The sequence below is a fragment of the Paenibacillus tabacirhizosphaerae genome (assembly GCF_040812395.1).
Taxonomy (GTDB): Bacteria; Bacillota; Bacilli; order Paenibacillales; family NBRC-103111; genus Paenibacillus_E.
In genome coordinates this window covers 1-41,056 of record NZ_JBFNXH010000029.1, presented here as the reverse complement: position 1 = coordinate 41,056, position 41,056 = coordinate 1, and the positions used below count along the sequence as shown (strand labels likewise).

Sequence of the window (41,056 nt, the reverse complement as noted above, 5' to 3'; positions counted from 1 at the left end):
GGTACTGCTCCCTCAATAGAATTGAGTTACAGTACCTCATAATGGGACTTTTTCAGTGGCCTCCGATTTAAGTGGATCTGGAGGTTTTTTTTATCTATTTGTCAGTCACTGTGACTGAACCGGTATCTGTTTTGACATTAATTTTTTTACTGCCGTCTCCAATCGTGCCCGTAACGTAGTGGCGGCTGGATTCTTTAACGGAAACACCGGACACATCTAACTTCGTGTCTCCCGTATCTGTCTGCAGTTCGAAGCTAGCTGACGTAGGTGGAGGAGATAGAAGCAGCTTAATACTGCCCGTGTCGGTCTCCAGGTTGACCGATTCGCCGATATCGTGAAGCTTCGCGTTAATAGAACCCGTATCTGTGCTGATTTTTACAGTTCCTTGTCCATCGCCAACGTTGATGCTTCCTGTGTCACTGTGAAGATTGAGTTGCTTTCCTTCGAAACGGTCAATCTTAATGATACCGGTGTCTACAGTTGCTGTTAGGCTGTCAGCCTTCACTTCTTCGAGATTAAGTGAGCCAGTATCAGAAGAGACCGTAATGGCTTTATATAGTTTGTTTGGCAGCGTGACTTCCGTTCTCAATTGATTGTTGTGGTTGGCAATTAAATTTTTTAATTCATCAAAATTGAAACTAATGTGTGGCCTTTTATATTGACATATGTTGACTTCCCATGCATTCGTTCCTTTTGTTACTGCATCGATGGTGCAATCTTGAGCGCGGTTTTTGGTCACTGCCCCCACGAGATGAACCTTGATTTCATCGGTGTCGCTAGGGATAAAGGTAACGCCTGTATTATCCGTGCGGATCGTAATCGTGTCGATGTTCGTTGCCGCAATTTTCTTTTCGATATCGATGGTGGTGCTGCTTTGAGTAAGATCTGTATCATTAAAGGATATCGCCGCTCCGATGATGCCGATGGCCAAGCAGGCAAAGCCAATCATCAAGAAAAATTTCGCTCCACGTTTCATTGGCTTAAGCCCCCTTAATCAGTTTGGCGTTGAATTGAATGTACATCCAAGTAAGTTTGAAGAACCATTTGAGCAGCCATGAGCTGAGCGTAGTGAGAATAACGCCCAAGCCGAAGCAGGCGAGCATGGCGAAAAAGACCAATCTCATATCGCTGCCAGCTTCCATGAAGCTGCCGATGACACCGATAACAGGTGCAATAACAAGCGCGATGCCAGAGACGAAAAAGCCAATCAAAGCTGCTAAAACACCGAACCATGGGCCAACTACGACTAATAGGTTGAAGAATCCGAGTGCGATACTGACAATGATCGCCTTGATCCCTGATTCCGGTTTAGCGTAGGGGGGGTATGGAGGAATATGCGAATAGGAGTGGACGCTGTGGTCTTGCGTGAAGGGCGCTTGGCGTTCCGACTCATTCATACGTGTTGTTGGCGCTTCAGGTCTTCGAAAAGATGGCCCTTGTTCCTCTGCGGCAGACCGTCTCTCAGGTTCGTTCCGTGCAGGTGGCGCCGGCACTGTATCTCTCGGAGCAGCCTCCCAGTTCGGGACGCGAGGATAGCCGAGCGACTCGGCGACATCCTCCTCATGCTTGCCGTTTTCTAACGCTTTTTGGAACAATTCTTCATAAACTGACAATATATTTTTGCGTTCCTTTTCAGGAAGTCCGCGAAGTCTATAATTTAATTCTTTGAAATAATCCGCTTTACTCATTGTTCCGCCTCCTTCTTTGTTTCTTTGCTTCCTTGCTTGTTCTTAGCATAAAAGAAAAAAGTCATAGTGACCTAGTATCTAGAGTCATATGACCTGTCATTGTTTACCGAAAGCTCGGCCCTTTGACGCCATCTTCTAATATCGGCTTGCCATTATCGCCGGCATCGCTTTCTTCGGGTTTGATGTCTCCGCGGTTTGAGGCCACGAGTGCTGGGACGGGTGAATAGCGATCTTTGGAGATGAGTTCCTTATCCACCAAAGCGCCATTTACCTTTTTATAACGGTAGGTTTCTACAACATAACCTTCTTTGCCGACGCTTATAGGTTTAATGGAGCCGCGGCGTATACTGGGATTATGCAAATATTTAATTGTCGGCTGTATCTTCTCGATAACTTTGGATTCGATGTCATAGGTGACGGAAGGTGACATGCGGCCAAAAAGTTTAACCGTTACATCTCGATCAGTCGTTACGGTTCGGATGAGTAGATATGCATCGGTATTATTGCTAAATTTGAAATTGATATACCCGTTGGCGAAAGTGGCATCTTGGCCTAGCGGTACATAACTGACAGGCAGTGAGTGATTGCGCCGTTCGACAATCGTCAGTCCACTGCGTAGCACTGCATTATATAAAGTCGAGGATACTTGGCATATGCCTCCGCCAATACCAGGAACAAGCTTGCCGTTCAAGATGACAGGCGCTTCCTGATAGCCGAACCGTTTCTCGGTTTGCTCAATAATTTTACTGTAGTCGAAGGTATCGCCCGGGGCGAGCATCATGTCTTGGATGGAAGTGGCTGTGGCGCGGATATTATGAATACGTCCTTCTCCCGAGATGGGGAATGTCGTTGTGAACTCCGAGATTTTGCGTTCGATGCCTTGATGCTTGAGGCTGTCCACGGTGACAGAAGGTGACTCGTTATATAAAGGAAGTACTACATTCACGGTTGTCCCTTCCCTGGATGAAGCCGCTAAGGATGGAATCAACGCTTTTAGTTCTTTCTCGAGTGTGAGTGTATCGATGCGGGGCACACTGCGCTCAGGTTCATATTGAATCGAATCATCGGGATTCACGATGCGCCTCGCCGCGACAGGTTGTTGGTCGTAGGCGTTTTTCCATAGATGTCTTACCCTAGCATTTAACTTTTCCGGATCTATCGAAATTTGCAGTGACAGTTCCGCTTCACGCAGCGACCACCTGGCTGCAATGCGTTCTGTGAGAGTACCGTGGAACATATGCTTCAAGGCATCGTCCAGCTGTTCCCGACGAATGACTAACCCTAATTGTTCGAGAGGCAGATCCTGACTAGACAATTGGGGATGGGGAGATTCCAGATGTACCTTCATCGTGGCATAGGCTTTCAATCGCTGCTCGAACTGCTGTTGGAATTGAACATAGGTCAGGCCGCCCGCCTCCCAGTCTTCAATTTGAAAATGAGCAGGCAATTTCTGCCCAGTGCCATATATATAAAGCGCTCCACCGCCACCGCCCGCAATCAAGGTCAATAACCCTATAGTTAGGATATATTTGTGAAATGGCGAATGAAATGAGGAGGTTGTCGACATATGTTTTTTGGCTCCTTTGCATGAAGATACTAGCGGTACAAGCGGAGATGCCTGTACCCTTATGTGTATCGTCGGAGGAGCTATTTTAGTACCAGCTTACTTGCAGTTTTCGCATTCTAGAAGTCTACTGTTTGAATTTGCTAGCGTAGGATTCCTCATATTCACTCAGATAATGATATAATAGAGGTGATTGGGGCGAATTTCTAGGACTTCTAAAGGAATTTCGGTTTTTATGTCGAATGGTTATTGGCTATCTATAAAATTGGGATGTGATATTTGTGATCGAAATGCAGGACGTATGGAAAACGTACTCCAACGGCACTCATGCATTGCGAGGGATTAACATTAAAGTGGACCGCAACGAATTTGTTTATGTGGTGGGACCATCCGGCGCAGGTAAATCTACATTTATGAAGTTGATGTATAGAGAAGAGAAGCCGACGAAAGGCCAAATTTTTGTTAACGGTTTTAATTTAGAAAAGTTGAAGCAGCGGAAAATTCCGTATGTGCGACGCAATATTGGCGTTATTTTTCAAGATTACCGATTATTGCCGAAGCTTAACATTTTCGAAAATGTCGCTTTCGCCATGGAAGTTATCGAGGCCCCAAAGAAACAGATTAAGAAGCGCACCATGGAAGTGTTGGAGCTTGTCAAATTGAAGGATAAAGCGAATTCGTTGCCTTCCCAGCTCTCAGGCGGCGAGCAGCAAAGGGTGGCTATTGCCCGGGCAATAATTAACAATCCTTCTGTCATTATCGCTGATGAACCGACAGGAAATCTCGACCCCGAAACATCTTGGGGGATTATGAAATTAATGGAAGAAATTAACTTCCGCGGCACGACGATCGTCATGGCTACACACAACAAAGAAATCGTCAACACGATGCGCAAAAGGGTTATTGCGATTGAGCAAGGCATTATTGCGCGTGACGAAGCGCGGGGGGAATACGGCTATGAAGATTAGTACGTTCTCTCGTCATTTGCGTGAAGGCACGAAAAATGTCATTCGGAACGGATGGATGACATTCGCTTCAATCAGCTCGATTTCTATTTCGTTATTTATTCTCGGGATTTTTGTTCTCATTACACTCAACGTCAATGATATAGCGAATCAGATAGAGAAGCAGGTAGAGATTAACGTTTACCTAGAGGTGAACACGCCTCAGCAGCAAATTAATACCCTAGAGGAACAAATTAAAGGCATTTCTGAGGTAAAGACGATCAAATTCGTCTCTAAAGAAGAAGGTCTTGTGTATTTGCGAGGCAAGCTGGGAGAAAGCGGCAAGGCACTGCTAGAGGGCTTTGATGGAGAAAACAATCCGTTGAACGATGCATTCACCATCGAGGTTGATGATCCAAGGAACGTTGCGGCTGTTGCTGACCAAATAAGCGCACTTAATGCGGACAAGGATCCGAAACCGATTTATAAAGTGAACTACGGCAAAGGTACAGTTGAGGCCTTATTCAAAGTGACGGAGATTGCGCGTTGGATAGGTTTTGGGATCGTTATCTTGCTTTCGTTTACCGCGGTGTTTCTGATCGCGAATACGATCAAAATCACTATTTTGGCTAGACGTAAAGAAATTTCAATTATGAAGTTAGTAGGTGCGACGAATTCTTTTATTCGTTGGCCGTTTTTCATAGAAGGCGCATTGCTAGGTTTCATTGGTTCGGTGATTCCGATTGGGCTGATTTTGGGCGGCTATTGGAAACTGATGAACACAGGATCGCTTGACCTCAGTCTCATGATGATTAAATTGACACCTTTTAATGACATCAGCTTTACGCTAACTGCGCTGCTGTTAGGTATCGGCATGGTGATTGGTATTTGGGGCAGTCTTATTTCCGTTCGCAAATTCCTAAGAGTTTAAAATCAATAGATTTACCGTTTCGCTAGAATACGAGTTCCAGGCTTGGTTTGGAAGAATGGGGAGGCTACGTGCTTGAAGAAGAAGATTCTGCCTTTGTTGCTGTCAATCGGGATTGCGGGTACACTTGTGATTCCATATGCGGGTTATGCCGCATCGGCGACGGATAAGATCGATCAGCAGTTGTCTGAACTCAAGAAGAAGAAATCGCAGGTCATTCAAAAGGGAAATGATGCACAGAATCAAATCACCAAGGTGCAGTCGGAAAAAGAACAAGTGAACAAGGACTTGAAGACGATTATGGACCAGTTTAACGAAGCGAGCAAAAAGCTGACGAAACTGAACAATCAGATCGATCAAGTGTCCGATGAACTCGAAGAGAACGGCAAACAATTGGATGAAGCGGAAGCTCGCGTAGAAAGTCGCGATCAAATGCTGAAATCCCGTTTGCGCCTCATGTATATGAATGGCTTTGTTTCCTATATGGACGTGTTGATGAGCGCTACTAGCTTCTCGGATTTCCTGAACCGTCTTGAAGCTCTGAAATCTATCGTTAATCAGGATAAAGCGATTCTCGATGCGAATAAGAAAGACCGCGATACTGTTGAACAAAAGACGCATGAAACGGAGCAGCAGCTGGAACAGGTAAAAGCGCTCTTTGCGGAAGCGGATGCTGCTCGTCAAGATCTGCAAGCGAAAGAGAAACAAAAAGAAGTGAAGATAGCTTCTCTGGACAAGCAGGAGAAAGTGCTTGAGGAAATTTCGGAAGAAAGTGATAAGCAGGTTACTCAAATCGCTAAGCAAGAAGCTGAGTTACAAGCTAAGAAGCGTGCTGCTTCTAAGGCAAAATCACCCTTCACCTATTCAGGCGGCAAGCTGGGTTATCCGCTAGCTGTTCAAGCGCCGATTACGTCTGATTTCGTCAATCGGATCAATCCGGTAACGGGCAGGCCGGAGAATCATAAAGGCATTGATTTGGGAGCTCCGAAAGGCACTGAAATACGAGCGGCTGAAAATGGATCGGTCATTTACGCTTCTTGGATGAACGGTTATGGCAATTACATCATTCTCGATCATGGCAACGGTTTATGGACCGCTTATGGACATATCATGAATGACGGGATTTATGTGAAAGTGGGCGATACCGTAAAACGCGGACAGAAGATCGCTGGTGTGGGTTCGACGGGGCAATCGACGGGGAACCATTTGCATTTTGAAGTGAGGATTAAAGAAGTACCTGTTGATCCTAAGCCTTATCTGAGATAGGACAACTTTGGTTATAAAACGGGGATAGCTTGTCATATACTAAACAAGCGAACTCGAACGGGAGGCCTGCACGTTGCATAATGGAGCAGTCTGCTTTCCGTATAGATGGGTTTAAGGAAAAAGGGTGGTGAATCACGCTGTGCAATTTAAAGGACGCACTGTGCTTGCTTTTGTTTTAATCACGATGTTTGCAAGCAGCATTTTAACATTAACGATCGTAGATGCTTCGTCCTTCTGGAGATGGCGAGAGAAGCCTGCGGGAAGCGCAGCAGCGTCGGCACCTGCTTCCTCGGGATTATCGAACAAGGATTTGAGTAAAATCTCGACGACGTACCAGTTAATTGAGAGTAAGTTTCTGAACCAGACGGATCACGACAAGTTGGTCAATGGCGCCATCAATGGCATGCTGGAATCGTTGGAAGATCCGTTCACTGTTTATATGGATCAGAAGGAAGCCAAGCAGTTCGATGAAAGTATCTCATCCTCGTTCCAGGGGATCGGCGCGGAAGTGTCGATGGATGAAGGCAAGTTCGTCATCGTATCCCCGATTAAAGGATCGCCTGCCGAGAAAGCTGGCATTCAAGCGAATGATATTATTCTTTCGGTTAACGGGGATAAGCTGGATGGGCTTACGCTGAATCAGGCTGTCATGAAAATTCGCGGACCTAAGGGCACGCAGGCGAAGCTAGAGCTGGTTCGGCAAGGCGCCGGCGACCCGATTCAAGTCATTGTTGTAAGGGATACCATTGATGTAGAAACGGTGTATGCGGAAATGATGCAGGATCAAATCGGGAAGATCGAAATCCGCCAGTTCTCAGCCAATACAGCAACACGCTTTGCAGAAGAGCTTAAGGGCCTTGAAGCTAAAGGAATGAAGGGTTTAGTGATCGACGTAAGGAATGACCCGGGTGGATTGCTAAATGTGGTTGTAGATATCGTCAATCCTTTCGTACAAAGCGGTAAGCCGATCGTACAGGTCGAGAATCGCGATGGGAAGCGGGAACCTACGCTTTCAACAGGCAAGGGCAAGGACTACCCGGTAACTGTTCTTGTGAACAAAGGCAGCGCCAGCGCCTCTGAGATATTGGCAGGAGCATTCCAAGAAGCTGTTGGCAGTAAGATTATCGGCGAGACGTCTTATGGAAAAGGAACCGTTCAGGTGACTTTTGAGAAGGAAATGGGCGATGGCAGCAACATCAAGATGACGGTTTACAAATGGTTGACGCCGAATGGCAATTGGATTCATAAGAAGGGTATTCAGCCGGACATTACGGTGGAGCAGCCTGCGTATTTTAAAACAGCGCCGCTTTCCAAGAAAAACGTGCTGAAGCAAGATATTACAAGCGATGATGTGAAAAATTTGCAGTTGATGCTGTCAGGGCTTGGGTTAATTACGGATCGTACGGACGGTTATTTCAATGATAAGACAGTAACTGCTGTGAAGGCGTTCCAACGGACGAACGGACTGCCGATGACCGGTGAAGTGGATACTGAAACGGCTACGAAGCTGGAGAAATCGATCCTTTCACAGATTCGCGAGCCGAAGAATGATCTTCAATTGAAAGCAGCTGTTCAAGAATTACAACGGCAGTTAGGAAAATAAAGTTGCTCAGATGTTGGAAATTGATTTCGGGCGGCAGGAAATGAGCGCTCCTAGTCGAAATACTTTAGGAAGGTTGCAGAAGCAGCCTTCCTATTTTCTTTTACCACAACAGAATGGTTAAGTTCTGTATTCTGATTGACGCATAACCTTCCTCTAAACGCGGTCGCTTATCTTCGAAAGACCTCGGTAGCGGTTTATCTCACATCAAGGAGCCCCGAATGGTATGGATCTTTTGATTCAACTCTTGGAAAGGTTGCTGCAGGCTGTGCTGCAGTTATTTTTGAATCCATTTTACTATATAGGCATCTTGTTTGTTGTTCTGTTGTATCGCAAGCAAGTGCAGATGGAACGTAAGCTCTTTCATACGAAGCTGCATTCTCTGGTCGATGAGACGTGGCGCACAGTGCTGTGGGGATGGATTGGCGGGCTATGTGCCTCTGCGTTGATGCTGTTTGCCGGCGTAACCATCCAATCGGATGTGGTTCTGCTTCTATGGGGGATTGCTGTAGTTTTACTAATCATACGTGTAAGGTTTCTGTGTCTTGCTTATGCGGTCGGCATCCTCGGGATTGCGCATGCAATCGCAGGCTGGATCCCCGATATAGCCAGTTTGCAGGAGGCGGCGCCAATCTTAGATATTGTGGTGAATGCGGATATTCCATCTTTGTTAGTCATTGTAGCTATCCTACATCTATTAGAGGGCACACTTGTCCGCTTTCAAGGCGCTCGCATGGCAAGTCCGTTATTTCTTGAAGGTAAGCGGGGAAGAATTATTGGAGGCTACCAACTTCAAGGTTTCTGGCCGGTTCCTTTGTTTCTCTTGGTGCCTATGGCAGGTGGAAGCGCGCAAGGCCTTCCATGGGGGACGCTGCTGAGCGCCGATCTGGCATCAGGCTGGACGCTGCTCGCGTTCCCGGCGATGATCGGCTTTACAGAGCTCACCCTATCCAAGCTGCCGCGAAACCAAACACGTCAAAGCGCTGGCTTGTTGTACCTGTACGGGTTGATTCTACTGGGCGCAGCTGTTGCTGCCCATTTCTGGTCACCGCTCATCATTGTAGCGGCTATACTCAGCATCGGATTGCATGAAGCGTTGATTGGCTATAACCGATGGATGGAGTCCAAGCAAAGTCCTTATTTCATCCATGCGCAGCGCGGTCTTATGGTATTAGCCGTTGTGCCTAACAGCCCGGCACAAGCTCTGGGCATACAAGCAGGGGAAACCATTCATAAGGTGAACGGTCATAAGATTGGAAGTAAAGCCGATTTACATGCGGCGATGCAGTTGAATTCAGCATTTTGCAAGCTGGAGGTACTGAATGAGCAGGGAGAAGTGCGCTTTATGCACCGCGGCATATTTTCCGGTGATCATCATCAACTGGGCATCATCCTAGCCCCTGACCAGCAGGCACGGTACTACGTGGAGTATCGACCGCTGCACCTGTTTTCTTATCTGAGAGGCAAGCTTACAGGACTCCTCTCGAACGATTCAACCAATTCGATGTAACTGTGTACGGATCAAAAAGACCCTGCATCTCGTTGTGAGAGGCAGGGTCTTCGCGTTATTTGATAGTTGTGGTAGGCGCTAGATCGTCACGCAGGACGATAATCTCAACGCGTCGGTTTTTGGCGCGGTTCTCATCGCTGTCATTGTTGACTTTAGGCATGGTGTCGGCGTAAGCGGTGGCAATAAATTTATTGTCGTCTAGGCCTGCCGAATCGCTAAAGAAACGAAGTACAGACAAGGAGCGGGCGAACGACAATCCCCAATTGTCCTTGAAAGGGGAGCCTATTGCCAGCGGAAGGTTATCTGTATGGCCTTCAATGCTGACCTTACCGTTAAGTGTTGGGAAAAGCGATGCGAGCTTCTGTAAAATCGGCGAGGAGGCCGGTTTCAGGTCTGCTTTTCCCAGATCGAACAAGAACAAATCGTTGAGTGTAATCGCTACGCCTCGTTCCGTATCGCTGGCAGAAACTTGTGCTTCTATGTTTTGATCCTTGATGTAGGCTTGAATTTGTTTCAAGAGGTCTTGGAGTTCTTTCTCTCGCTTCTCTTTCTCGCTGTCAGTCGGCTTGGTTTTATTGTGTTCTTCTTTTTGGAGGTCTTGATTATGCTGTGTAAAATCCTTATCTTTGCTGTCGGCATCTCCTTGTTTCGGGGTCACTTGCCCGCTGACGCCTTTGCCTTGCTCAAAAACCGAATCCGCTTTCTGGAACTGCAGGTTTAATACTTGAGCGAGAACGGCATACTTTTGAACATCGACCTTGCTCATCGCATACATGATAATGAAAAATACTAAAAGCAAGGTGATTAGATCGGCGTATGTAATGAGCCACCGCTCGTGGTTCACATGCTCCTCATGCTTCTTACTTCTCCTCGCCATCATCAGCACCTACCTCTACATTGTTCTTCGCTGATTTGTCATGAAGGAAGGAGGTTAGTTTTTTCTTGATCAATTGGGGGTTTTCTCCGGCTTGAAGTGCGAGAATCCCCTCCAGCATCAGTTCCATTTCGGAGATCATCTCTTTGCCGCGAAGCTTAATTTTGCTGGCGATAGGGAGGTAGATCAAGTTAGCGCTCATAACGCCGTACAAGGTTGCTGTGAATGCAACCGCAATCGCAGGACCGAGACTCGAGGGATCCGAAAGATTTCCAAGAACGTGAATAAGCCCCATTACCGTACCGATGATTCCCATCGTAGGCGCATATCCGCCGCCGGCTTCAAATATTTTGGACATATGGTCGACCTTGTGCTCCACGGCATCCATTTCCAACTCAAGAATTTGTCTGGTCAGCTCAGGATCCGTACCGTCGACGACCATGAGCAAGCCATCCTTCAAAAAAGGATTGGCATGCTCTTGAGCACGCTGTTCCAAGGCGAGTACGCCTTCTCTCCGCGCGACCGTTGCCATATCGACAATTTCTGCAATTGTAGCAGCGGAATCCCTTTTTTCTTGCTTGAAGGCGATCTTTAAGGCTTTAGGAATTGTGGCTAAAATAGAGCCGGGGAAGCTGACTGCTACAGCTCCAAACGTACCTCCAAAAACGATAACTAAGGCGCTGGGGATCAATAATGAACTGAGGTGTCCTCCATCCCACATATAACCGCCGATCAAACCTGCAAGACCCAAAATTAATCCTAGAACCGTTGTCAAATCCATGTGTGTACCACTCCTACATTAGCATGAGAAAGAATAGGGAAATAATGAGCTTTATGCAGATTTAGTGCTTTGTTTCATGTGTAAACAGGCGTTTACGGATATTGCCGTTTGCATCGAAGAGGCAAAAAGAGTATAATGAAAAAACCAGAACAAACATTCTTATAATGAGTAAATACTGGAAGTCTAATTATTTATCGGAATATGTAAACTGAAAGTTTATAGGATAAAAGTTCGATTTATTCCATACGTGTGGGTGATAATGGATGAATGAAATTGTGGTCAGTTCAAAAAAGTTTGAGCTTGTATCAGATTTTAGTCCGCAAGGCGACCAGCCAAAGGCCATTGAGGAAATCGTTAACCAGATTCAAGCCGGAAGTAAGCATCAAACACTGCTTGGCGCTACAGGAACGGGCAAGACATTTACAGCTGCACAAGTAATTGCGAAGCTGAATCGTCCTACGCTGATCATTGCACATAATAAAACACTCGCAGCACAGTTATGCAGTGAATTCAAAGAGTTTTTCCCCAATAATGCCGTCTCCTATTTCGTCAGCTACTACGACTACTACCAACCAGAAGCCTACATTGCATCCTCTGATACCTACATTGAGAAAGACTCCAGCATTAATGAAGAGATTGATAAGCTTCGTCACTCGGCGACAAGCTCTTTATTTGAGCGCCGTGATGTTATTGTCGTGGCGAGCGTGTCTTGTATTTACGGCTTAGGTTCGCCGATGGAGTACGGATCCTTGCTGCTTTCTTTGCGTGTAGGGATGGAGAAGTCGCGCAATGAGATTTTGCACCGACTCGTTGATATTCAATATCAAAGGAATGATTTGAACTTTGTGCGCGGCACGTTCCGGGTACGCGGGGATGTCGTTGAAATTTTCCCAGCTTCGCATGGCGAACAGGCGGTGCGGGTTGAGCTCTTTGGCGATGAGATTGAACGGATTACGGAAATCAACGTGCTTACCGGCGAGATTGTTGGGGAACGCGAGCATATTGCCATTTTCCCGGCGTCTCACTTCGTGACGCACGAAGAATCGATGAAGCGGGCGCTGGTGGACATCGAGCGCGAACTGGAAGAGCGGCTTGCAGAGCTTCGCGAGCAAGGCAAGCTTCTGGAGGCGCAGCGATTAGAGCAGCGTACACGCTACGATATGGAAATGATGCAGGAGATGGGCTTCTGCTCCGGCATCGAGAACTATTCGGGACCGTTGACGTTCCGCGAACGGGGGGCCACGCCTTACACGTTGTTTGACTACTTCCCGGAAGACATGCTGATTATGGTCGATGAATCGCACGTGACTTTGCCGCAGATTCGAGCCATGTATAACGGTGACCGAGCAAGGAAAGAAGTACTTGTAGATCATGGGTTCCGTCTACCTTCAGCGCTTGACAACCGACCGCTGCGGTTTGAGGAATTTGAAGAGAAAATTAGTCAGATTTTATATATTTCAGCTACACCTGGACCGTATGAGCTGGAGCATTGTCCGGAGATGACGCAACAAATTATTCGTCCAACAGGCTTGTTGGATCCGATCATTGAGGTCAGACCAACTAAAGGCCAGATCGATGACTTGTTGGCCGAAATTCAAGATCGGATTCGTAAAGATGAACGTGTCTTGGTCACGACGTTAACGAAGAAGATGTCAGAGGATTTAACCGATTACTTTAAAGAAATAGGCGTCAAGGTCCGTTATTTGCATTCAGATATAAAAACGTTCGAGCGGATGCAGATTCTTCGCGATTTGCGACTGGGAACTTTCCATGTTCTCGTGGGAATCAACCTCTTGAGAGAGGGACTTGACTTGCCTGAGGTATCTCTGGTTGCTATTTTGGATGCGGATAAAGAAGGCTTTTTGCGTTCCGAACGCTCGTTGATTCAAACGATTGGCCGTGCGGCGCGTAATTCGGATGGTCGAGTTATCATGTACGGGGACAAAATTACAGACTCGATGGAGAAAGCGATTCGCGAGACGAACCGCCGTCGCAGCATACAGGAAGCGCATAACGAGGCACAAGGGATTACGCCGCAGACGATCGCCAAGAAAATCCGCGATGTCATCGAAGCTACGAAGGTGGCCGAACAGAAGGCGGATTATCTGACTGAAGTCAAAGGGGCAAAGATGTCGAAGAAAGATCGTGCATCGCTTATTGAGCGCCTAGAGGTCGAGATGAAAGAGGCAGCCAAGAACTTACAGTTTGAACGGGCTGCAGAGCTGCGTGACGCTATAATGGAAATGAAGGCTGAAACCTGAGTTGCAGCTTTTGAATGAATAGATTAAGAAGGCTTGGAGAGGAAGGGTATTCGTGTCCAGAGATAATATCGTCATTAAAGGAGCGAGAGCTCATAATCTGAAAAATATCGACGTAACCATTCCGCGCGATAAGTTCGTCGTACTGACGGGCCTAAGCGGCTCGGGGAAATCGTCGCTTGCCTTTGATACGATTTACGCGGAAGGGCAGCGTAGATACGTGGAGTCGCTTTCTGCCTATGCACGACAATTTCTAGGACAGATGGATAAGCCGGATGTAGACTCTATCGAAGGCTTATCGCCGGCGATATCCATTGACCAGAAAACGACAAGCCGCAATCCCCGTTCTACCGTCGGTACGGTAACGGAGATTTACGACTATTTGCGCCTTTTGTTTGCCCGTATCGGACGCCCGCATTGTCCGACACACGGTATCGAGATTACATCTCAAACCGTGGAGCAAATGGTGGACCGGATCATGGAGTATCCGGAGCGTACGAAGCTGCAGATCCTAGCTCCGCTGATATCCGGGCGCAAAGGCGAACATACGAAGCTGTTCACCGATATTCAGAAACAGGGATTCGTCAGAGCTCGGGTGAATGGCGAGATCATCGATCTTTCCGAGAAGATCGAATTGGATAAGAATAAGAAACATACGATCGAAGTCGTTGTTGACCGCATCGTCATTAAGGATGACGTGCATACACGTCTGGCGGATTCTTTGGAAACGGCGCTTAAGCTGGCAAACGGTCGCGTTATCGTGGATATTATTGATCAAGAAGAGCTGCTTTTCAGCCAGAATTTAGCTTGTCCGGAATGCGGCTTCAGTATTGAAGAGCTGGCGCCGAGAATGTTCTCGTTCAACAGTCCCTTCGGAGCGTGTCCGGAATGCGACGGATTGGGCAACCAGATGATTGTTGATCCTGAACTGCTTGTACCAGATAACAAACTCACGATAGAGGATGGAGCTTTTGAAGCATGGGCGGGCAGCACATCGAACTACTACCCGCAGTTTCTAGCAGCGGTATGTGAGCATTACCGCATTCCACGTGATGTTGCTGTCGCCGAGCTGACAAACGACCAGATGAAAGTGATTTTGTATGGCACTGGCGGAGAGAAGATTCGGTTCCGTTATGAGAATGACATGGGAGCGACGAAGGAAGCGCTGGTTCCTTTTGAAGGCATTATCCGCAACTTGGAACGCCGGTTCAAAGATACGTTTTCTGAAGGCATTCGTGAACATATTCAAACGTACATGAGCACGAAGCCTTGTCCGAAGTGTAAGGGACAACGTCTGAAGCCAGAAACGCTTGCTGTCACGATTAACGGCAAGAACATTGCTCATGCGACTTCACTGTCTATCGGTGAAGCAGAAGAATGGTTCAAGACATTGAATTTGACGGAAAAAGAGATAACGATTTCCAACCTTATTCTCAAAGAAATTAGAGCTCGCTTAGGGTTCTTAGTTAATGTCGGCTTAGACTATTTGACGATGCATCGTTCAGCAGGATCGTTATCGGGAGGAGAAGCGCAGCGGATTCGCTTGGCTACGCAAATTGGCTCGAGTTTAATGGGAGTGCTCTATATCTTGGACGAGCCTAGCATCGGACTGCATCAGAGGGATAACACTAGGCTGATCGAGACGCTGGAGCATATGCGGAATCTCGGGAATACGCTCATCGTCGTGGAGCACGATGAAGACACGATGATGGCTGCCGATTATATTATTGATATTGGACCAGGCGCAGGTATCCATGGCGGTCAAATTATTGCCCAAGGCACACCTCAGGAGCTGATGGAAGATCCAAATTCGCTAACCGGTCAATACCTCAGTGGCAAACGGTTCATTCCAATTCCATCCGAACGTCGTAAGCCTATTGGCAAGTGGATCGAAGTAAAAGGTGCTAAGGAGAACAATTTGCGTAACGTCTCGGCTAAGGTGCCTCTTGGTGTGTTTACATGCGTAACAGGCGTCTCTGGGTCTGGGAAGAGTACGCTCATTAATGAGATCCTCTTTAAAACATTAGCTAGAGATCTGAACGGAGCGAAGGTTCGTCCTGGCGAACACAAAGAGATTAACGGCTTGGAGCATATCGATAAAGTAATCGATATTGATCAATCGCCAATTGGGCGCACTCCACGCTCGAATCCAGCGACCTATACAGGCGTTTTTGATGATATCAGGGATGTGTACGCCAATACGAATGAAGCCAAAGTGCGCGGCTATAAGAAAGGCCGCTTTAGCTTTAACGTGAAGGGCGGCCGTTGTGAAGCTTGCCGTGGAGACGGCATTATCAAGATTGAGATGCATTTCTTGCCGGATGTTTACGTGCCTTGTGAAGTGTGCAAAGGCAAGCGTTATAATCGTGAGACCATGGAGGTCAAATACAAGGGCAAAAGCATTTCGGAAGTGTTGGAGATGACGATTGAAGACGGATGTGAGTTCTTCAAGAACTTGCCGCGTATTCATCGGAAATTGTCGACGCTGCTGGATGTGGGGCTGGGCTACATGACGCTTGGCCAGCCTGCGACTACGCTGTCCGGCGGCGAAGCCCAGCGTGTGAAGCTCGCGGCGGAGCTGTACCGCCGCAGTACGGGCAAGACGATCTATATTCTCGATGAGCCCACTACGGGGCTGCATATCCACGATATCGATCGTCTGTTGAAAGTGCTGCACCGTCTCGTCGAGAACGGTGAGACCGTACTTGTCATCGAGCATAACCTCGATGTCATTAAGACGGCGGACCACCTCATCGATCTGGGGCCGGAGGGTGGTAACCGCGGCGGACAGATCGTTGCTTCCGGTACGCCGGAAGATGTTGTGAAGGTGGCTGGGTCGTACACAGGCCAGTATTTGAAACCGATCCTCGAGCGGGATCGCGAGCGCTCTGAGAACTATAACAAGCGTCTTGAATTGCTGGAAGATGCCGTAGGTTAATGCAGAGAAAGCTTAGACACACGATGAATATTAGTCGGGAGTCTAGGCTTTTTTTGTTATCTTTAGAGCATGTTGAGCTATTTTATTAAGAATTAACTGAATCATACAAGCTTCGACAATTTCACCCTCTATCCTAATTTCATCAACTAGTCCTATAATAAAGATAGGATATATGAGAGATAACTCTAAGAGAGATAACTAAATAGGGTGTGGAGGCTTGTTTATGAAACCGACGTTAGAACTGGAAGAGATCATTGTTGCACTTGGCATTGACCTAGATCGCTATCGGTTGTGGGAGCAGAAAGAACTTCGTGGACCTAAGGAAGTAAAGCCAAAAGAGAATGAAAGAAATAAAGCCGAGCTAGTTGAACTATTTGTATATAACTAATGGTCGTTTATAAGAACAAGTCATTGATCCTTACGGGGGGAAATGGCTTGTTTTTTCGCTTCAACGACAGCAAGGTGGGCAAGGTCGCTGCCTGTTGTGTCAGACACATGCTTTTACAGCGCTTTAGCATATCAGGTGATGAACGGTTCCTACACGGAAGTCCTTACGGCTAGTTAGCCACGTGGAGCTTTATGCGCAGGGCTATTCTAATAACATCAGTATGGACGGGGTTATAAATGCGCGGGGAGTTGGACATTTTATACTTACGAGGCAAGTATGAGAAAATAATTACGGTTTCTCAAATTTATTCGTTCATAGTCGCCCTTAACAAGTGGTCCATATATGCAAAAGGTGACAAACTTGTTACACATCATTGGAATCACTTGCATCTAGTGTCCAATCAAGCTAACATAGAAGTAAAATAGCAGGACGTGTGCCTTGCACCGAGTTACGATGAGGAGGATTCACCATGTTATTCGCGGAAGAAGCGGCAGTTTCAGCAAGCACTTACACTAGCTTTGATATTTATGTATTGATCTTCACGGTGATCATCGCGATTGCTTTCATTAAGCAATTAATCTCACCCAAAAGAAATCTGTTTGCTCTTGGATTTGCAACAGTGGCATTAATCGTCTTCGCCATCATGGATGTTAAGATGATTTCTGGTTGGTAATCAAACGATCCATTTGAGGAACAAAATAAAAGCCCGCAGGACTGATCGTAGCGATCGAAGCCTGCGGGCTTTTTGCTGTTATCTTATACCCACCACATTTCACCAAGGGGTTCCTTGATGAGAACTTGTTGAAGGTTCTGTACGGCTTTGGAGAAGCCTTCTTCTACGGACATCAATCCGTCTTCGTGCTCGATACTTACGACATAGTCGTATCCGACAAGTCTCAGGGCACTGATGATGTCAGCCCATGTTTTGAGGTCATGACCAAAGCCAACGGAACGGAACTGCCAAGCACGGTCTAGCATGTTGGAGTAAGATTGCATATCCGTTACTCCATAACGGTTAACATTGATCGGATCAACAGTTGTGTCCTTGGCGTGGAAATGGTGAATCGCGCCAGCACGTCCGAGGATGTGTACCGCTTGCACGGGATCGATTCCTTGCCACCACATATGGCTCGGATCAAGGTTAGCGCCGATTACGTCGCCTGCCGCTTCGCGAAGGCGAAGGAGAGTTGCCGGTGTATGTACGGAGAAGCCGCCATGCAGCTCTAGACCGATTTTGATGCCGCGGTCAGAAGCGTATTTACCCGTTTCCGTCCAGTAAGGAATGACCTTATTGTTCCACTGCCAGTCCAAGATTTCTTGGAAATCATTCGGCCATGGCGCTACCGGCCAGTTCGGATATTTGGCATCCTCATGATCGCCAGGGCAGCCGGAGAATGTGTTGACGACTGGAACTTCAAGGCGTTGCGCCAGGTCGATTGTTTGGATGAATGCATCATGAAATTCTTTGGCAATCTGTTTTTGCGGGTGCAACGGGTTACCGTGAACGCTGAGTGCACTGATTGTCAAACCACGGGATTCCACTGCCTGTTTAAAGGCTTTGAGCTTGCTGGCATCAGCAAGAAGCTCTTCTGGTTTGCAATGCGCAGTGCCAGGATAGCCTCCCGTACCAATTTCAACAGCGTCCAAGCCCTTCGCAGCAATATAATCCAATGCTTCCTCGAATGGTTTTCCGCCGAACAGAACCATAAAAACGCCTAACTTCATTAGGACACCTCCAGAAATGAATAAAAGAACTAATACAAATTATACCACCGTCATCCCGTAAAATGAAGCAAGCCCTTATAGATGCGAAGCACCGTTTCATAGTTGGAGCTATATATAATAACCGAGATGGTAACGAGGGCTTGCGTGACGAAACACCGGAAGTAGAAATACGTTTTGGACACTTTCTTTTTGTTGACGGTCGTAATTTTCAATAAATTTTCAATAGCAAGGATAATGCCATGATATAGACCATAGAAGAAATACAGCCATGTAAAGCCGTGCCATAAGCCGATCAACACCATGATGAGCACAGACAGGCCCGATGCGACCCATCGGGATGGTGCGGTGCGAGAGAAGAACATAAAGATATGATCGCGGAAAAAATCACCCAATGTCGCGTGCCAATTCCGCCAAAATTGAGTCATAGAAGGTGAAAGGAACGGGCGCTTAAAGTTTTCTGGCATCGTATAGCCCATTAGACGGCCAAAACCGATCGCCATATCCGAGTATCCGGAGAAATCGAAGTAAATAATGGCGTAAAACCAAATGAGTAGAAATAAAGATTGATGCGTATGCAAGTCTTGTTTCAGCACATGATCGAAAATGCCGGTCATCCAGGTGACGACGACTATTTTTTTGAACATCCCCAATATAATTCGTTTCACACTATTTTCGAAAAGTGCAGCATCTACGGTGTATGGCTTTTTACTGTCCGCCATAAAGTCGCGAAACTTCAAAATAGGTCCTGATGTGAACGTTGGGATAAACAAAATATAGTTAGCATAGTCAATGGCAGGCACTTGACCTTCTTTTCCGAAGAAATAAGCAAAATAATAAGCGTCGATGACCTTTAATACGTTATAAATAAGTCCTAAATAGATGATGGCATCGAACAGGGGATTATGAAAGATATCCATAACGAACAGCCGAACGCCGAGAAACACACCGACCACGTTGGCGGCTATCGCAAATAGAAACGTGGCCTTGCGCCATAAGGTTGTCCGGCATAAATATACGAACCCACCGTAATTAAGCAGGGTATAAACACCATAGAACACACAGAGCTTCTTACTGAACAGCAGCAAAAAGCAGAGACTAAACACGATCATTAAGATTCGTTTGTTATCGGCCCACTTGCGGGTGAGCATCAGAACGGCGATCATGCCGGCCATGGCAACAATCGCGTTCATGTTCATATAAAACATGGGTACAGAGCTCCTCGCTTCGAAAGCTTAGCTTGAACGTTCAAATTGCCTAGAATTTCTCGTAAATAAACAAGCCCTTGCCGGTAAAATAAATGAAAACCAAATATAGCATCACGAGATAGATTAAGACTTCGATGGTTTTTCTAAAGATTTTAACCATGTGTCAACCTCCTTCGTAAATAGCGGAGCGCCTTCTTCCCGATTTAAATGCACGAGATCATGAAAATAACGCGGGTCATAGGTATGCATCAGATCGAGAACAGGCACATTCGCAGCTTGCAGCTGGCGATTCACTTCCTGCTTGAGTGATGCGACATAAGGCGGGTCCGTGTACGCTTTGTTCCACGGCATCCAGATGACTCGAAGCGATAGGTGATGTTCCTTTGCGTAAGCAAGGACCCATCCTAGGGCGGCAAGATTATCTTTGAAATCCTGGGGCTTCATGGAGCCGAAGCGCTTGTCGTAATCGTTCCATTTCGTTTGAAGGTAAGCCGCATCTTTCCGATCATGATAGAGCTCTTTATCAATCCAGCGAGGTTCATAGGCGAGACTGCCTTTGAACAAATTTTTAACGAACTCTTCGCCAGAGTCACGGAAATAGTCACGGTAGGTGTAGATATAAGGCTGGTACCACATCTTGAACCACTGGTAGGTGGGATCGGTTTCAAGCGGATCCAGCATCGTGTGCACATCAATACCGATAACAAGCTCGTCCTTCACTTGATACAGGTTATCTTCAAGGATTCCTTTCAAGTCCGTCAGCTTACCGTAAGAAAGACCCATTTCAACTAAATGAGTCTCCGATTTCTCCTCGATATAAGCGCCTGTGACTGAGGAATTACCGAAGAAAACCGGTCCCGATTGGGACCAGCCATGATGGTAGAGCGTTTTGGTAAAATCATTTTTGTAGAATCGGCGCGAGCTGACCATCGGGTTCCACCAAGAGATCAAAAGGTCGGAAACCACGATTGCCAGCAGTAGTCCGAGTACGAAGCTGTTTTTCTTAAGAATCGTTGTTACTTTCAATGGATATCACTCATTATCGTTCATATTGGCGAAGCCGTAATAAAAAAAGAACAGATGAAACAACTTTTTGAAGCAGTTTAAAGCGCCTTTTCCTGCCAAGCATGGTACTGCTCCAGAAATGCCGCAGGCCATTGCTGCTCGTCCAGGCCATATTGCGCCAAGAACGCGAACGCCCAGCGCTCAATGCCGAAGCCTACACAACCTGTAACCGCGTTGCGTTTGCCCATTTTGATATTAAACGCATTGCCGAAAGTATTGCTGTGGAAATTCACAGAGGAGCATGCAATCGACTTCTTAATGTGCGGGATCGTCAGGCGCAGCTCGTATTTCATTTCCTGGTTGCGTTGGAAGGACGCTTTCACTTGGAAATCGTTCGTAAAGAACGGATCGTTCGCAATCTCCATCATGCTGTCGACGTTCCACTCTATGGCCAGTTCTTTCAGATACTCGATCGATTTCAGACGATTTTCTTTAACGAAGTCCGGTTTGCCCACGAAAATAATTTCGCGCATGGAGAAGTCGAGCAATCGCCCGAAATCAGTGTGATTTTTGGATTCGAAGCGGTGGCACTTGGCAATCGCCGTGACGACAATGCCGTCGCCCTCTAAAGTTTCATCCTGTAATCCTTCATAACAGTGGTAGCACGTGGATGGATTCATCGTGAAGTTCGGCTTAACCATGTTGCGATCAAGCGCAAGTGGTTGCTCCTTGCTCCAGCCGCCAGCTTCGCGAATGGATTGGGAGAAGGATTCAATGATATCAAGATCCTCGCGCAGATGCGTTAAGAAGTGGATATGTTCCGGGAACGAAGTGAAATGGTTCGTTTTGTTCAACGTTTCACTGTGAATAACGGCAGGGTAGGACTCCTCCTGCATGCCTTCGAAACGTTTGGCGATCTTGGTTACGAAAGAGTAGTCAAAGAAGCGCATTAAACTGGAAAAGGGCTCGCGGAAAATGAAAAGTCCGGGCTCCAATATTTTAATAGCTTTAAGTTCGACCAACTCAGCGATGATGTCACCCTCATAAGGGGTATCGACTTTATGTTCGAACAGGATGTTTTCCTTAAAGCCGAAGTCGCCTTTGGAGAAACGCTCAATGAGACGTCCCACGCGTTCGGCGATCGCTTCATTGCCGTTCGGGGAGTTGTGTTTAATATGAATATGTCCGTCTGCGATGTAAATCTCCTCGATATGCTCATCTGCGAAGGCGGAAGCGTATTTGACTTGTCCATGCTGACTTTCAGCTAGTTGCTCTAAAGAAATCTTACATTCCATCGTTTGTTACCTCGCTGTCTTTTTCGAAATAAATTCGGCAATCTCACGTACCGTGTTCATTGAGTACAGCATCAGATCTTGATTCGTTACTTGGATGCCGTACGTTTTCTCGATATGGGCGATAAGTGCGGTGGCGCCGATCGAATCAATAAAGCCATAATCAAACAGATGGACGTCAACGCCGAAATCGTCATCGTCCGCTTCAATTTCGTAACGCTCGCGAATGTGCTGTTCAAGCTGGGCTAAAAGGTCTTCATTGGACATGGTGCAAAGCCTCCTGGTCAAAGTAAGTAAAAGAAAAGGAAGGCGAGGATCAAGGTGTCTGCGCCTTCGTGAAAGTGAGAGTGGTGACATCCCCATAACGGGTGATTGTATATTGGTGCGTCTGAGCGTCGAAGTCTATTCTGGCATCTGTGCCTTCAAGGGTTAAAGCAGTCGGACTGTAGAGCTTGATTTGCTGCAAGCCGGCTGATTGGAATTCGACCAACACCTTGTCGCCTTTGTTCGCCAGGGTGAACGGTACATTAGCCCGTATAACATGGAAACGATCTTGGCTTGGGCCAATACCAACAGCAACTGGCTTGGAAAGGCCGATATAGAAGCGATTGTTTTGAACCGTGTAGATGTCGGAATCGCTTTGCAGGGAATAAAGGGCGAACCGTTCGCCTTTCTCAATGACAACACCGAGTGTGTTCTTGTACTCGTTAGCCAAATCAGGGACTTTACTCGCATTTGGCGTCAGAGTCGCATGCCAATGCGGGCTGCGGCGAGCTATTCGGTCTTTGAACTTGTCCCATAAATACTGCCCCCAGGATTGGCTGATCGTGATATCGCTCTTCATCGCCGTCAAGAAAGATTTAGCCATTTGGGTTTCGGTCATAAAATTATAATCATGCTTCATGCGAAGCTTATTGAAGTAATCGGCGAATTCGGATAAATCAGCGATTTTCGCGGGTACCGGAAAATGGTACTCGATGTGCTCGAAATAATCAATCGGCATATCTAATTTCACCATGGACTCGTAAATGTCGGTCGTCGCATAATCGCCCGATCTTAAAACCGGAGTAGGCGTATGTATCATCATCGTCTGTCCGGCAGATCCGTCTGGAGATTGAAGCAGGAACGGAAGCGACCAGATCGCGTCCGGTCGGGCAATGACAGGCGAATCAGGCGCCAGGAATCCGAAATTGTACCACAGGCCTTGCTGCTGCTCGCTGCGCAGCGTTTGCTGGCGTTCCTCGTTATTCAGGCGCCAGGTATGCTGATTCGTGCCTGGATGCAGCCAAGGGATGCCGAGCTTGTCGAACGCTTGCTTTTGCAGGGAGATCTCCGTCTGCTCTTGCTTGGCGCTTTTGAAGTTATGTACAAAAATATGCGGATTGAGATCCAGATGGTTATCATTGGCGTATTGAATGAAGGCCTTCAGTTGTTCCGGATAGGGGAACTGCGGATCGTCGATCGCAACGGGAGACCCGAATTCGATACCGCCGACAATCAGATCGTCGGCGCCGTCGCGGTTGATGTCCAGCCACAACGGGACCGAGTAGTGACCGGCTACCAGGGCGCGATTGCCAACCTGGTTCAGGGTTGTGCCCTCGATAGGGCCTGCATCCGACCAAGCGCCTGCGGTTTCTTGGATGAACACCCGCAGGTCCCCGTCGCTGCCGCCGACCACGATGTCCGGTCGGCCATCGCCGTTCATGTCACGCACCGCTGGCGCGGCGTGCGTGCCTCTGTTAGGCAGCGAAGCGATCACGCTGCCCTGTGCGAGCTCAAGGGCCTTCGCGCTGCGGCCCTTGTAGAGCCAGATACGTCCGTCGGCTCCGCCTAGGACAAGATCGAGCTTCCCGTCGCCATCTATATCGGCGACAGCCCCCGCTGCAGGCCCTCCGGGCAGCTGCAGCGGCTTCCCGCCCGCGAGCACAGCCGCGGGCTTGCTGAACTTGCCGCCCGCGAGCTGCGGCAGCTGCCATACCGAGCCGGACTCGTCGGAGACGATAAGGTCCGGCCGTCCGTCACCGTTCACGTCTGATGCGTGAACGGTGCTGTAAGGGCCAAGCTGGAGCGGGGCACCCGACTCCAGCAGCAGCTTCTCCGGCGCGCCGAACGTGTCCGGCGGCGCCAAGCCCTCAGGCAGCGGCTCGCTTGCGTAAGCCTCTGCCTTCGCCCCTAGATTCGTGTAGATATACACGAATCCGTCTGCGCTGCCGGCCAGCAGGTCCGTGCGGCCGTCGCCGTTCAGGTCTGCCGCGGCTGGGTACGCGCGGTAGGGCAGCTCGATCGCGCTCGCCAGATCGCGATACTGCGGGAACAAGGCCTGACGCAAAGGCTTGCCGTCAGCCATGACATGCAGCCCGCTCGCGTAGCCGGAGCCCGGCAGCTCTCCGATGAACTTCGGCTGCGCGTTGGTTCCATTGTTCAACTGCACGGTCACGCTCTCGCGCCATTGCCCCCAATAAAAGGCATTCCGCACGAGGGTGAACGACGGAATTTCGTCGTACTTCTTCAGGAGTTCAGCCCAAGCAATGCCGTCTTTTTGCTGGATCGCGGGCATGGCTTCGAAATGGTTTTGAAATGCCATGGCCGGCCGACCGTAGGGACCAAGCACCTTTTTAACACTGTAGCCAAGCGACTCTTTCGAGACGTAAGCAAGCAGCTCACTACGATACTGCGTGTTCGCTGCGGCGAAGGCGAAGTTGAAATAGGGCTCTAGCGGCAAATCCCTTTTATTGAAGTAAGTCGTTCCGGCGATGGGTTTGCTCTCGGCCTTGTACTTGTCGGCGAGCTGGGCAAAGCCCATCTTCGGATCCATCCCGCTTTGCATATCATAGCCTGTCGGGAAGTACCGATTCGGCAAGAAATTGCTGCTAATCAGCACAGTGCCTTTGTCAACTTGATTTACGATACTAATCGCTTGCTGATTCAAGGTGACAATAGTTTGGGCGGAGGATGGATTGAAACCATATCCCCAATTAAAGCCCGGTAGGCTGTCTAGTGTATTGTGTTTGAAATAGGTTTCACTAAACAACTGAAAAGTCTGCTGAATCCCTTGTACATTGGGTGAAACCTGCGGAAAGCCGAAATTCGGCGATCCAGCAGCCTTTGCTGTTGACGCTGTTTTCAGGTCAACGACCTGTGAGGCGCCAAGAAATTCAGGCGGGAAGCTGGCGGCGAAGTTGTTCTCCAACAGCAAATGCCCGCCTTGCTTCACGTAATTCATGAGCGGGGTGACCTGCTTGGACCAGTCCGCATCTTCGCTAAGTGCAGGGTCTAGATAAATCGCGTCAAACTGATGCAATTGCCGTGATGATAAATGATGCAGGTTTTGCCGGTCGATCTGAACGCCGGCCTGCAAGGTCATTTTGAAATTTCCGTAGGCTGCCGGATCATAGGTGTCTCCGCTCGTCGCATAGAGGAGCTTCGTTCTGTCTACTTTAGGTAGGAAGAATAGTAAAGAAATAAGAATGATAATGCCAACTGCGATGGCAATAAGCAGCTTTACATAACGAAATTTCGACAAAACCAATGATATCCCTCAATTGTTATAGTGGTTACTATCCTTGCCATTATAGCATTCATAAGGGTATTTGTTAACTTTTAAAGCCTTGTGCGGGCTGCATCCAACGTTTGGAAATAAATAAGGGATGTCGGAAAATGACATCTCGGCGAAACGTCTCGCCCAGTAATTTCCTAGGCAAGCGCCATCAACCGCGGAAGCTGTCTTAACGCATTTAAGCAGGCTTAAGACCTAGCTTCTGTGCCTCCCTTTCTGTTACACTAAAGAGAAGACTTGAGGTGTGAAAGGATTTGCTGCCATGCGTACGATACGCAGAGAAGATATAGAATTATTGGCCCCTGCGGGGGATTGGGATTGCCTGAGGGCAGCTGTTGCCAACGGCGCGGATGCCGTTTTTTTTGGTGTCGAGAAGTTTAATGCCCGTGCGCGGGCTCATAATTTTACAATGAGTGAATTGCCTGAGATTATGTCGTTTCTTCATCTATATGGTGTGAAGGGTTTCCTGACTTTCAACATCCTTGTGTTTGAGGAGGAGCTGAACGAGGCGAAGCAGCTGATCGAGGCTTGTGTGGATGCCGGCGTCGATGCGGTAATTGTACAAGATTTGGGTCTTGTGAAGATGATTCGCGAAATCTCGCCGGATTTCCCGATTCACGGTTCTACGCAAATGACGATTACGTCGCCGGAGGCTGTTGAATTCACGAAGCCATTCGATATTGAACGGGTCGTATTGGGACGCGAAAACAACTTGAAGCAAATCAAGCAGATCGGCGATCAAGCGAAGCTTCCGATGGAAGTATTCGTGCATGGCGCGCTGTGCGTCTCCTATTCGGGTCAATGTCTGACTTCCGAAATGTGGGGCGGGCGTTCGGCCAATCGCGGGGAGTGCGCGCAAGCTTGCCGCCTTCCATACGATCTTATGATTGACGGTGTGGAGAAGCCGATGGGCGATATTGCTTATTTGCTGTCGCCAAAGGATTTAGCGGCGCTGGAGCTTGTGCCTGAGCTGATTGAAGCGGGCGTGACCTCGTTTAAAATCGAGGGCCGGCTGAAGAGTCCTGAATATGTCGCTAACGTGGTGAGCAAATATCGCCGCGCTATCGACCGGTATTTCGACGGGGAGAATCCCCGCCCGACGAAGGAAGAGCTTCGCGAGCTAGAGCAAAGCTTCTCGCGCGGGTTCACGGTTGGCTTCCTGAACGGCACCAACAATAAGCAGCTCGTCGAGGGTACGTATCCGAAGAGCCGCGGGGTGTTTGTCGGCCGCGTGAAGCAGATTTTGCGCGATGGGGTCGTATGTGAGCTGGAAGCGCCGCTGAAGCGCGGGGACGGCATTGTTTTCGACGCTGGCGATCCGACGAAGAAGGAAGAGGGCGGACGCATCTACGATTTGCGCCGCAAAGGTGAAAAGCTCGAAGGCGAGGCCGAGGGCGGCATCATCGAAATCATTCCCGGACGGAATGATGTGAATTTGTCGAGGCTGCATGTCGGCGACCGCATCTGGAAGACGAATGATCCGCACCTCGACAAGCGGTTGCGCCAGACGTACGAGACTGACAAGCCGTACCGGACATTTCCGGTCAGCGTGAAAGTCAGCGGCGTGGAGGGTGAGCCTTTGAAAAGCTGGTGGACGGATGTCCAAGGCGGCCATACCGTCTTCGTTCAGTCCGAGCTCCCGTTGGTTCGCGCGGAAAAGCGCCCGATGGACGAACAGCTCTTTCAGGAGCAGTTCGGTCGTCTCGGCGGCACGATTTATGCGCTTAGCCAGCTGGATGTCCAGCTGGGCGGCGAGCTGATCGTGCCGATGCGCGAGCTCAACAGCATGCGCCGCATGGCTGTTGAGCTGATGGAAGACGAGCGGCAGAAGCCGCGCTCGTATCAGAAACGCAGCGTCGGTGCATACGATGATGCGCCGCAGCTTTCCGCTCATGATGCATCCGAAGAGGTGCAGCTTACAGCGCTTTGCCGCAACCTGGAGCAGGTGAAGGCCGTGCTGGAGACCGACGTCGATTTCATCTACGCCGATTTCGAATTTATTAAGCAGTTCCCTGCGGCTGTAGAAGCCGTTCACGCAGCTGGCCGCAAGATCGCCCTCGTGACGCCGCGCATTCACATGCCGGGGGAAACAGGCTATTTTAACAATATATTGAAGCTGGCACCCGATGCTGTTTTGGTACGCAATACGGGCGCGGCCTACTACTTCTTGAAGCAACAGTGGGAAAATCCGAACGTGAACATGCCGCAGCTAATCGGCGATTTCTCCCTCAATATCGCCAACCACAAAACAGCCGCCTTGTTCTTGGAAGCGGGTCTTTCGAAAGTGACGCCTTCGTACGATTTGAACATTCAGCAAATGGTCGACTTGCTGCGTCGCGCGGAAGGCTCCAAGATGGAGGTCGTCATCCATCAGCACATGCCAATGTTCCATACCGAACACTGCGTGTACTGCACCTTCTTGAGCGAAGGCACGAACTACACCAACTGCGGACGTCCGTGCGAGGAGCATCACGTGTCCTTGCAAGATCGCGTGGGCATGTCGCATCCCGTTCGCGTGGATGAAGGCTGCCGGAATACGGTTTATAATGCTGTTGATCAGTCTGGCGCCGAGTATTTGAGCCACTTCATGGATCTGGGCATCCGCTCGTTCCGTGTTGAATTCCTGGAAGAAACGCCAGATAAGGTACAGGAAATCATTAGCTTGTACCGCCGTGCAATTCGCGGGGAGATCAGTGGAACACAAGTGTGGAAATCGCTGAAAGCGACTAACCAGCTTGGCGTTACGCGTGGTCAGCTTGTGAAATAGTGTTGGCCTGTTTTATGAGAAGAACCTCTACGACTGCTTTTGTGGTTGTAGAGGTTTTTTGTTTCTTTTTTTGGAATCAGTATTCTTTTTAGGCTTTCAGCTCAAGGCTCGATGCGTCACTTTAATTATTTATTGACTCATCGATAGATTCAAATCTTCACCGTACGCATCGTCTGACATTACTCCATGGCTGCTTCAAAACTGCTTCAACTCTGCTTCAGCTTCTTAAGCCAGCTGAAGCCTATCAAAGTGTATCACTGAGCCGAATATAGTCTTTTGCTAAGTTTAAAAGGAAAACCTCCAGTTAATTGGAGTGTTCTATCACCAACTTTACATTTAACTGGAAAACCTCCCTATAAATCGGTCATTTATTAAGTGATCTGCCGAAACTAGCTGATTTAACGGGAGGTTCTCCAGTTACATAGTCGAACAAGCAGCCAGGCATATCCATTAGCTGGATATTTTCCATCTAATCTGGTCTCTGGGCATTCATTACCGAGCTCTTTGCTAGGAAAATTCATCTTTCTTAAGGCAGCATGCGCTGGCTTTGTATTATAGACATTGCTAGATTGCTCGATCACTTAATTACTCGATTACTCAATCACTCACTCGATTACTCAATAACTCAATAACTCAATAACTCAATAACTCAATAACTCAATAACTCACCAACTCACCAACTCACCAACTAGACTACTCCACTGCCCAATTAACTTCATACGCTAATCCCATCAGCAGTCACACACCTTTTCGTTCACAAATTAGACACATTTTTTTAATCTTTCTTTCAGATTCGCTTAAGGTTGGTTTATTGTTGCACGGGTATAGTGATGATGGTTTATATGAACGAATGTATGAATGGAGGATCTTGGATGCTTGAGGTCAAACAGGTCAGCAAGCTGTATGAAAATGAGCGTGGCGTGCATAACATCGATTTTTCGATGCAGCGCGGCGAAATCGTCGGCTTCTTGGGGCCGAACGGTGCTGGCAAAACGACAACGATGCGAATGATTACGGGGTATCTGAATCCGACACGCGGACAAATATTTATAGACGGGCTGTCGATGGCGGATCATCCGAAACAAGCTAGACGTAAGATCGGCTATTTGCCGGAAACACCTCCGCTCTATCCGGAGATGACTGTGCAGTCGTATTTGCGCTTTATTGCTAATTTACGCGATGTGCCTGCCCGTGAGCAGAAGCTTCGCGTAGAGGAAGCTATTGGCAAATTAGGGCTTCAAGGGCGCGAGAAGCAAGTCATCCGCTCCTTGTCCAAAGGCTACAAGCAGCGCCTGGGCTTAGCGCAGGCGATTCTGCACAAGCCGGATCTGCTTATCCTGGACGAGCCCACTTCGGGACTCGATCCGAAGCAGATCATTGAGATCCGCCAGCTCATCCACGAGCTGGGCGAGAATCATACGGTGCTGCTGAGCACGCACATTTTGCCTGAAATTAACGCGATCTGCAACCGCGTTCTCATCATTAACCAAGGGCGCGTCGTCCTGGACGAGCGCCCGGAACAGCTCGGCCGTACGATGGGCGAGACGTTCGAGGTATCGCTCGAGGTCAAGGGACCTCGCGAGCGGATCGTGGCCGAGCTGCGCGCGCTGGAAGGCGTCGCAGCCGTGAAAGAGCTCGGCGCCGAAGCAGCGCCGGAGGAACTCCCAACAGCAGTCGCAACTGCTGTTGAAGACAACAACGGCGGCGAACCTGACGCCGCCGACAACGCCAGCACGCCAGCTTCTTCCGTGAAGCTGCTCGTCACCTCCGCGGATCGTTCCGATATCCGCGAAGCCTTATTCTTCCGCCTCGCGGAAGCGGGCTACCCGATTCTCGAGATGAAGCGGGAGAGTCTTAGCCTGGAGGACATCTTCCTCAAATTGACGACAGATGAGCGCACGGAAGACGACTCCACACCAGCTGAGGGGGTGGTCGCCGATGCGTAGAATTTGGGCCATTTGCTCCAAAGAGCTGCAAATGTACTTCTACTCGCCAATTGCCTATGTGGCGTTTGCTTTTTACGTGCTGCTGTCGAGCTTCTTCTTCTATGTCAACTTCGTCAACGGCCAGCCGCCGATTGTGGATGCGCGCTCGGTTGTAGGGAACACCACGTTCGTGTACTTGTTCATCATTCCGCTATTGACGATGCGGCTTGTGGCGGATGAGTTCCGCCAAGGGACAGACGAGCTGCTGCTCACCTCGCCTGCGGGTATTGGCGAAATCATTTTGGGCAAATACTTGTCCACATTGGTCGTGCAGGTAGGTTTAGTGGCGATTAGCTTGATTTACCCGCTGATTATGTCAGCTTTCGGAACTTTGGATAAGCCAGTGATGTGGCTGTCGTATCTCAGCATGTTCCTGCTGGGCTGTGCGATGATGGCGATTGGCCTATTCGCCTCCAGCCTGACGAATAACCAGATGGTTGGCGGTATCGCAGGTTTTGTTATTTTGCTGCTTCTCTGGCTGCTTGACTGGCTTAGCGGCAGCTTTGACGGCAAGTTAAAGGAATGGGTGGGGCAGTTTTCGCTGACGAGCCATATGACGAACTTGCAAAAAGGCGTCCTGCATGGCGGGGACATCGTCTTTTACATCACATTAGCTGCGGTATTTCTCGTTCTTAGCATACAAGTCCTTGAAAGAAAGCGTTGGAGGTGAGCGGAATGAACAAGTGGATACGGGGAACCAATGCGACAGTTTTATCCATCGCCGTTATCGGGATTTTCATCATTCTGACGATCTTCCTTCATTCTCTGAAGGGCTTTCAGCTTGATTTGACGAAAAACAAGAGCTTTACGCTCTCCGAACAGACGGTAACAGCACTCAAAAGCCTGAATCAAGACATTCATATCATCGCATTTACGAATGCAACGGACAGCTCCAGTGATTTCATCACCCGTCAGGTGACGGATATGGTGGCTGAATATAAGAAGCAAAGCGGCAAAATCACATTCGATTCGTATGATATGCTGAAGCAGCCTTCGATGGCGAAGCAGTATGGCGTGGATCAAGGTGGAACGCTCATTTTTGAATTGGGCGATAAGAAGCAAAGCGTGAATTTCTACGAATTGTTTAACGGTCAGCAAGATGGCTCCTATACGTTTACAGGGGAAGAGAAGTTTACACAGGCCATTACAAGCCTGACTTCCACCCAGAAACATACGGTCTATCTGTTGTCGGGCCATCAGGAATACCCGCTTACAGCATTGACGATTTTGAAAAGCAGTCTGGAAGGCGCTAACTATGTAGTCAAAGACCTCAACCTGTATCGCGAAGGCAAAATACCGGATGATGCGCAAATGCTGATGCTGCTCGGACCACAAAATGATCTGAATGATAAAGAAGCTGAGCTGATCAATGCGTATTTGAAAGATAAAGGCAAGATCTACATCGCCTTGGGCTTCAATAAAGATATGGCAACCAAGTGGAAAAATATCGATGCTATCATGAACACGTTCGGTATTCAAGATCAGCATGCGGTTGCTATTGAGGCTAAACAAACGGCGCTCTACGATCCGCTGACAATTATTCCGGAGTACGGTTCTCACGACATTACGAATAAACTGTCCAGCAACAATCTGGTTACGATGCTTTCTCTTGCTGTCAGTTTGAATGCGGATGAAGCGACAAGCGATTGGACGAAATCACTGCTGCTCAAGACATCCGATAAGGCTTACGGCGAAACGGATATCAACCTGTTGGCGCAATCCAAGACCAAACAGGATGCCACCGATGTGAAAGGTCCTTTGAATTTGGGATACGCCGTTCAGGGCAAGGATAATAAGCCGAAGGCCATCATTTTGGGCGGCTCGACGTTCGTGTTGGATGAAGATATTCAAAATCAAGGGAATAAAGATTTCGCGCTGAACAGCATTGGTTGGCTGCAGGAGCAGAAGGATCAAGTTACGATTCGCCCTCGTCAAGGGGATGCGTTCCAGCAAGCCATGATTACGCCAAGCCAAGCGAATACCATTTTCTTTGTTACGATTGTGTTCTTCCCGCTCTTGTTCCTGATTATTGGCGGACTGATTTGGTGGAGGAGGAGAAGGGGATGAAACGGTTTATTCCTACCATTCTGCTAGTGGTCATTTGCATCGGAGGCTTCTGGTACGCTTCCAGCAAGGACTTCTTCCGAGAGAAGAAAGAGGAACCGAAAGCCCTCCTTACGATTAAACAAGAGGACGTGCAGTCTTTCAGCGTGCATTCAGCCGGCGGGCAGATCGAGCTTGCCCGCAGCGGGAGTGGTTGGGAGATGAAGCAGCCTGCTGCTGCGCCTACGAACATGAATCTGGTTGATAGTTGGCTGGGTTCCCTTGGCCTTGTGAACCAAGAGAAGGTGGTCGAGGAGCAAACAACAGACCTGGCCAAATACGGGTTGGATCAACCGGCTCAAACGTATGAGGTCACGTTGAAAGACGGGTCCAAAAAAGGGCTCCAAGTCGGCGGCGAGCTTCCAATCCAAGGCTTCTCGTATGTGATGGTTGAGGGGGCTCCAGCTGTGTATCAGGTGAGCGACCAATCTTTATCTGCGCTAAACAAAACCCCTGTCGATTTCGCGCAAACAAGCGCCTTCTTGTTCGATAACGATAAGGTGCAGAGCGTTAAGGTGACTTGGAAGGGGCAGTCGTGGTCCTTAACGAAGACGGATAAGGACAAAGTGACTTCGGAAGCAAGCTGGAAGCTAGGCGACAAGGAGCTCAAGGGCGCCGAAGCGAGTCCGCTTCTGGATGAGTTGACCTTTCTGCATACCACGCAGCTTCCTAAACCTTCAGCCCAGCAACCAACGGCTGGCGGTGAGCTGAAAGTAGAGCTTATCCTGTCTGCTGATGGGAAGGATTCCACCGAGAGTTATGAAGGAAAGCTGAGTGGAGACCAGCTATGGCTGGTGAAACAAGGCAGCGAATGGGCATATATGCTCCAGGCCGCAGATGTGCAAAAGATGGCGGATGCTTATGCTGGCAAGCCAGCGCAGCCAGCCTCTTAGAAGAAAAGACCGTTTCCCACAGCATCACAGCTGTAGGGGCACGGTCTTTTTTTCTATTATTCTCTTCATACATAAAACGGGATATTTTGGGAAACATAACGCTAACAATGGAAAGGAGGATCACCAACACATGCATAATCAAGGCAATCAATCAGTCTCTGGCAAAGAACTTGCCTACATAACAGACTCGCTGAAAAACGAGGAATTGCTCACAAAGCTTTGCGTGCAGGGCGCTGACCAATGCCAAAGTTCATCTTTGAAGCAAACATTGTCTCAGCTTTCTCAGGAGCGTCTGCATAATATCAGTACGCTGATAAACACCCTGCAGCAGCAATCCGGCATTACCCATTAAAACGAGCGTCCAGGAGGTGAATGAAATCATGTATCAGCAAAATCAAAATCAGTTTAATTCCAATCAGCACCAAGTTCATTTACAGGATGAGGACTTGGCTAATTTTGTTCTTTCCGAATTAAAGCGAACGGCCCGTGAATATACGACAGCGGCCTTGGAGGCAGCGAATCCTCAGATTCGCACTACCTTCCAGTCCCTGGTACAGAAAACTTTGCAGGATCAAGCGATCGTTTTCCAGGAAATCCAGAAGCTGGGCGGCTATGAAATCCCACCTGCTGCACAGCAGCAGATTCAACAGGAGCTGCAGAAACAAACCCAAACGGCGGCCAAGCTGCAAACTTTTGTACAGCAGAATCTGAGCTCGGCGAACAACAGCGCTATCTACCAGCAGCCCAATCATTCGCTGTCTCAACCATCCTATCAGCAGGTGCAGAGCCAGAACCAGATTGCGGCTTTGCAGCAGGTCTCTTTCCAACCGGCACAAACCGTTAACGCAACGACATTCCCGAATGCCGTTTATAATCAGGGATTTACGCCATCTACGTACAACACGCATAACGCACACAATCAGCAGCATGCCTACAGCTCTCCGCAAGGGCAGAGCTTCCAAGAGCAAAGCTATGGTCAGTCCCAAGGCTATGCAGCATCGGATTATGGAACAAGCGGTATTTCCTCCGGAAGCACGGTGAATAAATACACTTCGACGGCCTTGTCCGCTTCGGAAACATCAGGATTGACGGGCAGATCAATGAATGCCAGTGTGCCCTCCCGTGGCCAAACAAGCGGACAGAGCGCATATACGCAGGGAGAAAGCTCTTATGGGAGCAAATACAACGAGGGAAGCAAGTACAGCTTCTAACCCTACGGGTAGCTTCAGATCAGATAAAGACGTCCACGAACAGCCTTTGGCTCTCGGACGTCTTTTTGCCTTCATTTTTATTTTGTCCCCTTTTCACCATAATCATGGTATGGAACCAGCTTGTCAGTCATATATAAGGAACTAAGGATGTCCAAACTTATGGGAAAAGGGTGTAAACGCTGATGAAAAAAACGTGGATATACGGTGCAGCTTCTTTAATCGTTTTGAGTGCGGTGACAACAGCTTGCGGTTCCAAGGATGAACTTGGAAGCGGGCCTGGTACCGGGTCCAAAATAACTACGACTGTGGCTCAGACGCACACGGAAAGCAGTGTGAAAACCGTACCGGCCGGCACGAAACCTTCGATTGATGCGGAGCTAGTCCCGGATGGGCGGAATGTCACTATTACGTATAAGACTAACAATTTCCAGCTTTCTACTGATCATATGAACCAGAAAAACGTGCAGGGTGAAGGGCATCTCCATTTGTACGTGGACGGGAAGCAGAAAGCGATGATCAGCAAGACAGGACCCCTGACATTGACCAATCTGGCCGCGGGCAAGCATGAAATCAAGCTTGAACTTCAGCAGAATGATCATACTGATGTCCATGTAGAGAAGATTTTCAATATTGAAGTCAAGTAAGCTTCCTATCCATATAAGATGAAATGAAAGCCGAGACCTCAAGCCAATTGAGTGTCCCGGCTTCTTGCTTGGTGGGTGTGAACAAGGTTCTGAGGCTGTGTTGCGGAGAAATAAGAGGGGGAAGGTAACTCGTTCCTATATAAACCACAATACCAGCTTAAATAAGGAATGAATATTATACGTAAGGATAATTCGTGGGTATAATTTGGCTAAAAAGGCAAGCTGAATCAACGATAAGGGAACAATTGTTCTTAAATGGAAGGATGAACGCATTATATTATCTTTACACGATCATATAAGCGCAATATGCAAAAAGGCGGGCATTTAGCCCGTCTTTTGTCATTTGACACACCCGAATCCGTTAGCATAGACTGGTGGTAGTATGGCGTAATTGCCGCTTAATCGGAGGGAAACCATTGATCGTCGATATAAGCAAGTGGAAGCATGTATTTAAGCTTGACCCAGATCGGGAAATTTCGGATGAAGCGCTGGATCGGTTGTGTCAGTCCGGGACGGATGCGATCATGGTCGGGGGTTCGACAGGTGTGACTTTTGACAATACGGTGGATCTTCTGTCGCGGGTTCGCCAGTACGAATTGCCTTGTGTATTGGAAATTTCCAATCAAGAAGCCATCGTACCCGGGTTTGATTTGTTCCTGATTCCTGTGGTGCTGAACGCGAATGATCCGAGCTGGATCGTTGGACACCACCATGAAGCGTTGAAGGAATACGGGGCGATTATGAATTGGGACGAAATTATAACGGAAGGTTATATCATATTAAACGGGGAAGCGGCAGCCGCACAGCTGACGAAAGCCCGTACAAATTTGGAAATGAAAGATGTAACGGCGTATGCGCGGATGGCGGACAAGCTATTCCATATGCCGATTGTCTATTTAGAATATAGCGGCGTCTTCGGTGATATGGAACTGGTGCGCCGTACACGCAATGTGCTGGAGAATGCCCGGCTGATTTATGGCGGAGGCATCGACAGCTTAGATAGAGCTCAGCAGGCTGCTGAGGCCGCAGACACGATTGTAGTTGGCAACATCATATATAGTGATCTGGAGCAAGCGCTCCAGACCGTGAACTTTGATAGAACAGGAAGGTAGCATATGAACGAAACAGTTAACATATTGGATGCGATCAAAAGACTGAATCCTCCGCAGCGCAAAGCGGTAGAAGCCGTAGACGGACCTCTTCTCATTATGGCTGGAGCGGGGAGTGGTAAAACCCGAGTGCTTACGCACCGCATTGCGTACTTGATCGGGACGCGTAAAGCGGCGCCCTGGAGCATTTTGGCGCTCACGTTTACGAATAAAGCGGCGCGCGAGATGCAGGAACGCGTAGGCAAGCTCGTTGGCGGAAGCGGGTCGGATATTTGGGTATCCACGTTTCACTCCATGTGCGTGCGGATTTTACGCAGGGATATTAATCGAATCGGGTTCACATCGAATTTTACGATTCTGGATTCCGGCGACCAACTTTCGGTCATTAAAGCGTGCTGCAAAGAACTGAATATCGACACCAAGAAATTCGAACCAAAAGCGTTTCAAGCCGCAATTTCAACAGCGAAGAATGAGCTTGTCACCCCTCAGCAATTTGAGAACAAAATTGGCGATTATTTTGATGGTCTCACAGCCAAGATTTACGCCCTCTATCAAAAAAAACTGAGAAGCAACAATTCGCTCGATTTTGACGATCTAATTATGGCAACGATTCATCTATTTAAAGAAGTGCCTGAGGTACTGGACTTTTATCAAAATAAATTTCAATATATCCATGTCGATGAGTATCAGGATACGAACCGCGCGCAGTACATGCTGTGCCAGATGATTGCAGATAAACACAAGCGCATTTGCGTTGTCGGCGATAGCGACCAGTCCATTTACCGCTGGCGCGGCGCGGATATCACGAACATCCTCAACTTTGAAAAGGATTACCCCAACGCAACGGCTATTTTGCTAGAACAAAACTACCGCTCCACCTCGAACATCCTGCAGGCGGCGAATAAAGTCATTGGGAACAACACGGGCCGCAAGCCGAAGAATCTGTGGACCGATAAAGAAGGCGGCAGTGCGATCAAGCTGTACCAAGCGGACTCCGAGCATGAGGAAGGTTACTTTGTTACGGGTGAAATCAATAAGAATAAGTCAAAGGGGAAAAAGTTCGCCGATCACGCAATTCTGTATCGGACCAATGCGCAGTCTCGGGTCATTGAGGAAATTTTGATCAAATCCGATATTCCTTATACGATCGTCGGCGGCGTGAAGTTCTATGATCGTAAAGAGATCAAGGACATACTAGCTTACTTACGGCTCATTTCGAATCCGGACGACGACATCAGCTTGAATCGAATTGTCAACGTGCCAAAGCGGGGCATTGGCGACACAACCATGGATAAAGTGGCGGACATGGCAGGACGCAGAGGCATCTCACTTTACGCGATGCTGGAAGAAGTCGATGCACTGGAAATCAATACGAAGGCGAAGCACGCCCTGGCTGATTTCCGGGAAATGATTGATAATCTCAACCGGATGGTTGAATACTTATCGGTAACCGAGCTTACAGAGAAAATCCTGGAGATGTCGCAGTACAGGCTTGAGATGCAGCGTGAGAACACGATCGAATCGAAGGCGCGTCTTGAAAATATTGAAGAGTTTCTGTCGGTGACGATGGACTTCGAGAAACGCAACGAGGACAAATCCCTCATCTCGTTCCTTACCGATCTCGCGCTGATTGCGGACATCGATACCTTGGATAAGGAAAAGGATGAGGACGAGAAAGATGCTGTCGTTCTGATGACGATGCACAGCGCCAAAGGTCTCGAATTCCCTGTTGTTTTCATCATCGGGATGGAAGAAGGCGTCTTCCCTCACAGCCGTGCTTTTTCCGACAATGAAGAGCTGGAAGAGGAGCGCCGTTTGGCCTATGTAGGCATCACGCGCGCCGAGCAAGAGCTCTTCCTCACGTGCGCCCGCATGCGCACGCTCTTCGGCCGCACCGCCGCCAACGCGCCATCGAGATTCCTGCAGGAGATTCCGCAGGAACTCCTGGAGAATGTCTCGATGGGCGGCGGCGGTGGCTTCTCCCGAGCTGGGCGCACCAGCTCGTGGGGCAGCAGCGGCAGCAGCGCCGCTGGCAGCTCAGCGGGCCGCGGCTCCGCCGGCTCGTCCGCTTGGGGCACCCCGTCCTCCTTCGGAAGGACGGGAGCGAGCGCGGCTGCGCCAAGCTCCGCAGCCGCTGCGAAGCCGCCTGCGTTCCGGGCTCCGCAGCCTGCCGCAGGCGGCGCGGTGCCGGACTACAAAGCCAGCGACAAAGTGGCGCATGGCAAATGGGGCATCGGCACCGTCGTGTCCGTCAAAGGCTCGGGTGACGACACCGAGCTGCAAATTGCTTTTCCGGCGCCTGTCGGACTTAAGCGCCTGCTAGCGAAATTCGCGCCGATTACGAAACAATCTTGATCGTATACCCCCCAATAGAGAGGAAGAGCCCGTAATGACAGATGCCATCACGGCAATGAAAAACCTCATCCAGGAAATCAATGAGCATAACCGTAACTATTACACACTAGATAAGCCAACCATTTCCGATAAGGAGTGGGATGCGCTTTACGATAAACTGATCGCGCTGGAACAGGAGACAGGGGTTACCCTGCCTTCTTCGCCCACGCAACGAGTGGGTGGGGATATCCTCAAAGGTTTTGAACCGCATCGGCACTTGGCCCGCTTATGGAGCCTAGACAAGGCGCAGAACGCCGATGATTTGCAAGCTTGGCACACGCGTGTGCTGAAACTAATAGCCGACTATAATAGCAAAAATCCTGATCAACCGCTGCCCGATCCATCCTATGTAGTAGAACTGAAGTTTGATGGACTGACCCTCAATCTGACCTACGAACAGGGCCAGCTCGTTCAGGCTTCGACTCGTGGCAATGGCACTGTCGGAGAAGGCATTTTAGCGCAAATTAAGACGATCAAGTCCATTCCGCTTGAGATTCCGTATGATCAAGGGACGATTGAAGTGCAAGGAGAGGGCATGATGTTCCTTTCTGTGCTGGAAGCGTACAACCAGACGGCCGCAGAGCCGCTCAAGAACGCGCGAAATGCAGCAGCCGGAGCATTGCGCAACTTGAATCCCAAAGTGACCGCAGAGCGCAAGCTGAATGCTTTCTTCTATAATGTCGGTTATTCCGATGATGTTCAGTTTGCCACGCATGCGGATATGATTCAGTTCCTGCGCGACAATCACTTTAAAGTGAGTGACCGTACACGGTACTTTTCGAACATGGAAGACGTCGCCGCCGAGCTGGAGCGAATTGCGGAAGAGCGCAAAAGCTTCGACTTTTTGATCGATGGAAGCGTTGTGAAGCTGACCGATATGCGCACTAGGGAAGCGCTTGGCTACACGGAGAAGTTCCCGCGCTGGGCAGTTGCCTACAAATTCGAGGCGGAAGAAGCAACAACCATACTCCAAAGCGTTTCCTGGGAAGTGGGTCGCACAGGCAAAATTACGCCATTAGCCCGTGTTGAAGCCGTTGACCTAGCGGGAGTGACCGTACAGAATTGTACGTTAAATAACATCGGAGACATCGAACGCAAAAATCTTAAGCATGCCTTAGGCAGTCTCGTCTTCATTCGTCGTTCCAACGATGTGATTCCCGAAATATTAGGCAAAGTCACCGAGGATAACGACGGCGAGGAAATCGTCTACCCAACGCATTGCCCCTCCTGCGGCAGCGAACTTGAAATGCGCGGTGCGCATCTGTTCTGCTTGAATCGTCTTGGCTGCAGTCCGCAGCTGGTTGGCCGTATGGCGCATTTTGCTTCGCGTGACGCGATGGATATTGAATTTTTCAGCGAAATGACGGCATCTCAGCTGCATCAAGAACTGGATGTCCGCGACCCTGCTGATTTGTATACATTGAAATTCGAGGACCTCGTTAAGCTCGAACGCTTCGGCGAGAAGAAAGCGCGGAACCTTCTGGATGCACTGGAAAAAAGCAAATCCCGCGACCTGGCTTCATTCCTCAATGCCCTGGGCATCCCGAACTCGGGGAAAACGACGACCAAAGTACTCGCCGATCATTACCGCAGCTTAGCTAAGCTTATGGAGGCTACGCCTGAGGAACTTATTACGCTGCCTGATGTAGGCGGCATTGTGGCGGATAGCATCTATACGTTCTTCCGCGATCCCATTATGGTGTCCAGCATTGAGCGCATGCTCGAAGCGGGCGTGAACCCGGTCACTGAAAAGCCAGCGATGGTCCAAGCAAGTCCGGATAACCCTTTCTTCGGCAAAACAATTGTTCTCACCGGCACCCTCAGTACTATGGGGCGTGATGATTGTGCGAAAAAGCTAGAAGCGCTCGGAGCGAAAATCACCGGTAGCGTCTCCAAGAAAACGGACATCGTCATCGCAGGGGAAAGCGCGGGCAGCAAGCTGACGAAGGCGCAGGATCTAGGCATTCGGATTATTGAAGATGAGCAAGAACTGCTGCGTTTACTGGGAGAAGCGTAGTTTGGTTCGTGAACTTTAGTCATAAAGGACCTATCGCTATGAAAAATGGTAGATAGCGTCCTTCTTTTTTATGAATGGTCATAGGCCAAAAAATACTGCTAAACCCTTTATTCATGCGGATTTTGGGGATGTAAGATAATGGATGCAGAAAGTCGCTTGCATTTCATTTTAAAACCTGATAATATATGTTCTTGTCACCGCAAGAGCGATGCATTAACGCTTTAAACGGTAACGCAATAAAGCTCCTTGAAAACTGAACAAATGGATGAAACAATCAGCAAGTCGAGCGATCGACAAAAAGAGATGCAAATCTCGCTAGCAAGTCAATTGAGCTATTCAGCTTTCAATAAGGTTTACCTTTTTGGAGAGTTTGATCCTGGCTCAGGACGAACGCTGGCGGCGTGCCTAATA

At 48.7% G+C, this 41,056-nt stretch carries 31 protein-coding genes; 20 read left to right on the top strand and 11 right to left on the bottom strand.

Annotated features, from left to right (window positions below; genetic code table 11):
• Positions 1 to 94: 94 nt before the first annotated feature.
• The 3 genes from ABRS97_RS26960 to ABRS97_RS26950 all read right to left on the bottom strand — a co-directional run bounded on the left by ABRS97_RS26960 (position 95) and on the right by ABRS97_RS26950 (position 3,255).
• Entirely contained in the window at positions 95 to 976 is an 882-nt protein-coding gene (locus tag ABRS97_RS26960) for a DUF4097 family beta strand repeat-containing protein (RefSeq protein WP_367819161.1), read from the bottom strand.
• A gap of 4 nt (positions 977 to 980) precedes the next feature.
• Positions 981 to 1,688, bottom strand: a complete 708-nt coding sequence (locus tag ABRS97_RS26955) for an HAAS signaling domain-containing protein (protein ID WP_367819159.1) — start codon at positions 1,686 to 1,688, stop codon at positions 981 to 983.
• Between the two features lie 103 nt (positions 1,689 to 1,791).
• A complete protein-coding gene (locus ABRS97_RS26950; RefSeq protein WP_367819157.1) occupies positions 1,792 to 3,255 on the bottom strand; it encodes a VanW family protein in 1,464 nt (487 codons plus the stop codon).
• A 278-nt stretch (positions 3,256 to 3,533) separates the two neighbouring features.
• On the opposite strand from ABRS97_RS26950, the gene ftsE reads away from it, so the two are divergent.
• The 5 genes from ftsE (at position 3,534) to ABRS97_RS26925 (ending at position 9,500) form a co-directional block, all read left to right on the top strand.
• Complete coding sequence (ftsE, locus tag ABRS97_RS26945; RefSeq protein WP_367819155.1) at positions 3,534 to 4,220, top strand: cell division ATP-binding protein FtsE; 687 nt, start codon at positions 3,534 to 3,536, stop codon at positions 4,218 to 4,220.
• Positions 4,210 to 5,127: a permease-like cell division protein FtsX gene (gene ftsX / locus ABRS97_RS26940; RefSeq protein ID WP_367819153.1), complete on the top strand. Its 918-nt coding sequence runs from the start codon at positions 4,210 to 4,212 to the stop codon at positions 5,125 to 5,127. The genes ftsE and ftsX overlap by 11 nt, the downstream gene beginning before the upstream one ends.
• A 72-nt stretch (positions 5,128 to 5,199) precedes the next feature.
• Positions 5,200 to 6,390 carry a murein hydrolase activator EnvC family protein gene (locus ABRS97_RS26935; RefSeq protein ID WP_367819151.1) on the top strand — a complete coding sequence of 397 codons (1,191 nt, stop codon included), beginning with the start codon at positions 5,200 to 5,202 and terminating at the stop codon, positions 6,388 to 6,390.
• 139 nt (positions 6,391 to 6,529) lie between these two features.
• Complete coding sequence (locus ABRS97_RS26930) at positions 6,530 to 7,993, top strand: S41 family peptidase (RefSeq protein WP_367819163.1); 1,464 nt, start codon at positions 6,530 to 6,532, stop codon at positions 7,991 to 7,993.
• 223 nt (positions 7,994 to 8,216) lie between these two features.
• Positions 8,217 to 9,500 carry a PDZ domain-containing protein gene (locus ABRS97_RS26925; RefSeq protein WP_367819149.1) on the top strand — a complete coding sequence of 428 codons (1,284 nt, stop codon included), beginning with the start codon at positions 8,217 to 8,219 and terminating at the stop codon, positions 9,498 to 9,500.
• 55 nt (positions 9,501 to 9,555) lie between these two features.
• Here the strand turns inward: ABRS97_RS26925 and ABRS97_RS26920 are convergent, their stop codons facing one another.
• Positions 9,556 to 10,380: a flagellar motor protein MotB gene (locus ABRS97_RS26920; protein ID WP_367819147.1), complete on the bottom strand. Its 825-nt coding sequence runs from the start codon at positions 10,378 to 10,380 to the stop codon at positions 9,556 to 9,558.
• Positions 10,361 to 11,155 (bottom strand): flagellar motor protein, encoded by a 795-nt coding sequence (locus ABRS97_RS26915; RefSeq protein ID WP_367819145.1) that lies wholly within the window; start codon positions 11,153 to 11,155, stop codon positions 10,361 to 10,363. Before ABRS97_RS26915 ends, ABRS97_RS26920 begins: the two co-directional genes overlap by 20 nt.
• Positions 11,156 to 11,418: 263 nt before the next feature.
• Between ABRS97_RS26915 and uvrB the strand changes: the two genes are divergently transcribed.
• From uvrB to ABRS97_RS26895, 4 genes are all read left to right on the top strand, one after another.
• On the top strand, positions 11,419 to 13,416 hold the full coding sequence (gene uvrB, locus ABRS97_RS26910; RefSeq protein ID WP_367819143.1) for an excinuclease ABC subunit UvrB: 1,998 nt from the start codon (positions 11,419 to 11,421) through the stop codon (positions 13,414 to 13,416).
• A 52-nt stretch (positions 13,417 to 13,468) separates the two neighbouring features.
• Positions 13,469 to 16,351: an excinuclease ABC subunit UvrA gene (gene uvrA / locus ABRS97_RS26905; RefSeq protein WP_367819141.1), complete on the top strand. Its 2,883-nt coding sequence runs from the start codon at positions 13,469 to 13,471 to the stop codon at positions 16,349 to 16,351.
• A gap of 223 nt (positions 16,352 to 16,574) precedes the next feature.
• A complete protein-coding gene (locus ABRS97_RS26900) occupies positions 16,575 to 16,739 on the top strand; it encodes a hypothetical protein (RefSeq protein WP_367819139.1) in 165 nt (54 codons plus the stop codon).
• A 469-nt stretch (positions 16,740 to 17,208) separates the two neighbouring features.
• Complete coding sequence (locus tag ABRS97_RS26895) at positions 17,209 to 17,412, top strand: hypothetical protein (RefSeq protein ID WP_367819137.1); 204 nt, start codon at positions 17,209 to 17,211, stop codon at positions 17,410 to 17,412.
• Positions 17,413 to 17,495: 83 nt separating this feature from the next.
• On the opposite strand, the gene ABRS97_RS26890 is transcribed toward ABRS97_RS26895, so the two are convergent.
• From ABRS97_RS26890 to ABRS97_RS26865, 6 genes are all read right to left on the bottom strand, one after another.
• On the bottom strand, positions 17,496 to 18,464 hold the full coding sequence (locus ABRS97_RS26890) for a sugar phosphate isomerase/epimerase family protein (RefSeq protein ID WP_367819135.1): 969 nt from the start codon (positions 18,462 to 18,464) through the stop codon (positions 17,496 to 17,498).
• A 50-nt stretch (positions 18,465 to 18,514) separates the two neighbouring features.
• Entirely contained in the window at positions 18,515 to 19,669 is a 1,155-nt protein-coding gene (locus ABRS97_RS26885) for an MBOAT family O-acyltransferase (RefSeq protein ID WP_367819133.1), read from the bottom strand.
• 123 nt (positions 19,670 to 19,792) lie between these two features.
• Positions 19,793 to 20,695: a hypothetical protein gene (locus tag ABRS97_RS26880; RefSeq protein WP_367819131.1), complete on the bottom strand. Its 903-nt coding sequence runs from the start codon at positions 20,693 to 20,695 to the stop codon at positions 19,793 to 19,795.
• A 77-nt stretch (positions 20,696 to 20,772) separates the two neighbouring features.
• Entirely contained in the window at positions 20,773 to 21,969 is a 1,197-nt protein-coding gene (locus tag ABRS97_RS26875; RefSeq protein WP_367819129.1) for a hypothetical protein, read from the bottom strand.
• Between the two features lie 6 nt (positions 21,970 to 21,975).
• Complete coding sequence (locus ABRS97_RS26870) at positions 21,976 to 22,233, bottom strand: acyl carrier protein (RefSeq protein WP_367819127.1); 258 nt, start codon at positions 22,231 to 22,233, stop codon at positions 21,976 to 21,978.
• Between the two features lie 49 nt (positions 22,234 to 22,282).
• Positions 22,283 to 25,489, bottom strand: a complete 3,207-nt coding sequence (locus ABRS97_RS26865) for an FG-GAP repeat domain-containing protein (protein ID WP_367819125.1) — start codon at positions 25,487 to 25,489, stop codon at positions 22,283 to 22,285.
• 295 nt (positions 25,490 to 25,784) lie between these two features.
• Here ABRS97_RS26865 and ABRS97_RS26860 point away from each other — a divergent pair, with 295 nt between their 5' ends.
• The 11 genes from ABRS97_RS26860 to ligA all read left to right on the top strand — a co-directional run bounded on the left by ABRS97_RS26860 (position 25,785) and on the right by ligA (position 40,645).
• Positions 25,785 to 28,289 (top strand): U32 family peptidase, encoded by a 2,505-nt coding sequence (locus ABRS97_RS26860; RefSeq protein ID WP_367819123.1) that lies wholly within the window; start codon positions 25,785 to 25,787, stop codon positions 28,287 to 28,289.
• An 872-nt stretch (positions 28,290 to 29,161) separates the two neighbouring features.
• On the top strand, positions 29,162 to 30,235 hold the full coding sequence (locus ABRS97_RS26855; protein WP_367819121.1) for an ABC transporter ATP-binding protein: 1,074 nt from the start codon (positions 29,162 to 29,164) through the stop codon (positions 30,233 to 30,235).
• Positions 30,228 to 30,944, top strand: a complete 717-nt coding sequence (locus ABRS97_RS26850; RefSeq protein ID WP_367819120.1) for an ABC transporter permease subunit — start codon at positions 30,228 to 30,230, stop codon at positions 30,942 to 30,944. The genes ABRS97_RS26855 and ABRS97_RS26850 overlap by 8 nt, the downstream gene beginning before the upstream one ends.
• A 5-nt stretch (positions 30,945 to 30,949) precedes the next feature.
• The gene (locus ABRS97_RS26845) at positions 30,950 to 32,341 is read left to right on the top strand and encodes a GldG family protein (RefSeq protein ID WP_367819118.1); all 1,392 of its coding nucleotides are present in this window, start codon (positions 30,950 to 30,952) and stop codon (positions 32,339 to 32,341) included.
• Positions 32,338 to 33,270, top strand: coding sequence for a DUF4340 domain-containing protein (locus ABRS97_RS26840; RefSeq protein ID WP_367819116.1), 933 nt, complete (start codon positions 32,338 to 32,340; stop codon positions 33,268 to 33,270). The genes ABRS97_RS26845 and ABRS97_RS26840 overlap by 4 nt, the downstream gene beginning before the upstream one ends.
• Positions 33,271 to 33,400: 130 nt before the next feature.
• The gene (locus tag ABRS97_RS26835) at positions 33,401 to 33,622 is read left to right on the top strand and encodes a hypothetical protein (protein ID WP_367819115.1); all 222 of its coding nucleotides are present in this window, start codon (positions 33,401 to 33,403) and stop codon (positions 33,620 to 33,622) included.
• A 28-nt stretch (positions 33,623 to 33,650) separates the two neighbouring features.
• Complete coding sequence (locus ABRS97_RS26830; protein WP_367819113.1) at positions 33,651 to 34,481, top strand: spore coat protein; 831 nt, start codon at positions 33,651 to 33,653, stop codon at positions 34,479 to 34,481.
• Positions 34,482 to 34,663: 182 nt separating this feature from the next.
• Positions 34,664 to 35,125 (top strand): hypothetical protein, encoded by a 462-nt coding sequence (locus tag ABRS97_RS26825; RefSeq protein ID WP_367819111.1) that lies wholly within the window; start codon positions 34,664 to 34,666, stop codon positions 35,123 to 35,125.
• Between the two features lie 416 nt (positions 35,126 to 35,541).
• Entirely contained in the window at positions 35,542 to 36,237 is a 696-nt protein-coding gene (pcrB, locus tag ABRS97_RS26820) for a heptaprenylglyceryl phosphate synthase (RefSeq protein WP_367819110.1), read from the top strand.
• A gap of 3 nt (positions 36,238 to 36,240) precedes the next feature.
• Positions 36,241 to 38,589, top strand: a complete 2,349-nt coding sequence (pcrA, locus tag ABRS97_RS26815; protein WP_367819108.1) for a DNA helicase PcrA — start codon at positions 36,241 to 36,243, stop codon at positions 38,587 to 38,589.
• A 34-nt stretch (positions 38,590 to 38,623) separates the two neighbouring features.
• The gene (ligA, locus tag ABRS97_RS26810) at positions 38,624 to 40,645 is read left to right on the top strand and encodes an NAD-dependent DNA ligase LigA (protein ID WP_367819106.1); all 2,022 of its coding nucleotides are present in this window, start codon (positions 38,624 to 38,626) and stop codon (positions 40,643 to 40,645) included.
• The last annotated feature ends 411 nt before the right edge of the window (positions 40,646 to 41,056 follow it).

Bases quoted from the DNA above. Each gene is read 5' to 3' on its own strand.
- ABRS97_RS26960 (WP_367819161.1), bottom strand. From the start codon at position 976: ATGAAACGTGGAGCGAAATTTTTCTTGATGATTGGCTTTGCCTGCTTG.
- ABRS97_RS26955 (WP_367819159.1), bottom strand. From the start codon at position 1,688: ATGAGTAAAGCGGATTATTTCAAAGAATTAAATTATAGACTTCGCGGA.
- ABRS97_RS26950 (WP_367819157.1), bottom strand. From the start codon at position 3,255: ATGTCGACAACCTCCTCATTTCATTCGCCATTTCACAAATATATCCTA.
- ftsX (WP_367819153.1), top strand. From the start codon at position 4,210: ATGAAGATTAGTACGTTCTCTCGTCATTTGCGTGAAGGCACGAAAAAT.
- ABRS97_RS26925 (WP_367819149.1), top strand. From the start codon at position 8,217: ATGGATCTTTTGATTCAACTCTTGGAAAGGTTGCTGCAGGCTGTGCTG.
- ABRS97_RS26920 (WP_367819147.1), bottom strand. From the start codon at position 10,380: ATGATGGCGAGGAGAAGTAAGAAGCATGAGGAGCATGTGAACCACGAG.
- ABRS97_RS26915 (WP_367819145.1), bottom strand. From the start codon at position 11,155: ATGGATTTGACAACGGTTCTAGGATTAATTTTGGGTCTTGCAGGTTTG.
- uvrB (WP_367819143.1), top strand. From the start codon at position 11,419: ATGAATGAAATTGTGGTCAGTTCAAAAAAGTTTGAGCTTGTATCAGAT.
- ABRS97_RS26900 (WP_367819139.1), top strand. From the start codon at position 16,575: ATGAAACCGACGTTAGAACTGGAAGAGATCATTGTTGCACTTGGCATT.
- ABRS97_RS26895 (WP_367819137.1), top strand. From the start codon at position 17,209: ATGTTATTCGCGGAAGAAGCGGCAGTTTCAGCAAGCACTTACACTAGC.
- ABRS97_RS26890 (WP_367819135.1), bottom strand. From the start codon at position 18,464: ATGAAGTTAGGCGTTTTTATGGTTCTGTTCGGCGGAAAACCATTCGAG.
- ABRS97_RS26885 (WP_367819133.1), bottom strand. From the start codon at position 19,669: ATGTTTTATATGAACATGAACGCGATTGTTGCCATGGCCGGCATGATC.
- ABRS97_RS26875 (WP_367819129.1), bottom strand. From the start codon at position 21,969: ATGGAATGTAAGATTTCTTTAGAGCAACTAGCTGAAAGTCAGCATGGA.
- ABRS97_RS26870 (WP_367819127.1), bottom strand. From the start codon at position 22,233: ATGTCCAATGAAGACCTTTTAGCCCAGCTTGAACAGCACATTCGCGAG.
- ABRS97_RS26860 (WP_367819123.1), top strand. From the start codon at position 25,785: ATGCGTACGATACGCAGAGAAGATATAGAATTATTGGCCCCTGCGGGG.
- ABRS97_RS26855 (WP_367819121.1), top strand. From the start codon at position 29,162: ATGCTTGAGGTCAAACAGGTCAGCAAGCTGTATGAAAATGAGCGTGGC.
- ABRS97_RS26850 (WP_367819120.1), top strand. From the start codon at position 30,228: ATGCGTAGAATTTGGGCCATTTGCTCCAAAGAGCTGCAAATGTACTTC.
- ABRS97_RS26845 (WP_367819118.1), top strand. From the start codon at position 30,950: ATGAACAAGTGGATACGGGGAACCAATGCGACAGTTTTATCCATCGCC.
- ABRS97_RS26840 (WP_367819116.1), top strand. From the start codon at position 32,338: ATGAAACGGTTTATTCCTACCATTCTGCTAGTGGTCATTTGCATCGGA.
- ABRS97_RS26835 (WP_367819115.1), top strand. From the start codon at position 33,401: ATGCATAATCAAGGCAATCAATCAGTCTCTGGCAAAGAACTTGCCTAC.
- ABRS97_RS26830 (WP_367819113.1), top strand. From the start codon at position 33,651: ATGTATCAGCAAAATCAAAATCAGTTTAATTCCAATCAGCACCAAGTT.
- ABRS97_RS26825 (WP_367819111.1), top strand. From the start codon at position 34,664: ATGAAAAAAACGTGGATATACGGTGCAGCTTCTTTAATCGTTTTGAGT.
- pcrA (WP_367819108.1), top strand. From the start codon at position 36,241: ATGAACGAAACAGTTAACATATTGGATGCGATCAAAAGACTGAATCCT.
- ligA (WP_367819106.1), top strand. From the start codon at position 38,624: ATGACAGATGCCATCACGGCAATGAAAAACCTCATCCAGGAAATCAAT.